Genomic DNA, 57671 nt, shown 5'->3' on the forward strand with positions numbered 1-57671 from the left:
TCGGACATGGCCAGCAAATCGGCAGCATTCTTGGCATTGACGCTTCCACCATACTGTATCCTCACGGCCTCGGCCACATCTTGGCCAAACATACCAGCTACAGTATCGCGTATTATCTTTATAACGTCATTAGCATCTTCAGGCGACGCATTGCGGCCGGTACCAATAGCCCATATAGGTTCATATGCTATAACTACCTGCCGTACCGCATCGGTCACCAATCCTTCCAAAGCTTCTTTAATTTGATTTCTAACCAATGTTTCGGTCTGCCCAGCTTCACGCTGTTCCAGTGTCTCTCCTACGCATACTATGGGGGTGAGATCGTGTGTAAATGCCGCCAATACTTTATTGTTAACCGTTTGATCGGTTTCCGCAAAATACTGACGTCGCTCAGAATGCCCTATTATAACGTATTCTACCCCAATTTCTTTTAACATAGGCGCTGATATCTCACCTGTATAAGCACCTTTTTCTTCCCAATGCATGTTTTGCGCACCAAGCTTTATATTTGAGCCCTTCAAAGCATCTTTAGCTGCCGGTAGACACACAAAAGGCGGACACACCACTACTTCACACTTTGCATCCGCCACTAATGGCTTTATTTCATTTATCAAAGCGACAGCTTGACTTGGAGTTTCGTTCATCTTCCAGTTACCAGCAATAATTGGCTTCCTCATAAAAATACCTCACATCCCAATTACCCTCGCTCGATGCATGTCGAGCGAGGTTGATTTGGGTAATCTATATGAAATTTAGGGGGCGAATTTATTTGTCGTTTAGCACAGCTACCCCTGGCAGCTCTTTACCTTCCAGGAATTCCAATGAAGCACCGCCACCAGTAGATATATGCGTCATTTTATCTGCATAGCCTAGTTGCTCTACAGCAGCAGCAGAATCGCCACCTCCTATAATCGTAACACCTTTGCAACGGCTCATCGCTTCTGCTATAGCTCTGGTACCATTAGCGAAAGCCGGCATCTCAAATACGCCCATAGGCCCATTCCATACCACAGTTTTAGCATTTTCTATAACTTTCGAAAACATCTCTATGGTCTTTGGTCCTATATCCACACCTTGCCAGCCGTCCGGCATCGCTTCACTGGGCACGACTTTATGCTCAGCATCGGCTTTGAATTCTTTAGCCACGACGTTATCTACCGGCAATAAAAGCTCAACTCCTTTAGCTTGAGCTTTAGCCATAAGTTCTTTGGCTAAATCGATTTTATCCTCTTCCACCACAGAACTGCCGGTAGAATAACCCTTAGCCCTGAAGAACGTATAAGCCATAGCACCGCCGATGATAAGCGTATCCACTTTGTCGATAAGGTTGTTTATAACGCCTATCTTATCGGACACCTTAACACCGCCCAGCACAGCTACAAATGGCCTCTCAGGATTATCAAGGGCTTTACCCATAATATCCAATTCTTTTTTAATCAGATATCCTGCCACAGCGGGTAAGTAAGCGGCTACTCCCGCTGTAGATGCGTGTGCCCTATGAGCTGTTCCAAAAGCATCGTTTACGTATATCTCTGCTAAGCTTGCCAAGGCTTTGGCAAATTCGGTATCGTTTTTCTCTTCTTCCGCATGGAAACGTACGTTCTCCAAGAGCACCACATCGCCTGGCTTCATAGCAGCTACACAAGCCTTGGCACTATCTCCTATAACATCTTTAGCGAGAACAACAGGCTTGTCCAACAGTTCCTGCAGCCTTTCCGCCACCGGTGCCATGCTATATTTCTCATCGAATTTACCCTTGGGGCGTCCCAGATGGGAAACCAGTATAACCATAGCATTATGATCTATAAGGTACTTTATGGTAGGCAATGCTTCTCTTATGCGCCTATCATCGGTTATACGTCTGTTTTCATCCAGCGGCACATTAAAGTCTACCCTTACCAATACCTTTTTACCGCTTACGTCGATATCCTCTATGGTCTTCTTGTTCAACATGGCTTTACAGCCCCTTTTCGATTACGTAGTTTATCAGATCGGCTATCCTGTTTGAATAACCCCACTCGTTGTCATACCATGCCACGACTTTGACCATATCGTCGTCCATAACCATGGTAAGCGAAGCATCCACTATCGACGAACGCTCATCGCCGCGGAAATCCACCGATACCAACGGCTCCTCGGTATAGCCGAGTATACCTTTCATTGGCCCTTCAGAAGCAGCTTTCAACGCGGCATTAACCTCCTCGGCTGTGACTTTTTTATCCAAGTCAGCCACAAAATCCACTATAGATACGGTAGGCGTGGGTACCCTCATAGCAAACCCATTAAGCTTGCCTTTTAATTCGGGCAACACCAATGCAACAGCCTTGGCTGCGCCTGTGGTGGTGGGTATTATAGACAAAGCGGCAGCCCTGGCCCTGCGCAGATCGCTGTGAGGAAGATCCAATATCCTTTGATCGTTGGTATACGAATGGACAGTGGTCATCAAGCCGCGCTTAATACCGAAATTGTCTAATATAACTTTAGCAACCGGCGCCAAGCAGTTAGTCGTGCACGACGCGTTGGATATAATGTTATGTTGAGCTGGATTATACTTATCCTCGTTTACACCCATCACTATTGTTATATCCTCTTGCTTAGCAGGAGCAGAGATAATGACCTTCTTTGCCCCGGCTTCAATATGCTTGGAAGCCTTATCGCGGCTGGTAAATAGGCCTGTGGACTCGAGCACTATCTCAGCGCCCATATCCTTCCATGGCAATTTAGCAGGATCGCGTTCCGCTAATATCTTTATCTCCTTGCCGTTTACGATCAATGCATCATCTGTTGCCTCTACTTCACCGTTGAATTTACCGTAACATGAATCATATTTTAAAAGATGCGCTAGTGTTTTTGAATCGGTCAAATCGTTTATGGCTACCACATCCATATCAGGATATTTAGCCAGCATTGCCTTAAAGGCATTTCTGCCTATGCGGCCGAAACCGTTTATACCTATTTTTGTAGACATAACAAAAACCTCCACTTATGTAAATTTTTATAAAAGCTTTATAGCTCTTCAATAGTATACCTAGGTCATGAATTATATATTACTTACATGACCTTTTGCCATCGTTAATATTCTATCATAGTATACGTTAAAATTCAATATCTGGTATAAATTTTGCTCCACTTTCATAAATAAAAGATATGCCAAAACGGCATATCTTTTATTTTAAAGCCTTCTTCTTTTATCGGATGATGGTAATTGCATTTCCTCTCTGTACTTTGCTACCGTACGGCGCGAAATCTTTATACCCTTTTCATTCAACATAAGGGCTATGGCATTATCGCTTAACGGCTTATTAGAATCTTCATTATCTATAAATTCTTGTATGAATTCCTTTATGGCCGCGGCCGCTATACTGCCACCGTCTGATTTGCTTATGCCGCTCGCAAAAAAATACTTCATATCGAACATACCTCTTGGCGTCTGCATATACTTTCCACTTACAGCACGGCTAACAGTAGATTCGTGCATGTCCACCATGGCAGCTATATCTTTTAATGTAAGTGGCTTTAAAAACTTGATGCCGTTATCGAAGAATTCCTGCTGCTGCTCTACGATGGCTGAAGCCACTTTTTGCAGGGTTATTTTCCTTTGCTCCACGCACTTTATAAGCCACAAGGCCTCTTCAAGCTTTTGAGAGATATAACCCGCTACAGCATCATCGACTTCATCTGTATCCAAAAGCTTTTTATAGAACTGATTTATCTCCAGATTCGGCATCGAATAGGGATGGAGCGTTATATTATATCCATCTTGCTTCTTGCTCACCAATATATCAGGTATAATGTATCTCGTTGCATTCCCATTAAAAAACCAGCGGCCCGGTTTGGGATCCAGTTGCTTTACCATCTCGCTTATCTCTTGAATACGCTGAACCGAAATACCAAATTGTTTGGATATATACGCAAATTTATTTTCGGCCAACTCGCGCAGCGCTCCAAGTATAACGCTCTGCACATCGTCTTGCAATAACCCTTTTTGGCGAAGCTGTATAAGCAAGCATTCTCTTAAGCTCCTGGCACCCACACCCGGCGGGTCAAGTTGCTGTATGACAGATAAAATCCGTGATACTGTTTGCCTGTCTATACCGAGCGACTCGGCGATCTCATATTTTGAAAGGCTTATATATCCGTTGTCGTCTAAGCTCTCTATTATATACCTAGCTATGCGCATGTCGGTTTCAGACAGATTGGAAGGCACCAATTGTTCTAAAAGATGCTGTTGTAATGATTTATTGTCATCGCCTATATCTTCATAATATAAACTCGACTTATCGCCACCAGCTTTAACATCATCATAGTCATAATAATCCTCATCAGTAAAATATTCGGTCCAGTCCGGAGGCGGATCTTCTATCGCATAATCAGGCAATGATTCTTCTATACCTTTATCTATATTGTCTTCTAATTCCAGTAACGGATTTACTTCTGCTTGCTCACGCAAATATTTATTCAGTTCTACAGCCGGTAATTGCAATATCCCCAATCCCTGTTGGAGTTGGGGAGTCATTATAACCTTTTGTGTTTGTTTTAATTCTACATCCATATTTACTTCCATTTTCATCACTTTCCTGCAATAAGGCATAACCTCGCTAAATAAATAATTTCATTATTTATATTCTACATAAAAACATAAAATCCTTTTTTATTTTATCCTGAAAGCGATTTTATATCAACCCTTATTTTCATTTTCGATATCTGCCAGTTCTAATTTGGCTATAGATACCTCATAGGTCGTCTTATTTATCACCTCCTGTTCACTTATATGCTTTTGATATTCCCTGCTTTGTAGCCTTCCCCATAGTTTTATACGCTCGCCAATTTTCAAGTTGCTGCAAAAACGTGCATTTCGTCCCCACGCTATGCACGGTACATAATCGGATTTGTTATATGATCTATTGACGGCTAGCAATAGATCGCTTATTTCCCTATTCAATGGCGTTACGCGGTACACCGGCTGTTTGCATATAAATCCGTCCAGAAAGACTTGATTCGGGTTTTTGATGTATTCGTCTTCTTGGACTAACTTTATATCTCTGGCAAAAACTGTTATTATAAGCCTATTGCCTCCGTCTATAAATTTATTATAAGATCTTATTTGCCCTTCTATTACCACGGAGTCTCCCATATGTATCGTCAAGGCATTCAACAACCTTTCCGATACGGTTATCGGCAATATGTCTTTATAAGCGCTTATTCTCGGTACCGATAAATGAAATGTATAGAATCCCTCACCATAGATCTGGTGACTGTATTGTAAATCGTCTTGTACAGTACCCGCCAGTATTATGCTATTAGTATCGCAACCATATGTAACCATATCTTCCTCCTTCTCCATTCCTCATGTGTATAAACGTTATACATGATAAATACTATTCATGCACAGATATTAATATTACTTATCTGTACCTCCAGATTTAAATTGTCGCCCGGTATGATCTATATAATAAGGCGGCGGGTATATCAGCTCTGATACCGGCACTATTTTATAGCCGTCTTGTATAAGCTTATCCAATATTATGGGCAGTGCTTGTGGTGTGTACTCGGCGTCGTTGTGAAATAATACTATAGAACCGTTGCGTACTTTTTTAAGCACGCGGTCAACCTCATCCTCAACACCGTAATTTTTCCAATCAAGCGAATCCACATCCCATTGTATAACCTCATATCCGGCAGCTCGTGCCGTACGAACTACCTTATCATTGTACTCTCCGAACGGTGGCCTGAACAGCGTCGTTTTTTTGCCGGTCAAGGCCTCTATTTTTTGGCTAACTTTATCCAATTCATCGCGTATCTGTTGCTCGGACAATTTGTTCATATGAGGATGCGTATTTGAGTGATTGCCTATCTCATGTCCCTCATTTGCTATAGCCTTTACTTTATCGGGATATTTATCTATCCATATGCCTACAAGAAAGAATGTTGTCTTGATATTCCGTTCTTTCAATACTTTAAGCAATTGATCGGTTTGTTCAGCACCCCACGAAGCGTCAAAACTTATAGCGATGCGTTTATCCGGCACATCGACCGAATATATGGGTAGTTCCTTATTAGGCGCAAAGAACACACTCAATGCAATAGTACCGGTCTGATGCAATATTAATAGCGTCACAGCTATCAACACCAATATGATAGCTATTTGTATCAATACCTGACGTTTTATTATAATAATCTTCAATGATACCACCACCTACATAAATATTATTCATTGTCGTGCAGGTTATGACAAAAAATTTCTTGACACAGGGTATTCATTTTGGTATTATATTTACAACAAACGAATAAGTATAAATTATACGACGACGTATATAAAGCAAAGGCGCTTTAGTGAAATGTTATTTTCGCTAAAGCGCCTTTGTGCTTATACTATGCATTGCTGTATGGTATAACCGGCAAAAGGGTAAAGGAGCCCCAAAAAGATGCATGATGCATCCTTTTGGGGCTTTTGCGTATAGAGAGGATGATGTTTATGAAATAATGATAGTGTGATTCAAAAAACCGACATATGCTTTGATTAATTAAATCTAATGAATAAGAAATAGACGAGGTGGATGCCGGCGCATACGTACAGGCGATACTGGAGAAAATACTATTGGGTATGTCCCATATTTTGCGCGAACTCATAATTAAGGCATAAAATAGCGCTAATATGATATCAAGGGAGCTAACGAATTATCGTTGCTCCCTTGATATCATATTAGCGCTATATTTGCTGCTTATCAAGGTGCATTTCTGCCCTTATTCGAGCATTAGGTTTATTTCATACAATACTATACAAAATCTTCTTAGTTCCAACCAATGATGAACCGCTATTCACAAAATAATAGTTTGATGCAGTATCTAAGGTAAGAGGACCATTCCAAGTTATCGTATCGAACTGACTATTATAAATACCTGTTGGAGGTACATCCGTAAATGCCGATCCCACTGTCACATTACTGCGGAACCAAGTATTTGCTATTTCTGAATAACCGGATGCTTTAACCGTACCATCTACCCGACAATCAATCATACGTTGAAAGCGTAGACCATTATGTTCCATGTTATTAAGACGGCTATTATGAAAGTACGTGTTGAGTATACCAGTGTGACCCGATTGTATGATGTTTCCTGCTATGCGTGCATTTAAAAGCTGGAACTCTATTGTAGTAGAAGTATCACCGGTCGCCACATTCTGAAAAATGATATTTCCACTGATAAGTGCACCATTTGTATAATTAGTATGTGTACTAACAGATGTCCCATTATCAAATGTACCCACAACTGTGACGGGGCGTGCGTAGAAAGCGGGACCTTGATTTTGGTAATAATCTTCTGCAGCTGGGCTCGTTTGTATTGTGATATTTCTCGGAACGGATGACTGAAAATATTCTAATGATGCATCACCAAGTACCCATGGACCTAGACCAAGTAGCTGAATATGTCTGGCTGGTGGTATTATAATATCTTCATTAAATGATGAATTTCCTGCTATAAAAACAATACACCTCGCTCTCATGCCATAGGTAACGGCTAAAGGGCTGCTCACTGCCGCATCGACTGCAGCTTGTAAGGATTTATAAGGATCTGAAGGCATACCATTTCCTTGCCCCGGTGCACTTGAATCAGCCCAAAATATACATGGACCCCATTTGAATACACCTGGACCGGCTGGTCCAGGTGGTCCAGCCGGTCCAGGCGCACCCGGTAATCCAGAAGGTCCTCTTAGACCACGAGGGCCTTGGGGTCCTAATCGTAGTTCTATCCATTGAAATTTGGTATCTCTATAAAGAATTCCTCTGTCTATGTCTAAGAAAAGTCTGCCTTCGATACCCGGTTTAGGCCTTTCGGTTAAACGGCCTTCTTGGATTGAAGGAGCCCCGCCGGCATTGATAACATATTTAATTAAAGGATTGATTTCTCTTACTTCGTCTTTCTCACTTCCTGATTCCATTTATTATACCCCCCAAATCTTGTATAACTATATATGTACTGTTTAATTTATTATATGACATGTATTTCATTTTGTTGATATCAACAATTTTATACTTCAATAAATCTGAACATGATTGCCTGAAAGGCATTTGTTTTAAATTTCAGATAAAATTAGATAAAAAAGGCTATAAATCCTGATTTTAGATATTGCTTATTTTATTGAAGATCTTGTATAAAATAGTTGCCGCTCTCAACTGCCGGTTAAATCCTTCTATGGCATTTGTCGTATAGATCAGCCGCCTAACTTCTTGTGGATACTTGAAATAGGTGCTCAGGTTTGCCCAGTTATCCTTCCATGACTTGGATATCTTAGGATACTTATTATCCCAGTGTTCGGAGAATACATCTAACACTTCCAAAGCCGATGGCTCATCTACTGCCTCATATACTGCTTCTAAATCAGTCATAAGTGCTTTTATGTCTTTGTATGATACATATCTAGTGGAATTGTGTATCTGATGTATTATTATACCGTTTTGTAGCTTTGTCTTAGGAAATACCGCTTCTATGGCTGCTGAAAATCCTGTTAAGTTATTTGTGCATGTAATGAAGATATCTTCTACACCACGATTGCGAATGAAGATAAAAACTAGCCTTACAGATATACCATTTGCTATCACAGATGCAGATACATTATCAGAAATAGGTTGGAATATATGCGATAACGAAAGAGGCTTAAACGAAGGGCTAATGACAGAAGGCACTATCCGAAACTTTGTTAGCAAATATAGTGCTGAAGAACTAATTAGCTCATATAATACATATACCCAAGAATACGTATTTCCTAAAAAGGGAATAGAACCTGATATCCATATATTAGACTGCACAGAAATCGAAGTAAATTTAGACAATGAGAACTATGAAGGCTCTGGGGTTGTAAGAGATAAAGAGGGTAAACGCAAGGGGATACAAACTAGCGACGCCAAGAGGGCTCAGCGGCGATGCAGGGCTGCTAGAAGAAATAAAAGTAGGCAGTATCCAGCAACATAATGTAGAACTAAGCCAAGAGATGATATTAAACAGCAAAATGCTAAAACCTGGAGATATACTAATAAACGATAGAGGGTTCATATCCAGGGAATTATTGAATAAACTAAAAAGAGAGCGTCAAGTAGATGTTTACATACCGCTTAAGAAGAATATGGAAGCATATGAACAAGCGGTATCAATAGCCAAGGAGCAGAACAAATGGTTAGCTCATCCCAACAAGAAGAGGAAAGAACAGGAAATAGCATTTGTAGAAGGACTTGGGTATATTGGAGGAGTGAAAAGCCCGAAGAAGACGTAGAAATAAATGGATGAAGAAATATACAAAAGAGGGACCGAAATTCGTTATCATATACAGCGGCCAGTACTTTGGCATATTTGGCTTTTTAGAATTTATTCAATTGTATGCATCATGTGGCATAGAAGTGAAGCAGTGCCTAGATCCGATTCTTGCTAAAGTATAGCATAAATGATGCAGCTTATTATAAATTACGAATCGCAGTTATGACAAAAAATTTCTTGACACAGGGTATTCATTTTGGTATTATATTTACAACAAACAAATAAGTATAAATTATACGACGACGTATATAAAGCAAAGGCGCTTTAGTGAAATGTTATTTTCGCTAAAGCGCCTTTGTGCTTATACTATGCATTGCTGTATGGTATAACCGGCAAAAGGGTAAAGGAGCCCCAAAAAGATGCATGATGCATCCTTTTGGGGCTTTTGCGTATAGAGAGGATGGTGTCTATGAAACGATGGTAGGATGATCAAAAACCGATATGTGCTTTAATTGATTAAATTTGATTAGGAGTGAGAAAAAATGAAGAGAATTGCATTTATAACGGTATTATTAGCATTACTGCTACTGCCTGCTTTGGCTTTTGCAGCAAATGAACCAACTGCAGCATCCAACGCTGTGGCCATCGACACTATATGGACCCTATTGGCAGGATTTTTGGTGTTCTTCATGCAGGCAGGATTCGCTATGGTGGAAGCCGGCATGACGCGAGCGAAAAATGCAGCTAATATAGTAATGAAAAATCTTATGGACTTCGCTATCGGTACGCCAATATATTGGTTGGTAGGATTCGGCATAATGTTCGGCGCCGATGCTGCCGGGCTCTTCGGTACTAATCTATTTGGTTTATCCGGTAGTGCGGATCATCTCGGCTTATCGATACCGCTACCTGCATTCTTGGTATTCCAGACAATGTTCGCCGCTACCGCCGCCACTATAGTATCGGGGGCCATGGCCGAAAGAACAAAATTTACGGCATACTGTATATATAGCGCAGTAATAAGTCTAATAATATATCCAGTGGTAGGCCATTGGATATGGGGCGGCGGATGGCTTCAAGAGCTTGGAATGATCGATTTCGCAGGTTCTACGGTAGTACACTCGGTAGGCGGTTGGACCGCACTTATAGGTTCCGCAATGGTCGGCCCCCGTATAGGCAAATATGGAAAAGACGGTTCGATACACGCCATACCGGGACATAGTATAACATTGGCGGCTTTGGGCACTTTTATCCTATGGTTCGGCTGGTTTGGATTTAATCCCGGCAGCACATTATCCGGCACCAATCCCGCCATAGGTCATATAGCGCTCACCACAAATCTAGCCGGTGCTATGGGAGCCGTAGTCACCATGATCTATACATGGCTGAGATATGGTAAACCGGACGTAAGCATGACATTAAACGGCGCTCTCGCTGGTTTGGTAGGCATAACCGCAGGTACATTGGCAGTAAGCCCGGTAGGAGCCGCTATTATAGGATCATTGTGCGGTTTGTTGGTAGTATCTTCAGTGGAATTCTTCGATAAGAAGATAAGGATAGATGATCCTGTCGGCGCTATATCTGTCCATGGTGTATGCGGAACTTTCGGTACTATCATGGTAGGCTTATTCGCCACCGATGGTGGATTATTCTATGGAGGAGGCATACACCTTCTATCGGTACAATTGCTCGGCGTAGGCTCTGTATTCCTATGGACTACAGTAATGGCCTTTATATTATTCACCGTATTAAAGCACACCACAGGGCTCAGAGTCAATCACGAAGAAGAAATAGGCGGGTTGGATGCCGGCGAGCACGATACCGTAGCTTATGGGGATTTTGCACTTAAAACGGCTTCACCGATAGTTAACTTAGTTAATGCTGATATATTAGAATGAAGGAGTATGGTCACGATGAAAAAAATAGAAGCCATAATACGTCCCGAAAAATTGGATGATGTAAAAGAAGCTCTGAATGCTTATGGCATATTCGGTATGACTGTCACCCAAGTCATGGGTTGTGGCCGCCAAAAGGGACGTAAAGAGGTATATAGAGGGGTAGAACTCAATATTAATCTTTTGCCTAAAATAAAGATAGAAGTAGCAGCAAACGATCAAGATGTGGATAAAATCATAGATGTGGTATCCACAGCCGCTCGCACTGGTCAAATAGGCGACGGCAAGATTTTCGTATACGATATAGAAAATATTATACGCATACGTACAGGCGATACCGGAGAAAATGCCATCTAAATTGTTTACAAGTAAAAGCGAGATAGGTTAGGTCATATCTCGCTTTTTGCTTTATCGATGATCTCTATGATACTTTAACCGGTTTGCCAGTTCTGGCCGATTCATACAATGCCACTATTACCGCTAAAGGCTTACGCCCCTCTTCGCCATTAACTTTGGGATCCCTATTGTTCTTTATCGCATCCATCATATCCATAATCTGACGGGCATGAGAGCTTGCCGATATAGCTGCAGCATCTGCCGCTCCAACCTTTATCTCTTGTTTGCAGCTTAGCTTATGCTTATCCTCTTCAGTAGCATCTTTTAAATTCCAATAGGCGAGTTTATCATTCTCTATACCGACAGTGCCATTCTCGCCGTATATATCAAGCTTAGTGGACAGCCCAGGCCATGCCAACGTACTACCTTCTATCATGCCAAGAGCACCGCTCTTAAACTTAACACTGGCCACGGCCAGATCCTCTACTTCTATACGCACATGGGCGAGCGTACCAGTATAGGCATATATCTCATCAACAGGGCCTAAGGCATATTGAAGAAGATCTACATAATGTACTGATTGATTCATGATAGCACCGCCGCCATCCAGTTCCCATGTACCACGCCAATCGCCGCTATCATAATATTCCTGGCTCCTATACCATTTAGTATGGGATGCTCCGAAATACAATTTGCCCAATCGGCCGGAATCAATGGCATTCTTTACCTCTATCATGGCATCATCAAAACGATGCTGTGATATAATGGACATCTTCATACCGGTCTTATAGGCTGTTTCTAACATGGCATCAGCAGCAGGCAAGGTTACATCCATAGGCTTCTCCACTATAACGTGCTTTCCGGCTTTCATCGCATCAATAGCTATGACATGGTGTAAACCACTTGGCACACATACATTTACCACATCGATATCATCACGTTTAAGCATATCGTGATAGTCCACGTAATAATCGCACCCGTATTTTTGTGCCAGCTTTTGAGCCTTTTCTTCAACTATATCAGCTACGGCCACCAACTCGGCCCCGTCTATGCCGTCTATACAGGCTGAATGCGTGGCGCTTATGACGCCGCATCCTACTATTGCAAATCGCATATTTCTCCTCCTTTAATCCTATAAACTGTTAAGTATATCCATAAGCGCTCTATAAGCCCTTTTAAAATTTTCCGGGCCTCCTCCGGGCAGACTGTTGTTCAAGTGCGGCTCTATGGAAAGAAAGCCTTCATATCCGGCTTGGTCTAATTCACGCAGTACATCGCGTACTCTGCCATCGCCTTGGCCCGCAGGCACTACGCTATGGTCTTTATACAGCGCATCTTTTATGTGCATATAGGCTATATGATCCTTCAATAAATTAAAAGCGTGCGGATATGTTTCTACATCGCATTGAACAAAATTAGCTGGATCAAACGTTGCCTTGACAAAAGGCACGTTCATGGTTTGAATTATGTCCGCGCATCTTTCAGGAATATCCCCATATATCTCTTTTTCATTCTCATGGAGCAATATCAAGCCCTGGTCTTGCGCTGCCGTTACAAAAGCGGCCCACCTCTCCATGACCTCTTCTCTATAATCATAGGGGTCACTGCCTTTGGGAATAAAAAATGAGAACATGCGTATATAGGGCGTATCCAACATATGCGCTACTTCCATGGTGCGTTTAAATCTGTCGAGATGAGGTTTGAAATCATCTTCTATCGAGATCTTACCTATTGGAGAACCTATAGCCGATAACCTAAATCCTCTTTGATCCAATTGTTTTTTTATATCCGATATGTCATTATCCTGATAATCGATAATACATCGATCACCTACATTGCGCATCTCTATGTAATGGATATCGCATTGCTCCAATACATCCATTTCTTCTTGCAGATCCAGGGAAATTTCATCTGCAAAAGCGCTTAAAATAAATTTGGCCTTCATTTACCCACCTCCCAAGTCAATTTCTTTAATATTATTCTACCACTTTGCCACAAAATATCAAGTAAAATCTCATATAACATCAAGAGAAAATCTTGTCAAATGTATTTATTTATATTGTCGAATATGATAGAATATTGATAGATTTTAGTAGGAGGGTTTGAATGTGTTTTGTCCGCATTGCAATACGTGGAACGATGAGAATTATAACTATTGTTACAATTGTGGCATTAAATTACATATAGGTAATAAAGTGAACAATAGCAAATATGGCGATTCGATCGACACAGCCTTTGTATCTTCCAGCAACATAGCTAAACCTATGAAGCATAGCTCTAAAAAAAAGCGCACCGGCTCTAAGAAATCCGGCGTATTTATCGGAGTTTGGATTTGCACGGCTGTGATAATAGTTATATTTTCGGTTCAAATGGGTAAAATGATAGCCGCCTCAACTGGCCGGAAGGTAAATATAGATAATATTGTCAATGCCGAGCAATCCAAATCTACTCCTGCATCTACCATAAAAATTATAGAACCGGCTAGTGGATATGCAGAGGTCACAGATGACCACTATGTACTGAAGATCCAAGTTGAGCCGAATTCTACCGTGCTTATAAACAGCAATGATTTCTCTGATCTGGTCAATGCCGATGGCACACTTGAAGCCAGCGTTAACCTGCCATCAGAAGGCATAAACGACATATATATAACAGTTGGTGCCCCCAATCGCTCGCTGGTACGGCAGTCTGTGTCTATAAAGCGCTTGCCCAAAACTATTGCAGATACGGCCCCGGGTGAAGAAAATCAAACGAATAATCGGTCCGATCAGCCACAAAGCGAGGATGAATATATAAGAAAGGCATGGGATATACCTTACGATCAGTTAATAAAATATCCCAGGGTTTATCAGAATAAAATAGGGCTTTTTTTAGGTGAAATAGAGGATTTGTCGGTGCAAAATGGTATATCGACTTTTTACCTCAAGCTGCCATCATCCGATAAACTGTATATAGAGTACCAAGGCACGCTTTCATCATTGAAGCAAGGCGATGATATAAAATTATACGGGGAAGTCGATGGCACTTACGATACCCTTCCCCGTGTGAAAGCGCGTTATATTTACGCTCAATGATTATTGCTGGCTCATCTTGCCAAGATCGCCAAGCTGTACGTTAAAGTCTAATTCTTTGCCGTTTCTCCAGACAGTAACGGTTACTTTGTCGCCTATTTTATGCTGTTTTATCATGGTTTGAAGTTGGTCAAACGTCTTTATTTCAGTACCGTCCAGCTTTATTATAATATCGCCGGGTTTTATTCCAGCTTTTTCGGCCGGACCACCTGGCATAACCTCATTCACGCCTATGCCATATGGCATATCAGGCGTTATATTGGCATACTGTCGCCTAATAATATCGTTTATTTCCAAACCGGTTATGCCAAGCCCAGGACGGCTTACATAGCCTTGTTTTACAAGCTGCTCTATTATGGGTTTGGCTTCGTCTATCGGTATTGCAAATCCTATACCTTCAGCGCTGATAGCACCGTAGGATGGGTCTATGCCGGCTACTACTTCTTTTAAGGTATTTATACCTATAACCGTGCCGTTTAAGTCAACCAATGCGCCCCCGCTGTTACCGGGATTTATGGCAGCATCGGTCTGAAGCATCTTCATTGTTCTGCCTTCCACCGTCAATGTGCGATCTGTAGCACTAATAACGCCCATGGTAACAGTACCAGCTAAATCTTTGCCTAACGGATTACCTATAGCCACCACTATTTCACCAGTTTGCGTCTTAGATGAGTCACCTAATGTTGCTGCAGGTAAGTTGTTTTTATCAACTTTAAGAACTGCCAAATCGCTGTCACGATCGGTACCCACGATTTTAGCAGGTACTTCTTCACCACCCTGCAGCAACACTGTTACGCTATCTGCACCTTCTACTACATGATTGTTAGTGACGATATAGCCGTCAGATGATATTATTATACCGGATCCCGATCCTTGCTCTTGCTGCTGCGTGGATGGCTGATCACTATCGCTACCCTCGTTATCTCCGCCTTGTCCCCATGGGAAATCTCCAGGGTTAAAGAAGAACCCTCCTCCTGGCCTTTGAACAACTTCCACCTTGTTTATCACGCCCACTACCGCAGGGCCTACATTTTTAGAGATATCAACTATCGGATTGTCGCTTTTAAGTATTGGCAAATTATCGCTGCTTACTATAATGGGAGACGACGCATTGCCTGATGCAGCATTGCTCTGTTCATTAGTTTCGGTCGAACCGATCGCCTGCTGGTTTTGTACCGGGTTACCAATATAGTACATTATTATAACTCCTATCAGTATACCTACCAGTACCAGAACCAGATACGTAAAAAAACTCGGTTTTTGTTTGTAATCCTTATGATCGTCATCATAATCAAAGTTATAAAAATCACTCATATCAAGCGCCTCCTCGTTTATTTTTTCACTTATAATTATATTGGTATAACTTTAATAATCAATAAACAATCTGTAAATAATAGCGCTTATTCGATATGGTTTAGCGTAAAGGTAAAAGTCGTGCCCTTCCCAGGAATACTTTTTACCCATATGCTTTGGCGATGCTGTTCTATAATTCGTTTAACGATGGAAAGCCCTAATCCCGTACTGCCAGAGGCTCTGGATTTGTCGGCGGTATAGAACCTTTCCCAGATATGCGGCATGTCTTCTTCGGATATGCCTATGCCGCTGTCGCTTACTGAAATATATACTTTATTCCCTTCTACACGCGTACTAACAATCAAACGTCCCTTCTCTGGTGTAAACTTTATAGCATTATCTATGAGATTTATGAGCACCTCTTCTATACGATCTTTATCGGCTTCTACCATACAGCGATCCTGCTCAAAATCTATTTGAACATCCAATTCCTTTTGCTCAATACGCTTCTCTTGTTTTAATAGAACGCGCCTTATCAATTCATTCACATCAAAATTAGACATGGCTAATTGAAATTGAGAGGATTCCATGCGGGATAATTCCAACAGTTCCTTTATAATCTTATTTAATCTATCTGTTTCTTCTAAGACTATAGTAAGATATTGCGTTTGTTCTTCCGTAGGTATAGTGCCATCGAGAATGCCCTGTACAAATCCCCTTATGCTGGTCAAAGGCGATTTCAATTCGTGGGATACACTGCTAACAAACCCACGTCTCATATCTTCTAAATTCTCCAAAGCCTCAGCCATTTTATTAAAACTAGTCGCTAGCTGACCCACTTCATCTTTTGAGCTTACAGTAGCTTTTTGTGAAAAATCGCCTTTTGACATGGACTTAGCGATATCGCTCATCTCTATTAGCGGTTGAGATATGCGCTGAGAGATCCAATAAATCAATATGGTAGCTACAGAAGCGGATATTAATAAAGACAGCCATATAAAACGATAAGCACTTTCCAACGCCATATTTATCTCATATAAAGGCGAGTGCATAAATACAGCTCCCATTATCAATCTACCCATCTTTATGGGCATACCGACGGTCAGCATAGGTGTTGAAAAGCGATCATCGAATTTGCCGATTTTCGTTATGGTTTCTCCCGACAATACCTTCTTAACATCCTCGCCTGTGAGCTGCACGCCTCTCCAACTGTTATCCAAAAAACCTGATTCGGCCCAAACATATCCTCTATTATCGACAAACCATATACTGGCATTAACCGTTTTATCCACTGTACGCAATGCGAAATTCAAGTATTTTTCATCTATATAGCCAAGCAAGTATTGCGCGGCCAATTGGTTTATATCCTGACCTCCGTCTAGCAACTGTTGCTCTTTTTGGTTTAAGTAATAATCGCGCAAAAAATTAGACATCAACAAGCTCATCATGATAAGCATAATGAGCATAGCTATTAAATATGCAAGCATGAGCTTGTTAAATATAGACCGTATACCTCCAAAAGCAGTTTTTTTACTATTTAACTTCAAATTTATATCCAACCCCCCATACAGTACTTATCTTCCATGGGTCATTCTCACTCCCTATCTTTTCCCTCAAGCGATTTACATGAACATCCACCGTCCTTGAATCACCATAATAATCAAATCCCCATACCTGTTCCAGCAGTTGTTCACGCGTATATACTTTGTTGGGATGGCTAGCTAAAAAGTAGAGCAGCTCAAATTCCTTTGGAGGCAATTCCAGCTCTTTCTTTTGATATTTAACCAGCATAGTATTTTTATCTATGACAAGGTTTGGGTAAACGATAACGTTATTAGCATCGTTATCCTGGTTATATCTCCTCAATACCGCTTTTACACGCGCTATTAATTCTTTTGGGTCAAATGGTTTTACAACGTAATCATCAGCACCCAATTCCAGCCCAAGCACTTTATCGAAAGTTTCGCTTTTAGCTGTAAGCATTATAATAGGTATATCGCTCATCCTTCGGATTTCACGGCATATATCCCAGCCATCCTTACCCGGCAACATTATATCCAATATGACGATATTGGGAGGATTGTTGGAAAAATGACTCATACCTTCCTTGCCGTTATTGGCTATATCGACTTCAAATCCCTCTTTGGTAAAATATAAGTTCAACAATTGGCATATGTTTTTATCATCGTCTATAATCAAGATCTTATAATTATCAGCCATTTGCATATCCCTTTCATACAACACTTATTATACCTATTATATTGAGAATAAGCCTATACTACAATAGCAAATTCGATTTTTTATCTGCAATTCGTAATATATGACTGAAACGGGTGGCATAAAGCTTGACATATATGCTGAGCGGGCTTTTGAAACGTAGGACCACAGCAAATCTTTGATTGCGTAGTGGTTCAGCCTCACAGCGGTAGCGAGGTATATATGTCAAGCCTGTAGCGGGCGTAGGATTTATATCATTGCACGCGCTGAATTTACCTTAGCACGAATCGAAGCACAAATTAAAAGCATTTGCATAAAGAGAAATATGATATTATAATCTTAAGTAAAAAGAGATGTATAGAAAGGTATAAACATAATATGGATTTTAGGCCATTAACATTGGAATCCAAGCCATTATTTGATAAATATTTTATAAAATTTCCATTGGAAATATCCGAATATACTTTCACCAATATGTACATGTGGGACCATTACTATAACTCTAAATATGCTGTAGTAGATGATTATCTGTGTATAATAGCATACATAGAAAAACAATACGTATTGTTACCACCAGTAGGGCCAAAAGATGACAGTTTAAAGAATGTTCTAGATGCCATGATGAATTTATTCCAAAACGAAGGATGGCCTTTCGCGATGTGTAGGGTGCCGGAATTTATGGCTATGCAGATAAAGCAATGGTATCCGAGTTTAAACGTTGAGATGGATTTGGACAACAGCGATTACGTATACAGAACAAAAGATCTGATAGAGCTGGCTGGGCGGAAGTATCATGCAAAAAAGAATTTTCTAAATCGATTTGTCAAAGAGAACAACTTCCAGTATGTTTCCCTTACTTCAGAATACATAGATGGCTGCATAGACTTTGCCGAAAAATGGTTGGAAATAAAAGACAGCAATGACGAGGGCTTACTTCATGAGCATGATGCAATTAAAAAGGCTTTGAGCCACTTCGATTATTTGGGCTTAAAAGGCGGTATTATCCTTATAGATAGGGACATAGAAGCATTTTCATTTGGCGAGATGTTAACACCAGATACCGCCAACGTACATATAGAAAAGGCTAACCCCAATATACCGGGGCTTTATGTCGCTATAAACCAAATGTTCTGCGCTCATGAATGGCACGATGTGCCCTACATAAACCGCGAGCAGGATCTGGGCATTCCTGGGCTGCGTAAAGCAAAACAGTCATATCATCCCGTGCGTATGATATACAAATATGCGGTGTGGCAATAAGCCCCACCGCATATTTGCAGCCGCAACTTAGTTAGCAGCATATTTCAGTATACGCTCGAGCAATCTATTTTTTGCTTGTTGCACATCTTCAAAGTTCATATTCGACTTATAGTAGCTCTCCATTTCATCATGGACTTTCTTGGCCGCCGCTATACTGATTATAGCTTCATTCATGAGAGAATCCATCATAACGCGATCTTTAGATATCTTGTCTTTCAATGCGTTGAGCTTATCGCTATCAACGCAATCATTCATATCATAGATCAGCGTAGCATCATCCTCAAACCTGCATGAAATCGTTATTGCTGTATTTAAAGCCGGTATAATGATGTGCTCTACTTCATCCGGTACAAGCGGGCAATGGTATAATTCTACATCGTATCCTACAGCCTCCGCAGCTTTTGCTACATCTAATAATATAAAAGAGCTACCACTGCCTATGTCCGCCTTGAGCACGTATCGCTGAGCCTGCGGTACGATAAGCGTATCGAGATGATCTACTATGCCGTCGGGTGTTATAGCACTAGCAAACAGATGCCTCTGTTTGCCAACTCTATCGGACACAGGCATATCTTTAAATAAAGCTTGATTTATATCATAGGCCAAATGGTATACCTTAGCCTTATCGACGCACGATTCTATACTGACCGATATATCGTCCCTTACAGACTTTGCTGCTGCCAGGTATCTATATGCGCGATCAAACAAATACTTGATCTGACGATTATGCCCTATTATGGCGTCTTTGTACACACGTATGCCATCCTCATTCCAATAATCGCCAAGATGTATTATCTCATCCACCGCTCCGGGATTTTTTGGATCCACTACATGCGGTGCCGTCCCATCTATCAAAGCTATTTTTATAGCCGGTATGACAACGCCATCCAGGGAATCATTATCCGATGAGCAATGATGAAATTCCACATCGTACCCTCTTTGCAACATTTCATCGCCTATTTGACGCATTATAGTGGATTTTCCTACACCAGGTCCACCTTTGATTATAAATATACGGTTAGCTTCGGGGCCTATTATATAATCATAAAATGAATAAAAACCATAAGCGGTGTTCCCTCCGGGAAACATCTCCCTTATATTACCAACTGATGTCATAACACCACATCCTTTCCTCTATTATATGCGATCGCTTTCCTTTTAAGTCTATGAATGATACCGAGCCTATAGAACGCAGATACAATTAATGCACTAATACACCCTTCAAATATGTGCGAACCCTCCCTATAAGATAAAGCGAGCCGCTTATAACCACCAAATCGTCCGGCTCAGCCATATCGAGGGATGTTTGCACAGCAAATTCTATATTATCTATAGCTTGTCCCTGTACATTCATCTCTTTCACCAACGTTAAGAGCCTTTCGGCTTCAATAGCTCTTGGGCTATCGGGTCGAGTGGTTATAATATATGCCGCTAAAGGCACAAGAACTTCAAGTATAGCACGAACGTCTTTGTCAGCCAATATACCCAGTACCATTATAACCCGGTTATGCGGAAAATAGTTTTTTATAGCATTGGCCAGCGATTGAGCCCCTTGAGGATTGTGCGCACCGTCCAACAATACATAAGGTTGACGATGGACCAGTTCCAATCGCCCAGGCCATTTGGTAACGCTCAACCCTTCTGCTATAGCCTTATCGCTTATCGCCACGCCCATATATTTTCTCAGCACCAACACTGCGGTTATGGCCGTAGCAGCGTTCATCAATTGATGCTTACCAAGCAATGGTATATACAACCGGTTAAACGTCCATTTCCCTTCATTATAGTTAAAGTGCTGACCGTCGATAGAATCATCTATTGCCTCAATATCGCTATACGATACCTCTATAAGCGGTGATTGTCGTTGCTGACATACCTGTTTTATAACATCCATGGCCTCATCTTGCTGCGGATACACCACCACCGGTCTGCCGGGCTTTATAATGCCAGCCTTTTCATAAGCTATTTTGGCCAATGTATCACCCAATATGTCTTTATGGTCATAATCTATGCTGGTTATAACCGAAACCAACGGATCTATTACATTTGTGGAATCTAGTCTACCTCCTAGGCCAACTTCAATCACAGCATAATCCACATTTTGCTCGGCAAAATAGCAAAAACCTATAGCCGTTACTACCTCAAATTCCGTTGGATGAGGGCGGCCTTCGGCCAGCATTTGCTCCACTTTTTGTTTAACTACATCGGTCAGCCGCGCCAGGTCATCCTTTGGTATATAATTTTGGTTTATCTGTATGCGTTCCCTAAAGTCCTCCAAATACGGCGATATAAATAACCCGGTTTTATAGCCGGCTTTCTCCAATATAGAAGCCGTCATAACGGTAACCGATCCTTTACCATTGGTACCGGCTATATGTATGCAGCGCAGCTTTCTATGCGGATTCCCAAGCAATTGCAATAAATACGATATATTCTCCAATCCAAGTTTGGTACCGAATTTCCATGTGCCATGTATATAGTCCAACGCCTGTATATAGTCCAAATATTACGCCCCCTCAAAAATGCGCAAAGCAGCCTTTATGTCATCGTTCTTGTCTATATCCTGGCTTATCTCAGGATATGGCGATATAATAGCTTTAGCCCTTATATTAAGCATCTGCTCGATGCGCTTCTCTATCGCCTCTATGCTGGCCCTCCCTATTGCCAAATCTATAGCCAATCCAGCGCCAAATAACTCTATCATATTGATTGGCTCCTTGCGCATCGCTATAAGATCTTCTATCAGCTCTTTATGATTTGTTACAAGGCTTGGCTTTACGTACATGATATTTCCACCAGTGAACGCACCCTCTTTCAAACGGACATACGTACGCTTAAAACCAGAAAATTTTGCTTCATTCACAGAACGCTCTACAATAGGATAACAAAAATCGGCATCTGTTAAACAGCTCTGTTTTATAAAATGGCTTATAGCGTCAGGCGTTATAAACGGTATGTCGGATGACAGGAACAACACACGGTCATCGTTTTGGAATGGCCTTAAACCAAATATCACGTTATCCATCATGGAATCGCCTTCAGATATTATGTAATCCACCTTATCACTTATATACGGTGAAAGCTCATCCACGGGACCGACCACTGCTATTTCGCCCACATCAGGTGTATTTTTCAATGCTTCGACTACATAATCGATCATAGGCCGGCCATTTAATGCAAGCAGCGACTTATAGCCATGTACATTGCCCTCTAGATCCTCTCTTCCGCCGGCCAATACAATAGCGTTTATTACAGATTTATTCATATATTATACCCTCCACCTTTCAACAATAACTATAACGTATAATAATACAAGTTATCGTAAATAACAAGTAGATAAAATCGGGGTTGACTACAGTGCAACATTTTGGATATTATAATAATGCGAACCAGAATATTAGAATGGAGCGAATAAATGCTGACCAGGCTTATAGCAGTGTTTATATTAATACCTTTAATCGATCTATTGATATTGATAGCGTTAGGCCAATACATCGGCGTATGGCAGACGATAGCGATAATAGTAGTCATAGGCATAATAGGTGCTGTTATAGCCCAAAGACAGGGATTCAATGCTATAAATAGCATAAAAGCTGAGCTGCAGATAGGCCATATACCATCTGCTCAGCTTTGGGACGGGCTATTTATAGTTATCGGCGGCGTTTTGCTCATAACGCCCGGCATCATTACCGATATCCTCGGATTATTATGCCTGTTGCCAAAAAGCAGGGCGACTGCGAAGGAAGCAGCGATATTTTACTTAAAGAGACGCTTTTTGAAACGGATCAGGTGATGCCATGCTGCATTCGATATATCAACGCTGAACGGGTTATCCCGAGGAGTTTGGCTGCCTTGGTCTGATTGCCACCGGTTTTATCTAGCGCCTTCTTTATAAGCTGCATTTCCAGTGCTTCCATGCTTATCCCTTCATCCGGTATATCTATATCGAGAACAGACGACTCCTTTTTAGGTGTCTGCATCGATATGGGCAAGTGCGCTGGCTGTATAGCATTTGTATCGCATATTATGACAGCCCTTTCTATTGCATTCTCTAATTCTCTTATATTGCCTGGCCAACTATACAATCGCAGGATGTCCATAGCCTGTTTCGATATGCCTTTTATAGCCTTGCGTTTATCAAATTTATTCACAAAATAAAGCGCCAGATCAGGTATATCCTCTTTGCGTTCTCTTAATGGAGGCAGGTTTATAGGTATTACACTTAACCGATAATAGAGATCTTCGCGAAAATAACCCGACTTCATGGCATATTGCAAATCTTTATTAGTAGCGGCTATTATGCGCACATCCACCGATATGACATCATTGCCGCCCAAATGTTCAAAAGAACGTTCCTGTAATACGCGCAATAGCTTAGCCTGCATATTCATAGACATTTCGCCTATTTCATCGAGAAAGACGGTACCGCCATCGGCCACTTCAAACCGACCGGCTTTACGAGCCACAGCCCCTGTAAACGCTCCTTTTTCATAGCCGAATAATTCGCTTTCCAAAAGGTTATCCGGCACAGCCGCACAATTTATGGCTACAAATGGTTTATCTGCTCGTCTGCTGCTGTAATGTATAGTCCGAGCTATAACCTCTTTGCCAGTGCCGCTCTCGCCGGTCAGCAAAACTGTAGCATCGCTGTCGGCTATTCTTCTAACCAACTCATATACCTCCTGCATGCAAGGGCTTTTGCTAGACAACAGCATATCTTGGTATCGCTGACTGAGCTCCGATCGCAGAAATTCCACCTCATCGACAAGGCGGTGCACGTCTAAAGCTTTCTTGATTTGAATCACAAGTTCGTCTATGTCGAACGGTTTGGTTATATAATCAGTAGCGCCGGCCTTAACGGCTGCTACAGCCATTTCTATGCTGCCATACGCCGTTATGATAATAACTGGCAAGGAAGGATAAAGCTCTTTTATCCTTTTGAGAACCTCCATGCCATCCATTATAGGCAATCTCATATCCAGCAATACGAGATCTATACTATGTTTATCGAGCATCTTTAGCCCTTCAATGCCGTCGCCTGCTGCTTCAGCCTCATAACTCTCTTGCTCCAATGCTTTACATAGCACCCAACGCATGCGTTCTTCATCATCTATTATCAATATTCGATGCGGCATCATCGTCCCTCCTTATCGGTATTGATACCGTAAATATAGAACCGCCATCTTTTGATCGGGTCACGGCTATGGTACCGCCATGCATCGCTATGATATTGTGGCTTATAGCAAGCCCGAGGCCTGTACCGCTATACTTGGTAGTATAGAAGGGATTAAATATATTTTCAATATCTTCATCCGCTATTCCCGAGCCTGTATCGGCAAACGATGCGTAAACGTTTTGTTCATCCGAGTATACCGATATCATCAATTGTCCCCCTTTCGGCATCGACTGAACAGCATTTATAATAATATTCACAAAAACCTGTTTCAATCTCTCGCCGTCAGCTATGATCAGCGGAAGATCAATTTGGTATTTCTCTGACAGTTCTATATGATACTGATCCATATATGGGCGCGTAAATGTAATCACGCTTTTCAGCAATTCAACCAATGATATATCTTCCCATAACGATTTAGAAGGACGAGAAAAGTCCAGCAATTCCTTAACTATTTTGTCCTGGCGATCAACCTGTTCCTTTATAACGTCAAGGTATTGCTGCATTTCACTTGAATCCTTATACTGTTTCTGCATAAGCTGCACCGTCGCCTTCACTATAGCCATAGGATTGCGCATCTCATGGGCTATTCCAGCCACCAATTGCCCGAGGGCTGCTAACCTTTCCGAGCGCTGCAATTGTTCTTCTAGTTTGGCTTTCTCTTCTAGGGCTTCAGCCATGCTATTTATCGCTTGGGCTATTTCACCCATTTCTCCCGATACTGACGGTAAACGGTAAGTAAAATCCTTCTGTATGCCGACTAGACCGTTTTTTATAATGTTTGCACTGTTTACCATATTGCGTATTATTATTATCGTGCCTATTATGCCGCCCAGCAATCCTAACATAGTTATAACAAATATAGTACGCCTTACATTGCGACTTTGTGCATATTGCGGCGGTATCATCTCTCTAGCCCATGCAAGAGCTATAATATCGTTCTGTCTAACTACAGGCCGAACGTGGAGAAGCAACCCTCCCATGTGATCCATAAAATATTGTGAGTATGGTCCTTTGCTGTTGATAGCCTCAGCAATGCCATTTTCCAATTTACGATCATAAGGCCATCTTGGTGGCAGCAATGAAAAAGTTTGTTCTATAGTTGGTACGCTATAGCCTATATCCACACCTCTGTATTGATATGACAGCTTTAGCATTCTGTCGTGCAATTGCAATTGTAAACTATCTATATCGCTGGGACTACGTGTCATAACTGTCTTTTTTATAGCCGCTGCCGTTTCATCGTCTATGCTTTCATCCATGCGCTGCCCGATTTGAATCAACTTTTGCTGTTTTTCTTCTATGAGCATGCTATCGATGCCAGGTGCAAACAGAGCGCTGTATATCATGCCAGCTATCGGTGCCGCCACCACTATAATTATCACAAACATTATCTGCCACCGCAGGCTTCGTTCGGAAAAGCGCTTAAATCTATTCATAACGCAATGCTTCTATAGGATTGAGATTAGCTGCCCGATTAGCGGGATATATACCAAATAAAATACCTATGCCCACTGCGAAACCAAATGACAACAGTATAATCTGCAGTGATGTGGCTGTTGGCATGCTCAGTATCGAACCCAATAGATTACCCCCACCGATTCCGAGCAGTATACCCATAACCCCGCCTACTCCAGTCAATACCACTGATTCTATTAAGAACTGCCAGAGTATATCGGCTTTTTTTGCCCCCACAGCTTTGCGTATGCCTATCTCACGCGTACGCTCAGTTACCGAGACCAGCATTATATTCATTATGCCTATGCCGCCTACCAGGAGGGATATCCCGGCTATACCGCCCAAAAGCAGACTCATTATATTGGTAACGCTGCTGATAGTGGAGAGCATCTGCGTCTGGCTGAAAACATTGACGCTGTCCTCATCGCGGAATTTCCTGGTCAATATTCCTTCCAGCCGCTGCGTAACACTATCCACCGTATCGGACGATGAGGCCTGTATATACAGCGTTCTTACACCTATCGAGCGCATCATGCGCTCAACGGCGGTTATTGGCATAAATACGACGTTATCCCCAGAACCAGTTATACTGCCGCCCTGTTCTTCTAGAACACCTACAACCATTACTTTCTGACCGTTTATCTTAATATACTGGCCTAACGGATTCATAAAGCCAAACAGATCTTGCGCCGTCTGATAGCCAATAACGGCTATTTTTTGCCTATATTCGACATCTATAGGCAATATGAATCGGCCGGATTGAACATGAACGTTTCGTACACCTTCGTATAGATCGTTGGTACCGGTTAATGATACACCATCGGACGTTTTACTGCCATACTTAACCGTAACGCTGCTGTTTATGACAGGAGCCACAGCTTTTACATTCTCTTCCTCTCCTAAAGCCATAGCATCATCATATGATAATGACGTATTAGCCCCGCGGCCGCTTACATTGACAGTTATAAGATTGGAGCCCAGGCCTTCTATCTGTGATGTGATCTGACCAGTAGCACCTTGAGTCAGAGATACCAGCATTATAACAGACGCGACGCCTATGACAATTCCCAACATGGTCAGAAACGAGCGCATCTTATTTGTTATTATGCCGGATAATGCCAGTCTCACCGCTTGCCATAATTTCATACCGCCACCACCTTCTCATCATTCTCTATTACGCCGTCTTTTATACGCACGATGCGCCGCGCCGTATGGGCCAGATTCATATCATGCGTAACAAGAATCACTGTTTTGCCGTCACCGTTTAGTTCAGTAAGCATATCCATTATCTGACGCCCGCTGTGGCTGTCCAAATTGCCCGTAGGTTCATCGGCCATGATTATGTTCGGATCAGCCACCAACGCCCTTGCTATGGCCACGCGCTGCTGCTGCCCTCCTGACATCTGCGACGGTTTGTGATATGCCCTGTCAATAAGTCCGACCCTTTCCAGTGCCTCCATAGATAGTCTGCGACGCTCTGAAGGCCTCATACCTCTGTATATCAAAGGTAATTCGACATTTTCCAATGCATTTAAGCGCGGCAACAGATTAAAACTCTGAAATACAAATCCCAGCTTTTTATTGCGTATCTCGGCCTGCTGATTTGGTGACAAGTAACCCACTTCCTTGTCATCCAACAAATAATGGCCGGATGTGGGCGTATCCAGGCATCCCAATATGTTCATAAGCGTTGATTTACCTGAACCTGACGGTCCGATGACGGCTACAAACTCACCGTCATTTATGGTAAGGTTTATATCATTCAGCGCAGTTACACCGGTGCCGTCAGTATGATATTCTTTACGTATATTGTTCAATTCTATCATGACAATCCCTCTATCTGTTCAAACCCTGCGGCATAAATCCGGCCCTTCCGGATGTACCCTGACGTTGCGTATTCCCCGGAAGCCCGCCCATGCCTGGAGGAACTACACCAGGGAAAGAGGCATTGCTGTTTTGCGAAGCCGCTGATGTCAGCATTACCTTTTCACCCTTCTTTAAGCCCTCGGTTATTTCTATATAACTCTCGTTATTTATGCCAGTTTTAACCTCACGCATATTGTTCTGCTGTAAAGTAGTATTAGCTTCATCATATATTATAACAAATTTTTTACCGTTGCGCTCCATAACCGCTTCTATGGGCACAATAACAATATTATCCTTTTGTGCAGCTATAATCTCCACATCGGCTGTCATCCCTGTCTTCATATCTTGAACTCTATCAAAAGCGACCGTAACGTCATACGTCGTTACACCGTTTTGCGATGTGCCTTGATCTTCAACGTCTATAACCTCTCCAACAAAGCTCTGATCAGGCAATGCATCCGCCGTTATAACAGCCTTTTGTCCGACCTTTATTTTATTTATATCAAGCTCGTCTACGGCTATTGAGACCTGGAATTTACCGACATCAGCTATTGTAGCCGCTACATTGCCTTTGCTCGTCGAAGATACACTTCCGGAAGATGAGTTTAACGGCGAAGATATATTCGATGACAGAGCCGATTGTTGGTCATTTGACGATGAAGAGGATGCTTGTGATATATCGTTTACATTGTCGCCTTCCTCGACATTCTGTGTTATTATAACGCCACCTATTGGCGCATATACTTTCAGCTTATCCAATTGAGCCTTTTGATTTTGCAAGTCTAGTTGAGCCTGTTCTATTTTAGTATTTTGCACATCCAAGTTGTTTTGCAATATTGCGGTATCGAATTTCAGCAATTTTTGGCCTTTAGAAACTATAACACCGTCGCTGACATACAGCGTCTGGATTTTGCCGCTTATAGGCGCTTTTATTTGCACAGGCGATGATTTAGCCGATAATTGACCGAATGCCGATACATTACCGGTATCGGTCTTTATAACAGCAGATGCCGTTTGAGAGATACGCAGCTTGCTACCTCTGTTGGTCACATCGATAACAGCCATAGCCTGAGCCGGCTGTTCAATATCATTCGTATCAGTTGTGTCTCTTTCTTGGCTGACCGCTATCTGTGGCGCACTATTTCCGCTACCCGAACCGCCTTGAACAGACGATGCGCTCTGGGTTACCTGCACCACTTTACCGTTAAAACTTCCGCTTACGCCACTTACTGTAATGGTAACGCTCTGACCTTCTTTAATACTACCCGCTTGTTGGCCATATACCGATACTGCTAAAGATAAAACCGATATATCCTGTACAGTAGCCACAGGCATATTTAGCGACACCTGTTCTCCCTCGGACACATTGAGGTCCAACAAACCCGCGTTTGGTATTGTAACTATAGCTTTAGATATTTGTCCTTCTATATCGTCAGCGGACAGTTGCATTTGTTTTATATTTAACTCAGCCTGTTTTATACTAAGCGGTAGACTTTCATTTTCTATTTCATACATCAAGTCCCCTTTTTTTACTGTATCGCTTTCTTTAAAATACATCTTTTTTATAGTGCCGCTGCCATCTATAATAACATCCTCCTGAGCAGCAGGTTCCATAGTGCCTGTACCATTTATGCTCACCGTTATGCTGCCTTTACGAGCTGCTACAGTCGCAAATTGACCAGCCTGTTGTACATTTCCGCTATTGCGGTTTATGTAGGCTCTTACGCCGTAGTACGTGCCAAATCCTATCGCCACTACGATGACTACGATTATAAGTTTGCCCCACCATGTGGCAAAAAAACGTTTCATACAATTTACCTCCAAAAATAAAATTAGTATTCACTATATAATATGAGCAAATATCATGCCATATAAAAACACTGAAAGAAATACTATTTATAGCCTAAAAATCTTGTACTTAAAAATAAACAATAAAAATACATGTTTGAAAATAAACAATAAGTGTCTGTTTTCAAACATGTATATAAAAACAATTTTTAAAGCTTAAAAAATTCTTTGGGAATCCCAAAGAATAGGATAGGTTTGATATAACAGAAAAATAAAAAAAGACCGGGCAACGGCCTACTCTCCCAAGCGGTTTCCCGCTCAGTACCATCGGCGCTGAAGGGCTTAACTTCTGTGTTCGGAATGGGTACAGGTGTTTCCCCTTCGCTATTGTCACCCGGTCTTGTTTTGCACACTCAAAACCGCATAATGCTATCTTCCGTTGGATCAAGTCCTCGACTTATTAGTATCAGTCAGCTCAACGCATTGCTGCGCTTACACCTCTGACCTATCTACCAGTTAGTCTCTCTGGAGTCTTACTAGCTCTCGCTATGGGATATCTTATCTTGAGGTTGGCTTCACGCTTAGATGCTTTCAGCGTTTATCCTATCCGGACTTGGCTACTCAGCTATGCACCTGGCGGTACAACTGATACACCAGCGGTCCGTCCGTTCCGGTCCTCTCGTACTAGGAACAGCTCCTCTCAAATATCCTGCGCCTGCGATGGATAGGGACCGAACTGTCTCACGACGTTCTGAACCCAGCTCGCGTGCCGCTTTAATGGGCGAACAGCCCAACCCTTGGGACATACTTCTGCCCCAGGATGCGACGAGCCGACATCGAGGTGCCAAACCTCCCCGTCTATGTGGACTATCGGGGGAGATCAGCCTGTTATCCCCGAGGTAGCTTTTATCCGTTGAGCGACGGCTTGCCCACGCAATGCCGCCGGATCACTAAGCCCGACTTTCGTCCCTGCTCGAGTTGTCTCTCTCGCAGTCAAGTTCCCTTCTGCCTTTGCACTCTTCGGATGATTCCCAACCATCCTGAGGAAACCTTTGGACGCCTCCGTTACTCTTTTGGAGGCGACCGCCCCAGTCAAACTGCCTACCTGACAGTGTCCCTATCCCGGTTAACGGGCCTAGGTTAGAACCTCGGTACATGAAGGGTGGTATCCCAACGGCGGCTCCACATAGGCTGGCGCCTATGCTTCTTTGCCTCCCACCTATCCTGTACATCATGTGCCAAAGTCCAATGTCAGGCTACAGTAAAGCTCTACGGGGTCTTTCTGTCCAGTCGCAGGTAACCAGCATCTTCACTGGTACTTCAATTTCACCGGGCCCCTCGTTGAGACAGCGCCCAAGTCGTTACGCCTTTCGTGCGGGTCGGAACTTACCCGACAAGGAATTTCGCTACCTTAGGACCGTTATAGTTACGGCCGCCATTGACCGGGGCTTCGGTTCTACGCTTCGCGGTCTCCCGCTTACGTTTCCCCTTAACCTTCCGGCATTGGGCAGGCGTCAGCCCCTATACCTCATCTTCCGATTTGGCAGAGACCTGTGTTTTTGCTAAACAGTCGCTTGGGCCATTTCTCTGCGACCACTCTCGTGGTACCCCTTCTCCCGAAGTTACGGGGTCATTTTGCCGAGTTCCTTAACGAGGGTTTTCCCGCGCGTCTTTGGATTCTCTCCTCGCCTACCTGTGTCGGTTTGCGGTACGGGCCCCGCAAGTCTCGATAGCAGCTTTTCTCGCCAGTGTGGATTCGCAGCCTTCCCTACTTTTTTTCGGTCCTCATCATGCTTCACCATCGACAGGTGGTCTTGCCTGCCTGCCTCGGCTTTGCATTTGAACGCGCTCTACCATCAGCGCGCTGCTGTTATCCTCCTGTGTCCCTGCTTCTCTTTTTGCGACTCTTGGGGGTACGGGATTCTTAACCCGTTGTCCATCGCCTACGCCTTTCGGCCTCGGCTTAGGTCCCGACTTACCCTGAGCGGACGAGCCTTGCTCAGGAATCCTTAGGCTTTCGACGGGGTGGATTCTCACCACCCTTTCGCTACTCATACCGGCATTCTCTCTTGTATGCGGTCCACATCGCCTCTCGGCTTATGCTTCGTCCCTGCATACATTGCTCCCCTACCCAGCGCTTCTCGCGCTGCCACCGCTTCGGTACCAGATTTAGCCCCGGACATTTTCGGCGCATATTCACTTGACCAGTGAGCTGTTACGCACTCTTTTAATGTATGGCTGCTTCTAAGCCAACATCCTGGTTGTCTGAGTAATTACACATCCTTTTACACTTAATCTGGATTTGGGGACCTTAGCGGATGGTCTGGGCTGTTTCCCTTTTGACTACGGATCTTAGCACTCGCAGTCTGACTCCCAATCTCTTAGTCCCATGGCATTCGGAGTTTGATAGGGTTCGGTAACCGTTAGGCCCCTAGCCCATTCAGTGCTCTACCTCCTTGGTCCATCGATTGAGGCTAGCCCTAAAGCTATTTCGGGGAGATCCAGCTATCTCCAGGTTCGATTGGAATTTCTCCGCTATCCACAGCTCATCCCATGCCTTTTCAACGACAACGTGGTTCGGGCCTCCACGCGATCTTACTCGCGCTTCACCCTGTCCATGGATAGGTCACCTGGTTTCGGGTCTGCTCCATGATACTATTTCGCCCTCTTCAGACTCGGTTTCCCTTCGGCTCCGGACTTATTGTCCTTAACCTCGCATCATAAAGCAACTCGCCGGTCCGTTCTACAAAAAGTACGTGGTCGAGGTTTTTATTCCTCTTCCACTGCTTGTAAACATAGGGTTTCAGGTTCTCTTTCACTCCCCTCTCGGGGTTCTTTTCACCGTTCCCTCACGGTACTGTCCGCTATCGGTCACTGGGTAGTATTTAGCCTTGGGAGGTGGTCCTCCCTGATTCCCACGGGATTCTTCGTGTCCCGTGGTACTCCGGATACCGGCTGTAGTTTACAATATTTCGCCTACAGGGCTGTCACCTTCTGTGGCGCGGCTTCCCTTCCGCCTTCGGCTATATTGTTCCCTACGTCTGCCGGTCCTCTACCCCATAGCGATATCTCTATCGCTATGGTTTGGGCTCTTTCCTGTTCGCTCGCCGCTACTTGGGAAATCGATGTTTCTTTCTTTTCCTCGGGGTACTTAGATGGTTCAGTTCCCCCGGTTTCCCTTCGCATGACTATGTATTTATCATGCGATGCTGCAGCGTTACCTGCAGCGGGTTGCCCCATTCGGATATCCATGCCTCTTCGCCTGTTTGCGGCTACGCATGGCTTTTCGCAGCTTACCACGTCCTTCTTCGGCTCCCAGTGCCTGGGCATCCACCCTATGCTCTTTCTTCCTTGATCGCCCGGAAAATTGTTTTTCTCTTGCATTATGCGGTTTTCAATGTGCAATGGTGGGCTCAAGTGGACTCGAACCACTGGCCTCACGCTTATCAGGCGTGTGCTCTAACCAGCTGAGCTATGAGCCCCGCTCCTTGGTGGAGATAAGGAGATTCGAACTCCTGACCTCCTGCGTGCAAAGCAGGCGCTCTCCCATCTGAGCTATATCCCCGTTTTCCAAGGTCATGGACCCTGGAAGCTAAACAGAATGAGTGAACTCTGGCTTTGCGTCCTTTTTTGTCGTCAAGGTCTTACTCCTTAGAAAGGAGGTGATCCAGCCGCACCTTCCGATACGGCTACCTTGTTACGACTTCACCCCAATCATCTACCCCACCTTGGACGGCTGCCTCCTTGCGGTTAGCTCACCGGCTTAAGGTGTTGTAGACTCTCATGGTGTGACGGGCGGTGTGTACAAGGCCCGGGAACGTATTCACCGCGGCATGCTGATCCGCGATTACTAGCAACTCCTTCTTCATGTGGGCGGGTTGCAGCCCACAATCTGAACTGAGACCGGTTTTTTGAGATTCCCTCTGCGTTACCGCTTCGCTCCTCTTTGTTCCGGCCATTGTAGCGCGTGTGTAGCCCAGATCATAAGGGGCATGATGATTTGACGTCATCCCCACCTTCCTCCGTGTTATCCACGGCAGTCTCGTTAGAGTGCCCACCTCTACGTGCTGGCAACTAACAATAAGGGTTGCGCTCGTTGCGGGACTTAACCCCAACATCTCACGACACGAGCTGACGACAACCATGCACCACCTGTGCATATGTCTTATCTTTCGATAAGCCTTATGCATTTCTGCATAATTCATATGCATGTCAAAACCTGGTAAGGTTCTTCGCGTTGCTTCGAATTAAACCACACGCTCCGCTGCTTGTGCGGGCCCCCGTCAATTCCTTTGAGTTTCAACCTTGCGGCCGTACTCCCCAGGCGGGATACTTAATGTGTTAACTTCGGCACAGATGGCTTTGATACCACCTACACCTAGTATCCATCGTTTACAGCGTGGACTACCAGGGTATCTAATCCTGTTCGCTCCCCACGCTTTCGCGCCTCAGCGTCAGTTGCAGGCCAGAAAGCCGCCTTCGCCACCGGTGTTCTTCCTGATATCTACGCATTCCACCGCTACACCAGAAATTCCGCTTCCCTCTCCTGCACTCAAGTATCGCAGTTTCAGATGCATGCCCCGAGTTGAGCCCGGGGGTTTCACACCTGACTTGCTCTACCGCCTACACGCCCTTTACGCCCAGTAATTCCGGACAACGCTAGCCCCCTACGTATTACCGCGGCTGCTGGCACGTAGTTAGCCGGGGCTTCCTCCAGTGGTACTGTCATTTCTTTCTTCCCACTCGACAGAGGTTTACAATCCGAAGACCTTCTTCCCTCACGCGGCGTCGCTGCGTCAGGCTTTCGCCCATTGCGCAATATCCCCAACTGCTGCCTCCCGTAGGAGTCTGGGCCGTGTCTCAGTCCCAGTGTGGCCGTTCACCCTCTCAGGCCGGCTACCCATCGTCGCCTTGGTGGGCTTCTACCCTCACCAACTAGCTAATGGGCCGCGAACCCCTCCTATACCGGATTGCTCCTTTGACCCCTGCATCATGCGATGCTGTGGTCTCATGGGGTATTAGCAGTCCTTTCGGTCTGTTATCCCCCTGTACAGGGCAGGTTGTTCACGTGTTACTCACCCGTCCGCCACTAATATACTCCCATTAATCGCTTAATGTTAGTATATCCGTTCGACTTGCATGTTTTAGGCACGCCGCCAGCGTTCGTCCTGAGCCAGGATCAAACTCTCTTGTTTGTGGTAGAGTACACCTTTTTATCCTTGACTCTTTGGTCCGCAAAGCGTTTTGTGTGTTCTTTCATTCTGTTCAGTTTTCAATGTCCATGCCGCTCTCGTGAGCGACTTTTATATTCTAGCAGCTTATTTATCCCTTGTCAATACCCTTTTTCGACCTTTTATGCTGCTATTATTTCTCCGCCTTCATCGGCGGCTTTATTAATATACCACTTCTCATATGTATTGTCAAATGGTAATTTTGTTCCATAAATTTCTCCATAAATTTCATAGAATAAAGCCATCGCGCTCGGATATACTATTTCCAGTAAGGTTCACAGCGGTTGAGCGCAGAGCATTGCAGGGTCGGAATGACTCTGCAATGTTCGGCCAAAGGTTTATATCGGATCGCTTGTAAAGGTCTGATATAAGCCGGCGGGAAGATCATCATATGTATCGATGCTTATATAGCCTTAGCTCTATGACGGCCTATCGGTCATCATGGGGTTATAAGATATGTATGATGGTCGAGCTAAGATCATCGATGGTAGTGATGTTTGCTTTTTATAACATTTTCTAGCATGATGTTTTCAGACGTTAGGTCTGCTATGGTCGAAAGATCATAGCAGGTCTATAAACTATCATTGATGGTCGAGCATAGGTCTGTGCAGGTATCGAAATGCTCATATATGGTCGTTGGTTTCAGTGATCATATATGGGTGTGGATATAGATATCTGCATAGGCTGAAGTTGAGATCGCTGTGGGCCTTGCTTTTTTATGTCATTTTATATCTTCTTGCATATACTGTAATATATATTATAGTATATCTGGAGTGATATTATGAGATTCTTATTTACTAATAGCGCCCCCATAATAAGCTATGGATTAGCAACGGGGTTTAGCCAATTAGGTCACAGCGTCAAAGTTGTGAATCTAGCAAGCGAATACCATAAGGATAACAAAATATTATATAGGATAATATCAACTTATAATCCCGATTTTGTAATATGCGAGGGCGGTGATAGCCTGTACCCGTTATTATTTCCGGCTCTGGATAATTTGCATGTACCATTAATATATTGGGCTATAGAAGACCCTCCAGATTTTGAACGCTTATCGCTGCCTTTCGCCTGCAAAGCCCGTTATGTATTTACCCCGGCTCTGGAATGTATAGAGCAATACGCTCATCATGGCATAAAAGCGCATCTGCTTATGTTCGCCTGTAACCCTGATTTCCACAAAAAAGTACCGCCCCGCAAAGACTTAAAAAACGACATAGTCTTTATGGGCAATAATTACTTCAGACATGCTGCCCGCAATGAAGGCCGTAAGATAATACTGGAGCCAATAATAAACGCTGGACTGAATATAAAGATATATGGGCTCGATTGGTGGCTTAATCCAGCGTACGGTTTCACTATAGGTAAAAACTTATACGGCGGTTATATGCCTTATGAAGATTTGCCAGGACTATACGCTAGCACAAAGATAGTGCTGGGGCTACATTCGGTAAATACTTCGCCGACTATGATGAGCATGCGCACTTTTGAAGTGCTAGGTTGCGGGGCTTTCTATCTCACTCAGCATACCCCGGCTATTGAAAGCCTATTTACAAATTATAAACACTTGGTATGGTCTAAATCATCGGAGCAAACGCTTGAATTAGTACGGTACTATCTCGAGCATGATACCGAAAGGCAAACTATAGCATCGGCAGGACAGCAAGAAGTATATGCTCATCATACTTATAAGCAAAGAGCTCAAGATATTTTAAATATTATAAGAAGGTATTGATCATGTTGATAGGAATTATAGGCTATTATGGCTTCAATAATTTAGGTGATGAGCTTAATCTTAAGGCAATAATGAATAATATGAAGAGACAATACGGCCATGATACGCAGTTTATCGTATTTAGCGATTGCAAGGTTATCGAAGGCCAGGTAGACTACCGAATTGTAGGCGTCAATTATTTTCCGCAAGGTAATACTATCGATATCATGAATCGCTGCGATTTATTGATAATAGGTGGAGGTGGTATGGTATATTTGGGGGAATATTGGTTCCCGTTTATGAGCGACGCCGTAACCACGCCCTACATTATATACCGCGTAGGTATAGATGATAGAGCAACATCACCAAGCGTTATAAACCACTATCAAAAATTGTTTGATAAATCCATAGGTATAAGCGTACGCGATAGCTATAGTTTGAACGCTTTCATGCGATATTTTTCCGGTCAAGCCGAAAGGATACCCGAGGCCATATGGGCTCTGCCATTATGTCAAAATGATGTAAATATCATCAATCAATCTAGGCTAAAAATAGGCATAAATTTAAGATGTTTTGGCAACAATCAACCGACATTATATGCGACCTTCATACCATTTTTGAGATGGTTGAAGCAGATGGGGCATCAAATTTATTTTATCCCGTGCCAGGTAATGAAGTCTAATCCCGCTCTAAACGATAACAACATACACCGTATGATTGCCCCTGAAGGCTCCTTCATATTAAAAGATGAAGCATCTTCAGAAGAAAGATATAATTCCATAGCATCCACGGATATATGCGTAGGCATGCGCCTTCATTTTTTGGTATCGGCGTTAAAACACAGCATACCAGTTATTGCTTTAAATTACCATACCAAAGTAAAAGCCCTCATGGATGACATGAATCTTAGAGAATATTGCGTAGACCCATATAACTCAAATATAAGCACTATATTGCAACAACGCTTTACGGAAATTCTAAAACACAGAAGTAACATATCACAGCAATTAACTCAATCGAATGCTGTGTTAGTCTCCAAAGCTCTAACATGCATCCAATATAATCCCAACTGTAATTCGTAATATAACAAATTCAGCGCATGCAATGATATAAATCCTACGCCCGCTCATGAAATATTGCTGGCGTACTTACAATTCGTTTCGCTTGAGCAAGCTAACACCGGCAATTCGCGTCCATGCTCAGTGCCGGCTGGTCGGGCGTCCATGCCCGACCTACGCTTGCTCTACGCTGCACTCATTGAGTACGCCTACGCAATATTTCGAGGCGTTCTCCGGCTTTATATCGTTTGCATCGCTTTATATCGCTCGTTTCAGGTAGATGTTACGAATTGCAGATCCCAACAAGCCAATTGACACCCCTTAGGGGAGGGTGGTAAAATAATTGTGTCGGAATTGATAATGAGAGGTGCGTTATGCTTGAACGGTAGTTTATCATCGGCTGTAGTATTTTTTGAGGGACTGGCTTCTTTTTTATCCCCATGTGTGCTTCCTCTTATACCTGTATATATTACCTATTTAACTGGTCAATCCATTGACAATATAACACGACACAGTAACGCTAAAAGAGCATTGATATGGAATGGCCTGGCTTTTGTTATAGGATTTTCTATAATATTTATCCTGCTAGGTGCCACAGCAACCAGCATAGGACGTTTTTTATTGCAAAATAGCCGATTATTCAGTCGTATAGGCGGCATTATAGTTATATTCTTCAGTTTATTTCAAATGGATATCATACCCATACGATGGCTTAATTATGAAAAGCGCCTGAACACAGGAAACACTGTGCCAGGTTTTATCGGTTCGCTCTTAATGGGAATGGGTTTCAGCTTTGGTTGGACGCCATGTATAGGACCCATTCTGTCGTCAGTGCTGATAATGGCTGGTAATGCTTCTACTCTATGGGAGGGTATATCGCTGTTGGCCATATATTCGCTCGGTTTAGGCTTGCCATTTATGCTCATAGCGATATTTTTTGAATATTTGCTGGGATATCTGCAGAGCATTTATAAATATATGAAAGCTATAAAAATCATAAGCGGTACCTTGCTTATGATTATAGGTCTGCTTATGATAACCGGCAGATGGGAAACGTTATTTCAAATAACATAATGGTAAAAAGAGGAGAACAGAACATGAAATGGAGAAACTTAAAAAACATATTGCTTATAACAATAATAATAGCTGTGACCGTATCCGGATGTTCTTCCGGTTCAAATCCGATTTCTCAAGATATAACCGATAAACAGAACGATATCGATACGCAGTCACCGCAAGAACAAACCGAAACGCCTGCAACCGAAGGGAATACTGATAACCAAACTGCATTAAAAGAAGCTTTGCTGGAAGGCATGATGGATATCCCTATAGAAGATTTTGAATTAGAAGATCTAAATGGCGACAAAATAAAGCTTTCTGATTATAAAGGCAAGATCGTGCTGCTCAATTTCTGGGCTACATGGTGTCCGCCATGCCGAGAAGAAATGCCTTATTTCCAGGAAATATATGAAGAGTATAAAGATTATGATGTGGTTGTACTGACGGTAAATTCCACATCGGTGGAACTCAGAGGTGGCACCGATAGCGAACAAGCTGAGAAAAACGCAAGAAAATTTATGGAAGATAACGGTTATACCTTTCCGGTCCTTTTAGATAAAGACGATGAGGTATGGGCTATTTATCAACAGAGAGGAATACCAGCCAATTATATAATCGATAAAGATGGCATAGTCCGCTATGCCTTCGGTGGAGCATATCCTAATAAGGAGCAGATAATTCAATATATAGAAAATATTAGAGCCATAGAGTGAGCATTGCTCACTCTATGTAATCAAACTCTATAGCTCCAATTTTCACCGTACAGCCGTTTCTGGCGCCTTGAGCCTTGAGCGCTTTGAAAACGCCGTTGTCTTCGAGCACTTTTTGAAAGTATGCCAGCGAATCGGGGTCGTCTATATTGGTCATGCGCAGCAGTTTATCTATAAGGCTGCCTTCTACTATATAACTCTCATCGTCTTTTTTTATATTATAATTTAACTCTTGCTTGGGTACATAAACTACCTCTGCTTGCTCGGAAACAAAACCCTCATGCTTGGGTAAGCTATCCAGCATTTTCAATACCTCGTATAATACCTGCTCGAAGCCTTGTCCTTTGGCTGCCGATACAGCAAATATTTTATAACCGCATTTATCGGCTGCTTCTTTTATGCGCTCAAAATTCTGCTGTGCTTCCGGCAGATCCATCTTATTAGCCAATATTATTTGAGGCCTTTTAGCCAGTTCTTCATTATAAAGGCGCAATTCTTCATTTATTTTATAAAAATCGTCCACAGGATCGCGTCCAGCCATTCCAGATGCATCTACCACATGCAATAAAAGCCGTGTTCTCTCTACATGGCGTAAAAACTCATACCCAAGCCCTGTACCCTCATGAGCTCCTTCTATGAGCCCGGGAATGTCAGCCAATACAAAGCTGCGTCCATCCGGCGCATAAGCCACGCCCAAATTCGGCGATAATGTAGTAAAAGGGTAATCTGCTATTTTAGGCCTGGCAGCCGTCATGATAGATAATATTGTCGATTTACCGGCATTGGGAAAACCTATAAGCCCTACATCGGCTATCATCTTAAGCTCCAATATAACCCATCTTTCCTGACCTGGTTCTCCCTCCTGGGCAAAGCGCGGAGTCTGGCGCACCGAAGTAGTAAAATGTGCGTTGCCTTTACCGCCTTTGCCGCCATAGGCTACTATGATTTGCTGACCATCGTTTATTAAGTCGCCTATTATCATACTGGATTCGGCGTCTATGACGACGGTACCTACAGGCACCTTTATTATAAGGTCTTCACCGTTTCTACCGCGCATATTGCTGCCTTGACCATGCTGACCGCGCTGCGCTTTATAATGCACTTTATACTTGAAATCCATAAGGGTATTCATATTTTGATCAGCCTGCAATATGACATTGCCGCCGTCGCCACCATCGCCACCGTCCGGCCCCCCACGGGGCACATATTTTTCGCGGCGGAAGGATATAGCACCATTGCCGCCATCACCGCTTTTTACATATATTTTCGCTCTGTCTACAAACATATTTCTACCTTTCACCGCCTTCCATAAATAAAATTAAAGGCCCCACAGCTTAGGGCTGTGCGACCTCGTTATTTTTAAGCGATTATTGTACAGCAGATTGCTCATAAACGCTGGCTACGGTCTTATCGCGGCCTTTCTTCTCGAACTTTAATATGCCATTGACTTTTGCAAACAGCGTATCGTCACTGCCTATACCCACGTTGAGCCCTGGATGAATCTTGGTACCGCGTTGCCTTACTAGGATATTGCCTGCCAAAACGAACTGACCATCGGCCCTCTTTGCTCCAAGGCGCTTCGATTCACTTTCACGTCCGTTTCTGGTACTACCCATACCTTTTTTATGAGCAAATAGCTGTAAATCTATATTCCACATGGTCTTACACCCCTTCCTCGATAATTCTAATATTGCCTTTATAACCTTGTTCTATATTTTTCAATCCCAATTCCATAGCTCTGAGCAACAATTGCGCATCATCCTGTGTCCGCCCATATTCATCGGGTAAAAAGCATATCATATTGCCTTTATCCATCTCAAGCTGTATAGGTATATTCAGCAACTCCTGCAGCGACAACGCGGTAGTCTGAGCTACCATGGATACGGCCGCGCATACAATATCGCCGCCCTCGTCGCCATAATTTGCATGGCCTTCTATAGAAAATCCTTTTATACTTCCATTCTCGGCTTTATAGAATTTTACCGATATCATATGGTTATAGCAGTTATGCGCACTTTCGTATATGGCTGACGATGGCCTTGCTTTTTGCGATAATCTTTTTTAGGCTTATACTTAAAAACCGTTATTTTAGGGCCCTTGCCATGCTCAAGCACTTGAGCCTGTACCGATGCGCCTTCAACAACAGGTTTGCCTATTTTGACTTCATCGTCACCGGACAACATTACGACTTCATCGAATGTAATCGTCTGCCCTTCCTCGGCATTCAGCCTTTCCATTTCGACTATATCGCCTTCTTGTACCTTATATTGTTTGCCGCAAGCCTTTATAATAGCGTACACGTTCTCTACCTCCTCTAACCAGTCTCGCCGAAATAAGGCAAAATTTTAAAGCCATTTTCGAGCGGCTACTTGCGTTATTGTATCATATCATTGCTCAATCTGTCAACAAGGGAGCTTGTATGGAAAACATTGACATGCATTGTAGTTTGACTAATCAGTTACCAAGCTTGTGAGATACCTGAACAGTCACATTGTAGTTGTATTGTATAATATCTCCGTCAGTGTTATATTATATCTATCATCACATGGCAGGAGGATTTTCAATGCATAAAGCCATCACTTTTGGCAATGCTTCGGATGAGGAACGCTTGGCTATGACTATAGCAAAAAGGCTTATGCAAGCCGGCGCTCGGTGTTACTTAGTAGGCGGAGCAGTAAGGGATCGCCTCCTCGGTATATATACCACAGATATAGATATAGAAGTATACGGATTAAGTTATGAAGAGATAGCGCAGCTTATAAACCCTATACTGCACGTTGATCTGGTGGGCAAACAGTTCGGCGTGTTGAAGGCTCATGGACACGATATAGATATAGCGCTGCCCAGGATAGAGAAAAACACCGGGGCTGGCCATAGGGATTTTGATGTAACAGTTGACCCTGAGCTCGATATATATCAAGCCTCACGCCGACGCGATTTTACCATAAATGCTATTATGCTGGATCTGTCTACTATGGAGATTATAGACCCTCATGGCGGCTTAAAAGATCTAGAATCCCATGTGCTGCGTCATGTCGATGACAATACATTCGCTGACGACCCATTGCGTGTCTATCGTGCTATGCAGTTCGCAGGACGTTTAGAATATACTATAGCGCCTGAAACCCTAGCTTTATGCAGGCATGTAGACACAACTGCGCTGCCTAAAGAACGCATATACAATGAGTTCAAAAAACTTCTATTACAAGCAAAAAGGCCGTCAATGGGCCTCAAATATATGCCTGATCTTGGATTAATACAACAGTATCCTGAACTGGCCGCCCTTATAGGTAATCCAGAGGATCCGAAATATCACCCCGGCGAGCGCGATACATGGGAGCATACGCTCATGGTAGTAGATTATGCAGCCAATCTGCGAGAAAAAAGCATGCATCCCGATGTACTCATGTGGGCAGCACTGTGCCATGATGTCGGTAAGCCGCTAGCCACACATGTTTCTAAAAATGGCAGGGTATCTGCAACCGGCCATGATAAAATCGGAAGGAGCATAGCCGAAACCCTTCTCAATCGCATAACCGAACACAAGCATTTAATAAAAGCGGTACTGCCATTGGTGGAATACCATATGCAGCCTTTATTATTATATAAGCAAAAGAATAAAGTAACGGATGGCCAGCTAAGAAGGCTGGCCAACTCTGTAAATTATCACGAATTGTTGCTATTATCGGAAGCTGATACCATGTCCAAAAAAAGCGGTGCTGTATCGGATGCGCACATAAAATGGCTTAGAAGTCGCTTTGACGCTCTAAACCTTATTCCGGGGCAAAAAATAAAGCCTATAGTACAAGGTAAAGACCTCATAGCCATAGGCTTACGACCCGGCAAACTATTCTCCGATCTACTTCATCAGGCATATGAATATCAGCTAGATGGTATGCCCAAAGAAGAGATACTTGAGATTATAAAACAAAAAGCTGCTTCTCATAACATATGAGGCAATATAATAGTGCCATGCCATCCTATACCAGCACAGGCATCTATAAATTCCTGCGGGTCGGCGGTATTCTCTGCAAACATGCCATAATGCATCGGTACAGCTATCTTAGGTTGTACAGCCGAAACGAGCTGTGCAGCCTCCTGGGCTGTCATATTGCCCCATCTTCCGTTTATCGGCACAAACATGATATCGGGTCTTAGGCCGGTCACCTCATGTACCACTTCTTCTGTATACTCCGAATCCCCTGTATGGTATATGACATAGGTACCATCATCTATAACCAGGCCTATAGCATCGCTGTATTTACCAGATGTGTGCTCAGCCGTTACCGCTTTAAGCGATAGTCCCATAAGTGTTTTCTGCTGTCCGCGATCCAACACATGAAATCTATCAGGTGATAGCCCCAGTGCCTTATAATGTTCCAAGCACGATGAGGGCCCCATAAATATCGCATCGCTTTCATTATAAATAGGTATTATTGTATCCGGGTCAAAGTGATCCAAATGGTCATGCGTGCTTATGATAATATCGCAGTCTAACTGTTCTGGCATGGTATTTATCGGCATCAACCTATGCAACCCTTCGGCGCTCTCTACAGAATGTGAAAGATATGGATCAATGCATACCTTCACCCCATCAGCTAAATTTAAAACAAATCCAGCTTGTCCCAACCATTGCATAACTATGTCCATCGATCTTCCTCCTTAAAAACACCTTTTATTTTTAAGCCGCACTGTATGCAGCAACTATCTTTTATACCTGTAACCATAGGTATAATATCGCGCCTTATAAGCAGCTTGCCACATCTCGGGCAGTAAGTGTTGTCATCTATACCTATTATATTACCTATATACACATACGACAGATTTTTATCGGCTACATTTTTCAATCGCCGTAATGTTTCTACAGGAGTCGGCGGCAGCATCATTTTATAATTTGGGAAATAGCGAGAAAGGTGCATCGGTATACCCTTATCTACCGATGCCAACCACTGCGAAAGCTCGCTTATTTCATCATCACTGTCGTTCAAACCGGTAACTATAAGGGTAGTAACCTCCACATGCGTATTGGCAGCTGCTCTTTGTATAGTACGCAAAACCGCGTTTATCTCGCCTTTGCATATTTTACGGTAATAATCGTTTCTAAAACTCTTTAAGTCTATATTCATTGCATCTATATAAGGCAGTAATTCCATAAGCGGCTGTTCTTCTATAAACCCATTGGTTACCAGCACATTCTTCAGCCCGCGCGTTCTGGCTTTTTTGGCACACTCCAGCACATATTCGTACCATATAAGCGGTTCATTATACGTATATGCTATACCTATACTGCCATCCTTGTCTCCTATACCCACCAACTGATCAGATGATGCTCGTCTAGTCGGTGCATCCTGTTGAGCTATAGACCAATTCTGGCAGAACTGGCATCGAAAATTACATCCCGTAGAACCCACCGACAGTATATAACTCCCAGGATAAAAGTGATAAAGAGGCTTTTTCTCTATAGGATCGAGCGCCATCGATGAAATACGCTCGTATGATGTTGCTATTAAGCGGCCTCCCACATTTTGGCGCACGCGGCATATACCAGCTTTGCCAGGTCTTATAAGACAGTGATGCGGACACAATAAACACCGAACCGCATCGTTGGCAGCCTTTTCATAATACAATGCTTCTTTCATTTCATTTATGCCTCTCTACAGTAAAGCGCTCTATGGTATAAGGTTCATCGGGACGTATCCCGGCCTTTTGCAATGCTATAGAAAGCTGCTGCTGCGGTGTATCCACCCCTTCCAAATCAGGTAATAAAAGCCCACTCCTATATCCTCGCCGTACTATAACACCATAGCGCTTGGGATCGAGTTCTTCAATAGAATTTACAGGCTCAGCCGGATTTAATACGTCTACAGAATACTCAAGAGCATCCAGCTCATCTTCTTCTATTGGTTCAAAACGAGGATCCCGTGTGCTGGCGCTTATAGCGTTGTGTATAATCTCAGAAGCCACATTCTCATACACAGGGCTTATCGTACCTATACATCCTCTCAATTCTCCATTTTTATGAATGGATACAAAAACCCCTGCTTTTTTAGTCAACATCTCATCCGGTAAATCTTTGCCGGGCTTTATAACTTTACCTTGCCTTATATATGTCTCTACAGTTTGCCGGGCTAATGCTACATATGGATCCTCGCCATCCCGTATGCGTTTCATATCAGCAAAATGCTTTGCTTTTACACTGTCCAACAGTTCCCTTTCTTTTGATCTATTCCCTACTTCTACGGCTACGACACCATAACCTACGCCAAAGGGTCCTTCATGAGATAATACATTTGCTGAAAATTCATAGCCATCCAATGCACCCAACATCGCTATAATAGAACGCATGCCGCATTCGGCAGCTTCTTCTATAAGTCGCTTATCCATGCTTACTATGCCTGCTACATCGCTCTTAGATAATAAATCCAACAGTTTCTCATCAAATTCCCTTCCTAGAGGCGTATAACCGTTTGGCGAATCGGGTGTAAGTTTGTGCGAAAGGTCCCCGCTGGCTATGATAACCACATTTTTATCGCTTTCTTCCACCGCTTGTTGCACAGCCTTGCCGAAGGCATATATCTCCTCATATGATAGAAATCCATACGTAATATGAACGAGATGTGGCGCATGATAGCGCTTTTCAACGAAATATAGCGGCACTAAAGCCCCGTGATCCATACTATCATCTATGCCATAACGCATCATAGCCCTACCATCCAGCAAAGCACATGTAATATCGTACCTAGATGCTACATCGGCTATAGCCATGGTAAGCGGTTTATCTATATCGTAGGAAATCTTCACTTGTGGAGCTCTAAAGCTACCCAAGTCGCCGCTTATGCTACTTTCATAATACAGTGCCATAGCATCTCTGAATACCGGACCATGTGGTGTTATTATAATGATGTCGTTGGGCTTGAGCTCAGCTATGCGCTGCGCACATTCGTCCATTGACCGCGCGGTTTTTGCGATCGCTGCTTCTTCGCCATGCCCCACCTCAGGCACAATTATCGGCGGATGAGGCATAACGAATGATGCTAAAATCCTACCCATATACCATCACCTCATTTGTAAAATTTATATATTTTTCAACAAATTGGCCATCTCTATAGCTGTCATAGCAGCATCAGCGCCCTTGTTTCCGGCTTTGGTGCCCGCCCTTTCTATAGCCTGTTCAATGGTATCGGTTGTCAATACCCCAAAGGCTACCGGCACGCCTGTAAAAAGAGCCGTTTGTGCTATACCTTTTGACATCTCAGCGGCTACATAATCAAAATGCGGTGTCGCCCCACGTATAACAGCTCCCAGGCATATAACGGCATCATATTTGCCTGACTCGGCCATGCGTTTGGCCACCATAGGCAATTCAAAAGCCCCTGGCACCCATGCTATCTCTATAGCATCATCGTTCACATCATGCCGGCTTAATACATCAAGTGCGCCGCTAAGGAGCTTATTCGTTATAAACTCGTTAAAACGGCTTATGACTATACCAAACCTTAAACCAGTGCCTATTAGTTTGCCTTCATATACTTTCATGTCTATTCCTCCATATCGCAATAATTTAATATATGACCCATTTTCTCTCTTTTGGTTTCAAGATAACGACGATTTACCTCATTGGGCGGTATTTCGATAGGCACGCGTTCCACTATTTCTATCCCATACCCCGCTAATCCGACTACTTTTTTGGGATTATTGGTCAGCAAGCGCAGCTTTTTTATCCCTAAATCCACTAGTATTTGAGCCCCTTCGCCATAGTCCCTGAGGTCGGCGTCAAAGCCCAAAGCCAGATTGGCCTCTACCGTATCCTTACCCTCTTCTTGTAATTTATAGGCCTTAAGCTTGTTGACCAGGCCTATACCGCGTCCTTCCTGACGCATATAAAGCACTACGCCGCGCCCTTCAGCTTCTATCTGCTGCATAGCGTATTTGAGCTGATCTCCGCAATCGCAACGCAGCGATCCGAAGACATCGCCGGTTAAGCACTCGGAATGTATCCTTGCCAATACAGGCCTCCCATCGCTTACATCGCCTTTTATAAGCGCTACATGATGGTCATGGTTTATGAGGCTTTCATAGGCTATAACGGTAAAATCACCGTATTTGGTAGGAAGGTGTATAGGATCGGTTACACGTTTTACCAGCCTTTCATTCTTACGCCTATACGTTATAAGAGCGGCTATAGTTATCAGTTTAAGCCCATGCTTTTTAGCAAATTCATATAGCTGCGGTAGACGAGCCATAGTACCATCTTCATTCATTATCTCACATATTACACCGGCCGGATATAAACCTGCCAAGCGTGCCAGATCCACCGCCGCCTCAGTATGGCCTGCGCGCATCAACACGCCGCCCTCTTTGGCCTGTAGCGGAAATATATGTCCGGGCTTTATTATATCTTCTGGTTTAGCATCCGGATCCACGAGCGTTTTTATAGTAAGAGCACGTTCATGAGCCGATATGCCGGTGGTAACGGCCTTAGCATCGACTGATACGGTAAAAGCAGTGCGCTGATGCTCGGTATTATTATTCACCATCTGCGGTATGTCCAGCTCTTTTAACCTTTGAGCGGTCATAGGAACGCATATAAGACCTCTGCCGTATTTCGCCATGAAATTTATGGCCTCCGGCGTAACTTTCTCGGCTGCCATAACCAGGTCACCCTCATTTTCACGGTCTTCATCGTCTACTACTATTACCATTTTCCCATTTCTTATGTCTTCTAGAGCCTCTTCAATACTATTAAATACTATATCTTCCATATATCCTCCTTATATAAATCCATTATCTCGCAAAAAATTCTCATCGATACCACGACTTTTTGCCTCAGGCATTTTCATACCGAGCAAGAACTTTGCTACATAACGCCCTATCATATCGCATTCTATATTGACGCGATCACCTGCTTTTTTTACCTTCAACGTAGTCTGCGCGGCAGTATGGGGTATGATAGATACGCTGAATCGATCATCAGGCACATCAGCCACTGTCAGGCTTACACCATCCACGGCCACAGACCCTTTCTCTACTATATACAAGAGCAGGTCTGGACCGACGGTTATATCTAGCCACAGCGCATTTTCCTCGTGGCGCAACTGCTTTATAATGCCTATACCATCGACATGACCGCTTACGATATGACCGCCCAAAAAATCCTGGAGTGTAAGCGATGGCTCAAGGTTGACCGGATCTCCCGGCTTTAACTCAAAAAGCGTGGTGCGCCGCACCGTCTCAGGCGTGGCATCTGCCCAAAATACGTGGCCTTCTTTATCGGTTACTGTAAGGCATGTACCATTTGTACATATACTGTCACCGATGTTGAGTCTAGATATAAGTTTGGGAGCCTCCACTGCAAGCCGTACAGATTGCGCTCCATGCGTTATATGACGAACAGAACCTATCTCCTGTATTATCCCTGTAAACAAAAGCATCACCCCCTCATGCCTTAAGATAACCCTCTATAAGTACATCATCTTCAAAACGTTTAACAGATACACCGCTTAATTGCCATGCGTCGGCCATACGCGCTATACCGTTTCCGCTGAGTGCCGATAAGCCCTTGCCGCCTATCAGCTTTGGCGCTATAAACACCATGGCTTTATCTACCAAACCTTCTTCTATCGCCGATGCCGCAAGCGTAGGCCCGCCTTCTATGAGCACGCTGTCTATCTCCCTTTTATGGAGTTCCCGCATGAGCTGTACCAGGTCTACTTTATCTTTACCATCGGTAATTATAACATCAGCGCCTTTAGATTTGAAGGTTTCTATTTTACTAGGATCAGCAGACCATGATGTAGCCATTATAGTAGGTGCTTGCTCAATATTCAACACATTGCTGTCAAGCGGTGTTTTAGCAAGGCTATCAGCTATGATCCTAACAGGCTGTTTTTCTATATTAATATGCGGCAAACGCACCGTTAGCATAGGATCATCGGCCAACACGGTGCCTATACCGGTTAAAACAGCCGATACCCTATATCTCCACCAATGTACGTATTGTCTGGACAGCTCATTTGTTATCCATTTAGAATCGCCATTGGCCGTCGCTATTTTGCCATCCAGAGTCATAGCACACTTCCATATCACAAACGGCATATCCGATGTTATATATTTTATAAACACCTCATTAAGGCGGCGAGCCTCCTGCTCCATAATACCCGTAATCACCTTTATACCGGCCTGCCTTAAAGCATTTATACCTCGGCCTGCCACGCGCGGGTTAGGGTCCTCCATCGCTATCACTACTTCCTTTACGCCGGCTTTTACCAAAGCATCCGCGCATGGCGGCGTTCGACCGAAATGACTGCACGGCTCTAGTGTCACATACACTGTGGAACCGCGGGCGCCTTCTCCTGCCTCGCGCAGGGCGTTTATTTCGGCATGCGGTTCTCCTGCCTTTTTATGATAGCCCTCTCCTATAATACGGCCACCTTTGACTATAACAGCACCTACCATAGGATTAGGATTGGTGGTACCCCATCCCATCCGAGCTAATTCCAGCGCGCGCTGCATAAATATTTCGTGCTGCACTCCATTTCCTCCTGCTTATAATATAACAAAAAATCCCTGAAGTTCAACTCCAGGGATAGAATAAATCTAATCACAAATATACCTTCTTTCATCCGGACTATGACCGTCGGCCCCGGAATTACACCGGATCTGCTGCTGTGCAGCTCGCGGGCTTTACCGCCGGTAAGGAATCACACCTATCCCTGAAGATCTTTCAAGCAACATTATATCACAGCTTTGTTAACGCTGCAATCAACAATTTGCATCACCGAACTATATTCTTTATCATTATCATTCCCCTGCTTTGCGAATGCTGGCTACAGCATAAGCCGCTATACCTTCTTGCCTGCCGGCAAACCCTAAACCCTCGGTCGTAGTAGCCTTTATATTCACCTGCCCTATGCTTAATCCGAGTACAGATGCAATACATCGCCGCATAGGCCATATATATGGTGCTAACTTCGGGTATTCGGCTATTATTGTAGCATCTATATTGCCTATAACATAACCACCGGACTCTAATAGATTGTTAACCTGTCGCAAAAGCCGCATGCTGGATATATCTTTATAGCTATCATCGGTATCCGGAAAATGCCTTCCTATATCGCCCAAAGCTGCCGCTCCCAGAAGGGCATCGATTATAGCGTGTATCAGCACATCGGCATCGGAATGCCCCAGTAAACCCTTATTAAAAGGTATGTTGACTCCACCCAATATAAGAGGTCTGTCATCTACCAGCCTATGTACATCATAGCCCATGCCTGAGCGGTAACCGACAGAATCGACATGTGATTCGTAATGCCGTTGGCCTAACAGTGCTTCGGCTACAGGCACATCATCAGGCGTAGTTATCTTTATATTATCATAGTTTCCCATAAATAGTTTTACTCGGTAACCGGCGCGTTCGGCCAATACAGCATCATCGGTACCGAGATATCCCTGTTCCATAGCCAACGTATGAGCTCGCATAATAATATCATATCTGAATGATTGCGGGGTTTGTATTGACCATAATGTTTCCCGGCTAAGTGTACGTTCTACGAAATGTTGTCCATCGGATCGCTTAACCGTATCTTTAACCCGCACAGCCGCTACAGCCGCACCGAATTTCGAAGCCGCTTCTATACCGTTTTCTATCAATTTTGGCGTCACCATGGGCCTAGCGCCATCGTGTATGACCACTATGTCTATATCTTCAGGCAATGCTCTGAGGCCGTTTAATACCGAATATTGCCTTTCCATTCCGCCCGACGTTACAACTATATCTTCATAAAAACCGTAATATTTATTCAACCAATCTCTATATACGCTTATGCTATCATCAGGCACAACGAGCACAATGGGGGTTATATCCTTACATGCTAAAAACGCATCCAATGTGTACGCTATAACCGGTTTGCCACATAATTTTAAAAATTGTTTGTCCACACCGTTCATCCTTTGGGATTTGCCGGCTGATACTATGACCGCTCCCACTTTCATATCAACGCCTCCTCATATACAATAAAGGATCGATGCCCCTTCCGACATCGATCCGCCAGAATAAATCAATCCTTATTTCCCTTTTCCGACTGCTGTTTCCTCATATACCAGTTTACCAGATAATCCAATTGTTTACTGCGATGCAGCACTTCAGGTGAAGTCAAATTATCGCTATTTTTATCTTCCAACAACTTGTCCAACTCATTTCTCTGCTCTCTAAGGAGCATTTTTAAGCTGATTGCGATGTGCTCACCTTCCTTCCATCTGGCACTTTAATTATACCACATGGCCAATGCGCTATCAATGCTGCAATTTGTAAATTTTTCATTACATATCTGCGACTCGCAGATGGCAAATTCAGCGTGTGCAATAGCATAAATCCTTTACTGCTTTATCGCTGAAAATAGTTGAACAACGGCTCATATCATGATATAATATCAACCATAAGATGAAGGGGAGCACATTTACTTATGCATAATGATTAGATTTATGCATAAGTATGTAAATTAATTGCATATTATGCAGCAACATGCAATTAACTATGCACGCCTTCATAAATTAAAAAGTTTCGAGGAGGAAAAACATGAAGAGAACTATAAAAATACTAGCTATGGCGTTAGCAGTCATTATGCTGCTAAGCGTGCTATTGGTGGGCTGCGGCACAGATGAAAAAGACAGTCAAAATGCCGATCAGCAGAACAATGCATCAGAGCCAACTTATGAAGAGCTGGTGGCCAAGCTGCCCACTATAAAGTTCCTAGCCGATGACGGCGATGTGGCCCAACGCGACGCGCAAGCGTTCCAGGAGATGTGGAAACGCAATCTTGGTATAAATGTCGAGATAGAGACCACCACGTTCAAAAATCGCCGCGAGCGCATGCAGAGCCGCGATTATCAGATCGTCTACGCAGGATGGAGCCCTGATTACAACGATCCTATGACATTTATGGATCTGTGGATTACCGGTTCCGGATTAAATGAAGCAGATTACAGCAATCCCCAATACGATGAACTGATCGACAAGGCCAAAAAATCTGCTGACAACAACGAGCGCATGGACGCTATGATGGAAGCCGAAAAGATACTTATGGAAGACATGCCCATCGGCCCTATATACTTCCGTTACAGGGATTATGTAAAAAAACCAGAGGTAAAGGATGAAGTAAGGCGCTATGTAGGGTCCGACCTCGATCTTTACTGGACATCGGTCGACGGCAAGGATACCATAAACTTGAATCTTGGATCCGAACCGCCGCAAATGGACCCGCAATTGACCGATGACGCTGTCTCCATGCAGGTGATAAACGGCGTATTCGAAGGTCTAACGCGCATGGACAAAGAAGGCAAAGCTATGCCGGGTATGGCCGAAAAATGGGACGTATCGCCTGATGGCATGAATTGGACATTCCATCTGAGGGATGCAAAATGGAGCAACGGCGATCCTGTTACCGCACAGGATTTCGAATACGCATGGAAACGCGCCTTAAACCCAGATACAGGCGCTGGCTATGCTTATATAATGTATCCTATTAAAAACGCTGAGGCTTACAATACAGGAAAAATAACCGATCCAAACGAGGTTGGCGTCAAGGCATTAGATGCGAAGACCCTTGAAGTAACGTTGGAATTACCCACCCCATATTTTGATACGCTTACCTCTTTTGCGACATATATGCCACTAAATCAGAAATTCTATGAGAGCGTAAAGGATAAATACGGCTCCGAGGCCAAAAACCTGATATATAACGGGCCTTGGACCATAAGCGAATGGACGCATGAATCCAAAATGGTGTTGAAAAAGAATCCTGATTACTGGAATGCGAGTGCTATAAAGCTCAACACTATAAACTATGTCATGATCAATGACAACACCACTAGCGTGAATATGTTCCTTTCAGGCCAACTGGATATGACTGGTCTAAGGGGTGACCAGAGGGATCAATTGAAGAACGAGGGCTATGAGTTGCTGCATTTCTCCGATGGTTCTTCTTGGTATCTCGAATTTAACACCAAAGACCCTGTGATGCAAAACGCCAAGATACGCAAGGCTTTAACCTATGCTTTGGATAGAAATCTGTTTGTAAAGAACGTGCTTATGAACGACTCCAAGCCGGCACTCGGTTATGTTCCCGATGTAATGCCGGGTAAAGGCGGCTCTGGCACCTTCCGCAAAGAAAATGGCGACCTGATAAAGGATAACAATCAAGAAGAAGCCAAAAAGCTTCTCATAGAAGGCATAAAAGAGCTCGGTTTAGATAAGTAAAATTGACTTAGTAGCAGAAGGTATATGCGCGATCGCGCATATACCTTCTGCTATGTAAAATATCGTTTAACACATTATAGCAACATAGCCAAAATTCAGTTAGGAGGTGTAAATGTGTGACACGTTATATATTAAAACGTTTGGGTTATTCGCTCATAACATTATGGGTCATAGTAACCCTAACCTTTATATTGATGCACTTATTGCCCGGTAAGCCTTTTACTGGGGCAAAGCCCATACCGCCGGCCATAGAAGAAAACCTTAACCGCCGCTATGGATTGGATCAACCTTTACATGTACAATATGCCAAATATGTAGGCAATCTGTTAAAAGGCGATCTTGGGATGTCCATGTTCCAGCAAAATCGTTCGGTAAACAGCATAATAGCCGATGGATTTCCTGTTTCGGCTTCTTTGGGCATAAGAGCCCTTATATTTGCATTAACGGCCGGTTTGCTGCTCGGCATCGTAGCATCTATAAATCATGGCAAGACATGGGATTATTTCACCATGTTCGTAGCTGTATTGGGCGTATCGGTACCTAGTTTCATAATAGGCGGTATAATACAGTATATATTCGGTGTAAAGCCATTTAGGATACTGCCCGTAGCCGGATGGAACGGATTTAAATATACTATTATGCCCTCTTTTGCATTGGGATTAGGCACGCTAGCTGTCATGGCAAGAATGATGCGTGCCAGCATGTTGGACGTGCTTAATCAGGATTATATAAAAACAGCTAAAGCAAAAGGGCTTCCCAGAAAGACTATAATATGGCGCCATGCCATACGAAACGCTATATTGCCGGTGGTAACCATACTCGGACCACTGGTAGCCAGCATAACCACAGGTACCTTTGTGGTAGAGAACATATTCGGCATACCTGGTCTTGGCAAGCATTTTGTAAACAGCGTTAACCAAAATGATTATACATTGATAATGGGGCTTACGCTTTTTTATGCAATACTTTTAATAGGCATGAACTTTATAGTCGATATAGCATACGGCTTTATCGACCCGAGAATACGCCTGGTCAGGGAGAAGGAGTGAGATGATGGCCATAGAACCGAATTTATTTGAACGCGTAGGCACTGATATAGAAAGAAGCCAGCGCATCGTTCGCCCAAGCTTAACCTATTGGCAGGATGCATGGCGCCGTCTGAAGATGAATAAAATGGCCATGGTCAGCCTGGTAGTGCTCGGCGTGATAGTAGCGATGGCTGTTATAGGCCCGCATTTGCGTCCTTTCGCATTCTCAGACCAAGACCTTTATGCGGTATTCTCGCCGCCTAATGCCGAACACTGGTTTGGCACAGACAGCCTAGGCCGCGACCTATTTGTCAGGGTGTGGATGGGAGCGCGCGTATCGCTGCGCATAGGCATAGCTGCAGCTTTATTAGATATCCTAATCGGGATGCTTTATGGAGGTATATCTGGTTATATAGGCGGGCAAACCGATAATATAATGATGCGCATAGTTGATATACTGTATGCCATACCCTACATGATCATTGTAATATTGCTTATGATCGTCATGGAGCCCGGCGAATTAACACTTATTATAGCTATGTCTATAACTGGCTGGGTAGGAACGGCACGTTTAGTGCGCGGGCAAGTATTGCAGCTTAAAGAACAGGAATTCGTACTAGCTGCCAGAGCTTTAGGAGCCAGTCCATGGCGTATAATAATCCACCATATGTTTCCGAATATTCTCGGTATTATGATAGTACAAATGACCATGGATATACCGGCGGCTATCTTCAGCGAAGCTTTTTTAAGCTATATAGGCCTCGGTATAAAGTTGCCAAACGCCAGTTGGGGCAGTTTGGCCAGCGATGGCATACGCCAGGTCGTTAGTCGACCATGGCTGTTGATATTCCCCGCCTTGTTCATAAGCTTAACCATGTTGGCATTCAATCTTCTGGGCGATGGATTAAGGGATGCTTTAGACCCCAAAATGCGCAGTTAAGAGAGGTGAAGATATGACACAACATTTACTTGATATAAAAGACCTGCGCGTTTCATTCTATACCTATGCCGGTGAGGTACAAGCCGTTCGCGGCGTGAGCTTCTATGTGGATAAAGGGGAGACTCTGGCTATAGTCGGTGAATCCGGGTGTGGTAAAAGCGTAACAGTCCAGACTGTAATGGGTCTTATTCCATCTCCTCCAGGTAGAGTAAAGAGCGGGAATATAATATTCGACAATAGAGATATAACCACTCTCAATGATAAACAGATGGAGAATATAAGGGGCTCAGAAATAGGAATGATATTCCAGGACCCTATGACGTCGTTAAACCCTACTATGACTATAGGACGACAGATAGCTGAAGGGCTTATAAAGCATCAGCATATGTCCAAGAATCAAGCATTACAACGCGCTATAGATATGCTAAAAATGGTGCAGATACCCAATGCTGACAATAGGGTTAACAATTATCCCCATCAATTTAGCGGCGGTATGAGGCAGCGCGCTATGATAGCCATAGCTCTGGCATGTAATCCAAAACTTTTAATAGCCGATGAACCTACCACAGCTCTGGATGTTACTATACAAGCTCAGATCATCGATCTTATGAAGGATCTGCAGCGTGAGACCGGCACAGCAATAATATTGATAACTCATGATCTCGGTATAGTAGCTGATATAGCTCAACGCGTAATGGTCATGTACGCCGGAGAAGCTGTAGAATGGGGCAGTTTAAGAGATATATTCTATGAACCCCGCCATCCCTATACTTGGGGATTATTGCAGTCTGTGCCTCGTTTGGACAGCGATGAAAAAAAGCCGCTGGTACCCATAAACGGTACTCCACCAGATCTATTGGCACCACCTCCTGGCTGCGCTTTCGCCGATCGTTGTCAGTATGCTATGCGCATATGCAGACAGCAGCCACCTGAGGCTATGCCCATAAGTGGAGGCCATTATGCATGTTGCTGGCTGCTGCATCCTGAAGCTCCGAAGGTAGAACGGCCAGTAACACTAGGAGGTGTAAGGTCTTGAAAGAACAACAACATTTGCTGGAAGTGAAACACCTTAAAAAATATTTTAGTGCTGGCCACAATGCACGACTTAAGGCTGTAGACGATGTATCGTTTTATATAGACAAAGGCGAAACTTTCGGTCTAGTAGGCGAATCCGGTTGCGGCAAATCCACTACTGGTCGTACCATAGCCCGCCTGTACGAACCCACTGATGGTGAAATATGGTTCGAGGGGCGAGATATCGTGCATTTGAGCGGTAATGCTGCCAAGCAGTATACGAAACTTGTCCAGATGATATTCCAAGACCCTTACGCTTCTTTGAATCCAAGGATGACCGTAGGGGACATAATAGCGGAGGGCATAGATATACACGGCCTTTATAGTGGCAAACGCAGGCAGGAACGCATATATGAGTTGTTGGCGATGGTAGGCTTAAACGAAGAACATGCCAGTCGTTTTCCGCACGAATTTAGCGGCGGCCAGCGCCAGCGCATAGGCATAGCAAGAGCTTTAGCTATAGAACCCAAATTCATTATATGCGACGAGCCCATATCGGCTTTAGATGTATCGATACAAGCGCAGATCGTCAATCTGCTCGAACAGCTCCAGCATGAGCTTGGTCTCACTTACCTATTTATAGCCCATGATCTGAGCATGGTGAAACACATAAGCAACCGCGTAGCCGTTATGTACCTGGGATCTATAGTGGAGACAGCTTCTAGTTCGGAGCTTTATAAAAATCCGCTTCACCCTTATACGCAAGCGTTGATGTCGGCTATACCTATACCCGATCCCGATATCGAAGCATCGCGACAGCGCATCTTACTGGAAGGCGATGTACCTAGCCCCATCAATACGCCGCCTGGATGTAAATTTTGCGGCCGTTGCCCGAAAGCCATGCCTATCTGCGCTGAAAAGGCACCTCTATTAGAAGATAAAGGCAGCGGTCATAGCGTAGCTTGTTATTTATATGAATAAATTCATCGTTGCATTGAGCTTAAAAATACGATATAATGGCAGCAATGATAAAAAATAAACGATGTACAAGGGAGGA

The 57671-nt window shown here is 43.5% G+C and carries 51 protein-coding genes, 2 tRNA genes, 3 rRNA genes, 1 pseudogene and 1 riboswitch (1 of these 58 cut by a window edge); of the genes and pseudogenes, 18 read left to right on the forward strand and 39 right to left on the reverse strand.

Going from position 1 to position 57671, the window contains the following annotated elements; translation table 11 throughout:
• The 8 genes and pseudogenes from tpiA to MAHAU_RS07415 form a co-directional block, all read right to left on the reverse strand.
• On the reverse strand, positions 1–677 hold the 5' portion of the coding sequence (tpiA, locus tag MAHAU_RS07380; protein ID WP_013781099.1) for a triose-phosphate isomerase. The gene continues 73 nt to the left of window position 1, outside the view; only the first 677 of its 750 coding nucleotides appear in the window; its start codon is at positions 675–677; its stop codon lies off the left edge, out of view.
• Positions 678–765: 88 nt separating this feature from the next.
• On the reverse strand, positions 766–1953 hold the full coding sequence (locus MAHAU_RS07385; protein ID WP_013781100.1) for a phosphoglycerate kinase: 1188 nt from the start codon (positions 1951–1953) through the stop codon (positions 766–768).
• A gap of 4 nt (positions 1954–1957) precedes the next feature.
• Positions 1958–2968 (reverse strand): type I glyceraldehyde-3-phosphate dehydrogenase, encoded by a 1011-nt coding sequence (gene gap / locus MAHAU_RS07390; protein ID WP_013781101.1) that lies wholly within the window; start codon positions 2966–2968, stop codon positions 1958–1960.
• Between the two features lie 204 nt (positions 2969–3172).
• Positions 3173–4570: an RNA polymerase factor sigma-54 gene (gene rpoN, locus MAHAU_RS07395; protein ID WP_013781102.1), complete on the reverse strand. Its 1398-nt coding sequence runs from the start codon at positions 4568–4570 to the stop codon at positions 3173–3175.
• A 108-nt stretch (positions 4571–4678) separates the two neighbouring features.
• A complete protein-coding gene (locus MAHAU_RS07400; protein WP_013781103.1) occupies positions 4679–5326 on the reverse strand; it encodes a single-stranded DNA-binding protein in 648 nt (215 codons plus the stop codon).
• A gap of 75 nt (positions 5327–5401) precedes the next feature.
• Positions 5402–6184: a polysaccharide deacetylase family sporulation protein PdaB gene (gene pdaB / locus MAHAU_RS07405; protein WP_013781104.1), complete on the reverse strand. Its 783-nt coding sequence runs from the start codon at positions 6182–6184 to the stop codon at positions 5402–5404.
• Between the two features lie 582 nt (positions 6185–6766).
• Entirely contained in the window at positions 6767–7939 is a 1173-nt protein-coding gene (locus MAHAU_RS07410) for a hypothetical protein (protein WP_013781105.1), read from the reverse strand.
• Positions 7940–8141: 202 nt separating this feature from the next.
• A pseudogene (locus MAHAU_RS07415) lies at positions 8142–8558 on the reverse strand (transposase); the annotation flags it as partial.
• On the opposite strand from MAHAU_RS07415, the gene MAHAU_RS15945 reads away from it, so the two are divergent.
• The 5 genes from MAHAU_RS15945 (at position 8488) to MAHAU_RS07430 (ending at position 11501) form a co-directional block, all read left to right on the forward strand.
• Positions 8488–8970, forward strand: coding sequence for a hypothetical protein (locus tag MAHAU_RS15945; RefSeq protein WP_245543975.1), 483 nt, complete (start codon positions 8488–8490; stop codon positions 8968–8970). The pseudogene MAHAU_RS07415 and the gene MAHAU_RS15945 sit on opposite strands and share 71 nt — an antisense overlap.
• A gap of 19 nt (positions 8971–8989) precedes the next feature.
• Positions 8990–9268 carry a transposase gene (locus tag MAHAU_RS15950; protein WP_013781106.1) on the forward strand — a complete coding sequence of 93 codons (279 nt, stop codon included), beginning with the start codon at positions 8990–8992 and terminating at the stop codon, positions 9266–9268.
• A gap of 10 nt (positions 9269–9278) precedes the next feature.
• Positions 9279–9431 carry a hypothetical protein gene (locus tag MAHAU_RS15955; protein WP_245543945.1) on the forward strand — a complete coding sequence of 51 codons (153 nt, stop codon included), beginning with the start codon at positions 9279–9281 and terminating at the stop codon, positions 9429–9431.
• A gap of 360 nt (positions 9432–9791) precedes the next feature.
• Entirely contained in the window at positions 9792–11147 is a 1356-nt protein-coding gene (locus tag MAHAU_RS07425) for an ammonium transporter (protein ID WP_013781107.1), read from the forward strand.
• Between the two features lie 15 nt (positions 11148–11162).
• On the forward strand, positions 11163–11501 hold the full coding sequence (locus tag MAHAU_RS07430; RefSeq protein ID WP_013781108.1) for a P-II family nitrogen regulator: 339 nt from the start codon (positions 11163–11165) through the stop codon (positions 11499–11501).
• Between the two features lie 64 nt (positions 11502–11565).
• On the opposite strand, the gene MAHAU_RS07435 is transcribed toward MAHAU_RS07430, so the two are convergent.
• Together MAHAU_RS07435 and MAHAU_RS07440 are read right to left on the reverse strand one after the other, a co-directional pair.
• Positions 11566–12594, reverse strand: a complete 1029-nt coding sequence (locus MAHAU_RS07435; RefSeq protein ID WP_013781109.1) for a Gfo/Idh/MocA family protein — start codon at positions 12592–12594, stop codon at positions 11566–11568.
• Positions 12595–12612: 18 nt separating this feature from the next.
• Positions 12613–13425, reverse strand: a complete 813-nt coding sequence (locus tag MAHAU_RS07440) for a sugar phosphate isomerase/epimerase family protein (protein ID WP_013781110.1) — start codon at positions 13423–13425, stop codon at positions 12613–12615.
• Positions 13426–13588: 163 nt separating this feature from the next.
• Here MAHAU_RS07440 and MAHAU_RS07445 point away from each other — a divergent pair, with 163 nt between their 5' ends.
• Positions 13589–14554 (forward strand): zinc ribbon domain-containing protein, encoded by a 966-nt coding sequence (locus MAHAU_RS07445; RefSeq protein WP_013781111.1) that lies wholly within the window; start codon positions 13589–13591, stop codon positions 14552–14554.
• Here the strand turns inward: MAHAU_RS07445 and MAHAU_RS07450 are convergent, their stop codons facing one another.
• From MAHAU_RS07450 to MAHAU_RS07460, 3 genes are all read right to left on the reverse strand, one after another.
• Positions 14555–15865, reverse strand: a complete 1311-nt coding sequence (locus MAHAU_RS07450; RefSeq protein WP_013781112.1) for a S1C family serine protease — start codon at positions 15863–15865, stop codon at positions 14555–14557.
• 86 nt (positions 15866–15951) lie between these two features.
• Positions 15952–17391, reverse strand: coding sequence for a sensor histidine kinase (locus MAHAU_RS07455; protein ID WP_013781113.1), 1440 nt, complete (start codon positions 17389–17391; stop codon positions 15952–15954).
• Positions 17378–18064: a response regulator transcription factor gene (locus MAHAU_RS07460; RefSeq protein WP_013781114.1), complete on the reverse strand. Its 687-nt coding sequence runs from the start codon at positions 18062–18064 to the stop codon at positions 17378–17380. Before MAHAU_RS07460 ends, MAHAU_RS07455 begins: the two co-directional genes overlap by 14 nt.
• A 375-nt stretch (positions 18065–18439) precedes the next feature.
• Here MAHAU_RS07460 and MAHAU_RS07465 point away from each other — a divergent pair, with 375 nt between their 5' ends.
• The gene (locus tag MAHAU_RS07465; RefSeq protein ID WP_013781115.1) at positions 18440–19321 is read left to right on the forward strand and encodes a DUF2156 domain-containing protein; all 882 of its coding nucleotides are present in this window, start codon (positions 18440–18442) and stop codon (positions 19319–19321) included.
• A gap of 27 nt (positions 19322–19348) precedes the next feature.
• Here MAHAU_RS07465 and MAHAU_RS07470 read toward each other — a convergent pair whose 3' ends face one another.
• From MAHAU_RS07470 to MAHAU_RS07480, 3 genes are all read right to left on the reverse strand, one after another.
• Entirely contained in the window at positions 19349–20437 is a 1089-nt protein-coding gene (locus MAHAU_RS07470) for a PRK06851 family protein (RefSeq protein ID WP_013781116.1), read from the reverse strand.
• Between the two features lie 85 nt (positions 20438–20522).
• Positions 20523–21824 carry a bifunctional folylpolyglutamate synthase/dihydrofolate synthase gene (locus MAHAU_RS07475; RefSeq protein WP_013781117.1) on the reverse strand — a complete coding sequence of 434 codons (1302 nt, stop codon included), beginning with the start codon at positions 21822–21824 and terminating at the stop codon, positions 20523–20525.
• Positions 21825–21827: 3 nt separating this feature from the next.
• Positions 21828–22586, reverse strand: a complete 759-nt coding sequence (locus MAHAU_RS07480) for a nucleotidyltransferase family protein (RefSeq protein ID WP_013781118.1) — start codon at positions 22584–22586, stop codon at positions 21828–21830.
• 150 nt (positions 22587–22736) lie between these two features.
• Between MAHAU_RS07480 and MAHAU_RS07485 the strand changes: the two genes are divergently transcribed.
• The gene (locus MAHAU_RS07485) at positions 22737–23114 is read left to right on the forward strand and encodes an FxsA family protein (protein ID WP_013781119.1); all 378 of its coding nucleotides are present in this window, start codon (positions 22737–22739) and stop codon (positions 23112–23114) included.
• Here MAHAU_RS07485 and MAHAU_RS07490 read toward each other — a convergent pair.
• The 10 genes from MAHAU_RS07490 to MAHAU_RS07535 form a co-directional block, all read right to left on the reverse strand.
• A complete protein-coding gene (locus tag MAHAU_RS07490) occupies positions 23107–24456 on the reverse strand; it encodes a sigma-54-dependent transcriptional regulator (protein WP_013781120.1) in 1350 nt (449 codons plus the stop codon). The genes MAHAU_RS07485 and MAHAU_RS07490 overlap by 8 nt on opposite strands.
• Positions 24428–25933 (reverse strand): ATP-binding protein, encoded by a 1506-nt coding sequence (locus MAHAU_RS07495; RefSeq protein WP_049783351.1) that lies wholly within the window; start codon positions 25931–25933, stop codon positions 24428–24430. The genes MAHAU_RS07490 and MAHAU_RS07495 overlap by 29 nt, the downstream gene beginning before the upstream one ends.
• Entirely contained in the window at positions 25926–27098 is a 1173-nt protein-coding gene (locus MAHAU_RS07500) for an ABC transporter permease (RefSeq protein WP_013781122.1), read from the reverse strand. Before MAHAU_RS07500 ends, MAHAU_RS07495 begins: the two co-directional genes overlap by 8 nt.
• Positions 27095–27778, reverse strand: a complete 684-nt coding sequence (locus MAHAU_RS07505; RefSeq protein ID WP_013781123.1) for an ABC transporter ATP-binding protein — start codon at positions 27776–27778, stop codon at positions 27095–27097. Before MAHAU_RS07505 ends, MAHAU_RS07500 begins: the two co-directional genes overlap by 4 nt.
• 10 nt (positions 27779–27788) lie before the next feature.
• Complete coding sequence (locus MAHAU_RS07510; protein WP_013781124.1) at positions 27789–29627, reverse strand: efflux RND transporter periplasmic adaptor subunit; 1839 nt, start codon at positions 29625–29627, stop codon at positions 27789–27791.
• Positions 29628–29887: 260 nt separating this feature from the next.
• Positions 29888–30004: ribosomal RNA gene (gene rrf, locus MAHAU_RS07515) — 5S ribosomal RNA — on the reverse strand.
• A 42-nt stretch (positions 30005–30046) separates the two neighbouring features.
• A 23S ribosomal RNA gene (locus MAHAU_RS07520) occupies positions 30047–32963 on the reverse strand.
• Positions 32964–33011: 48 nt separating this feature from the next.
• A tRNA-Ile gene (locus MAHAU_RS07525) sits at positions 33012–33088 on the reverse strand.
• A gap of 7 nt (positions 33089–33095) precedes the next feature.
• Positions 33096–33171, reverse strand: a tRNA-Ala gene (locus tag MAHAU_RS07530).
• A 90-nt stretch (positions 33172–33261) separates the two neighbouring features.
• A 16S ribosomal RNA gene (locus tag MAHAU_RS07535) occupies positions 33262–34801 on the reverse strand.
• The 16S, 23S and 5S rRNA genes sit together here with 2 tRNA genes alongside, the layout of an rRNA operon.
• Positions 34802–35618: 817 nt before the next feature.
• Between MAHAU_RS07535 and MAHAU_RS07540 the strand changes: the two genes are divergently transcribed.
• From MAHAU_RS07540 to MAHAU_RS07555, 4 genes are all read left to right on the forward strand, one after another.
• Positions 35619–36572, forward strand: coding sequence for a CgeB family protein (locus MAHAU_RS07540; protein WP_013781125.1), 954 nt, complete (start codon positions 35619–35621; stop codon positions 36570–36572).
• Between the two features lie 2 nt (positions 36573–36574).
• Positions 36575–37633 carry a polysaccharide pyruvyl transferase family protein gene (locus MAHAU_RS07545; RefSeq protein ID WP_013781126.1) on the forward strand — a complete coding sequence of 353 codons (1059 nt, stop codon included), beginning with the start codon at positions 36575–36577 and terminating at the stop codon, positions 37631–37633.
• A 321-nt stretch (positions 37634–37954) separates the two neighbouring features.
• Positions 37955–38683: a cytochrome c biogenesis CcdA family protein gene (locus MAHAU_RS07550; protein ID WP_083809864.1), complete on the forward strand. Its 729-nt coding sequence runs from the start codon at positions 37955–37957 to the stop codon at positions 38681–38683.
• 23 nt (positions 38684–38706) lie between these two features.
• A complete protein-coding gene (locus MAHAU_RS07555; protein WP_013781128.1) occupies positions 38707–39381 on the forward strand; it encodes a peroxiredoxin family protein in 675 nt (224 codons plus the stop codon).
• 7 nt (positions 39382–39388) lie between these two features.
• Here MAHAU_RS07555 and obgE read toward each other — a convergent pair whose 3' ends face one another.
• The 4 genes from obgE to rplU form a co-directional block, all read right to left on the reverse strand.
• Complete coding sequence (gene obgE, locus MAHAU_RS07560; protein ID WP_013781129.1) at positions 39389–40663, reverse strand: GTPase ObgE; 1275 nt, start codon at positions 40661–40663, stop codon at positions 39389–39391.
• 82 nt (positions 40664–40745) lie between these two features.
• Positions 40746–41036, reverse strand: a complete 291-nt coding sequence (rpmA, locus tag MAHAU_RS07565) for a 50S ribosomal protein L27 (protein WP_013781130.1) — start codon at positions 41034–41036, stop codon at positions 40746–40748.
• Between the two features lie 4 nt (positions 41037–41040).
• Entirely contained in the window at positions 41041–41370 is a 330-nt protein-coding gene (locus MAHAU_RS07570) for a ribosomal-processing cysteine protease Prp (protein ID WP_013781131.1), read from the reverse strand.
• The gene (rplU, locus tag MAHAU_RS07575) at positions 41367–41678 is read right to left on the reverse strand and encodes a 50S ribosomal protein L21 (RefSeq protein WP_013781132.1); all 312 of its coding nucleotides are present in this window, start codon (positions 41676–41678) and stop codon (positions 41367–41369) included. The genes MAHAU_RS07570 and rplU overlap by 4 nt, the downstream gene beginning before the upstream one ends.
• A gap of 263 nt (positions 41679–41941) precedes the next feature.
• On the opposite strand from rplU, the gene MAHAU_RS07580 reads away from it, so the two are divergent.
• Positions 41942–43333 carry a CCA tRNA nucleotidyltransferase gene (locus tag MAHAU_RS07580; protein ID WP_013781133.1) on the forward strand — a complete coding sequence of 464 codons (1392 nt, stop codon included), beginning with the start codon at positions 41942–41944 and terminating at the stop codon, positions 43331–43333.
• On the opposite strand, the gene MAHAU_RS07585 is transcribed toward MAHAU_RS07580, so the two are convergent.
• The 9 genes from MAHAU_RS07585 to MAHAU_RS15365 form a co-directional block, all read right to left on the reverse strand.
• The gene (locus tag MAHAU_RS07585) at positions 43321–44028 is read right to left on the reverse strand and encodes an MBL fold metallo-hydrolase (RefSeq protein ID WP_013781134.1); all 708 of its coding nucleotides are present in this window, start codon (positions 44026–44028) and stop codon (positions 43321–43323) included. The two genes, MAHAU_RS07580 and MAHAU_RS07585, sit on opposite strands and share 13 nt — an antisense overlap.
• Entirely contained in the window at positions 44019–45017 is a 999-nt protein-coding gene (gene amrS, locus MAHAU_RS07590) for an AmmeMemoRadiSam system radical SAM enzyme (RefSeq protein WP_013781135.1), read from the reverse strand. The genes MAHAU_RS07585 and amrS overlap by 10 nt, the downstream gene beginning before the upstream one ends.
• 1 nt (position 45018) lies before the next feature.
• Complete coding sequence (gene amrA / locus MAHAU_RS07595; RefSeq protein ID WP_013781136.1) at positions 45019–46428, reverse strand: AmmeMemoRadiSam system protein A; 1410 nt, start codon at positions 46426–46428, stop codon at positions 45019–45021.
• 24 nt (positions 46429–46452) lie between these two features.
• Entirely contained in the window at positions 46453–46914 is a 462-nt protein-coding gene (gene ribH / locus MAHAU_RS07600; protein WP_013781137.1) for a 6,7-dimethyl-8-ribityllumazine synthase, read from the reverse strand.
• Between the two features lie 2 nt (positions 46915–46916).
• The gene (locus tag MAHAU_RS07605; protein ID WP_013781138.1) at positions 46917–48140 is read right to left on the reverse strand and encodes a bifunctional 3,4-dihydroxy-2-butanone-4-phosphate synthase/GTP cyclohydrolase II; all 1224 of its coding nucleotides are present in this window, start codon (positions 48138–48140) and stop codon (positions 46917–46919) included.
• Between the two features lie 9 nt (positions 48141–48149).
• Positions 48150–48809, reverse strand: a complete 660-nt coding sequence (locus MAHAU_RS07610; protein WP_013781139.1) for a riboflavin synthase — start codon at positions 48807–48809, stop codon at positions 48150–48152.
• 7 nt (positions 48810–48816) lie between these two features.
• Positions 48817–49908, reverse strand: a complete 1092-nt coding sequence (gene ribD / locus MAHAU_RS07615; protein WP_013781140.1) for a bifunctional diaminohydroxyphosphoribosylaminopyrimidine deaminase/5-amino-6-(5-phosphoribosylamino)uracil reductase RibD — start codon at positions 49906–49908, stop codon at positions 48817–48819.
• Between the two features lie 76 nt (positions 49909–49984).
• A riboswitch (FMN riboswitch) is annotated at positions 49985–50102 on the reverse strand.
• Between the two features lie 76 nt (positions 50103–50178).
• The gene (ispD, locus tag MAHAU_RS16080) at positions 50179–51369 is read right to left on the reverse strand and encodes a 2-C-methyl-D-erythritol 4-phosphate cytidylyltransferase (protein WP_013781141.1); all 1191 of its coding nucleotides are present in this window, start codon (positions 51367–51369) and stop codon (positions 50179–50181) included.
• Between the two features lie 65 nt (positions 51370–51434).
• On the reverse strand, positions 51435–51596 hold the full coding sequence (locus tag MAHAU_RS15365; protein ID WP_083809867.1) for an aspartyl-phosphate phosphatase Spo0E family protein: 162 nt from the start codon (positions 51594–51596) through the stop codon (positions 51435–51437).
• Between the two features lie 356 nt (positions 51597–51952).
• Here MAHAU_RS15365 and MAHAU_RS15025 point away from each other — a divergent pair, with 356 nt between their 5' ends.
• From MAHAU_RS15025 to MAHAU_RS07645, 5 genes are all read left to right on the forward strand, one after another.
• On the forward strand, positions 51953–53632 hold the full coding sequence (locus MAHAU_RS15025) for an ABC transporter substrate-binding protein (protein ID WP_013781142.1): 1680 nt from the start codon (positions 51953–51955) through the stop codon (positions 53630–53632).
• Positions 53633–53748: 116 nt separating this feature from the next.
• Positions 53749–54681 carry an ABC transporter permease gene (locus MAHAU_RS07630; protein ID WP_013781143.1) on the forward strand — a complete coding sequence of 311 codons (933 nt, stop codon included), beginning with the start codon at positions 53749–53751 and terminating at the stop codon, positions 54679–54681.
• A gap of 1 nt (position 54682) precedes the next feature.
• Complete coding sequence (locus MAHAU_RS07635) at positions 54683–55600, forward strand: ABC transporter permease (protein ID WP_041643956.1); 918 nt, start codon at positions 54683–54685, stop codon at positions 55598–55600.
• 13 nt (positions 55601–55613) lie between these two features.
• A complete protein-coding gene (locus tag MAHAU_RS07640) occupies positions 55614–56636 on the forward strand; it encodes an ABC transporter ATP-binding protein (RefSeq protein ID WP_013781145.1) in 1023 nt (340 codons plus the stop codon).
• On the forward strand, positions 56633–57595 hold the full coding sequence (locus tag MAHAU_RS07645) for an ABC transporter ATP-binding protein (protein ID WP_013781146.1): 963 nt from the start codon (positions 56633–56635) through the stop codon (positions 57593–57595). The genes MAHAU_RS07640 and MAHAU_RS07645 overlap by 4 nt, the downstream gene beginning before the upstream one ends.
• The last annotated feature ends 76 nt before the right edge of the window (positions 57596–57671 follow it).

Origin of the sequence: Mahella australiensis 50-1 BON, from assembly GCF_000213255.1 — a bacterium.
Classification (GTDB): domain Bacteria; phylum Bacillota; class Clostridia; order Mahellales; family Mahellaceae; genus Mahella; species Mahella australiensis.

What these genes read in the sequence shown, in the direction of transcription:
- MAHAU_RS07490 (WP_013781120.1), bottom strand. Translation starts at nt 24,456, where the DNA reads ATGCCGCATCGAATATTGATAATAGATGATGAAGAACGCATGCGTTGG.
- MAHAU_RS07635 (WP_041643956.1), top strand. Translation starts at nt 54,683, where the DNA reads ATGATGGCCATAGAACCGAATTTATTTGAACGCGTAGGCACTGATATA.
- MAHAU_RS07480 (WP_013781118.1), bottom strand. Translation starts at nt 22,586, where the DNA reads ATGAATAAATCTGTAATAAACGCTATTGTATTGGCCGGCGGAAGAGAG.
- MAHAU_RS07460 (WP_013781114.1), bottom strand. Translation starts at nt 18,064, where the DNA reads ATGGCTGATAATTATAAGATCTTGATTATAGACGATGATAAAAACATA.
- ispD (WP_013781141.1), bottom strand. Translation starts at nt 51,369, where the DNA reads ATGAAAGTGGGAGCGGTCATAGTATCAGCCGGCAAATCCCAAAGGATG.
- MAHAU_RS15945 (WP_245543975.1), top strand. Translation starts at nt 8,488, where the DNA reads ATGGCTGCTGAAAATCCTGTTAAGTTATTTGTGCATGTAATGAAGATA.
- MAHAU_RS07545 (WP_013781126.1), top strand. Translation starts at nt 36,575, where the DNA reads ATGTTGATAGGAATTATAGGCTATTATGGCTTCAATAATTTAGGTGAT.
- MAHAU_RS15955 (WP_245543945.1), top strand. Translation starts at nt 9,279, where the DNA reads ATGAAGAAATATACAAAAGAGGGACCGAAATTCGTTATCATATACAGC.
- MAHAU_RS07500 (WP_013781122.1), bottom strand. Translation starts at nt 27,098, where the DNA reads ATGAAATTATGGCAAGCGGTGAGACTGGCATTATCCGGCATAATAACA.
- obgE (WP_013781129.1), bottom strand. Translation starts at nt 40,663, where the DNA reads ATGTTTGTAGACAGAGCGAAAATATATGTAAAAAGCGGTGATGGCGGC.
- MAHAU_RS07540 (WP_013781125.1), top strand. Translation starts at nt 35,619, where the DNA reads ATGAGATTCTTATTTACTAATAGCGCCCCCATAATAAGCTATGGATTA.
- MAHAU_RS07385 (WP_013781100.1), bottom strand. Translation starts at nt 1,953, where the DNA reads ATGTTGAACAAGAAGACCATAGAGGATATCGACGTAAGCGGTAAAAAG.
- rpmA (WP_013781130.1), bottom strand. Translation starts at nt 41,036, where the DNA reads ATGTGGAATATAGATTTACAGCTATTTGCTCATAAAAAAGGTATGGGT.
- MAHAU_RS07555 (WP_013781128.1), top strand. Translation starts at nt 38,707, where the DNA reads ATGAAATGGAGAAACTTAAAAAACATATTGCTTATAACAATAATAATA.
- MAHAU_RS07465 (WP_013781115.1), top strand. Translation starts at nt 18,440, where the DNA reads ATGGATTTTAGGCCATTAACATTGGAATCCAAGCCATTATTTGATAAA.
- MAHAU_RS07570 (WP_013781131.1), bottom strand. Translation starts at nt 41,370, where the DNA reads ATGATATCGGTAAAATTCTATAAAGCCGAGAATGGAAGTATAAAAGGA.
- MAHAU_RS07605 (WP_013781138.1), bottom strand. Translation starts at nt 48,140, where the DNA reads ATGGAAGATATAGTATTTAATAGTATTGAAGAGGCTCTAGAAGACATA.
- MAHAU_RS15365 (WP_083809867.1), bottom strand. Translation starts at nt 51,596, where the DNA reads ATGCTCCTTAGAGAGCAGAGAAATGAGTTGGACAAGTTGTTGGAAGAT.
- ribH (WP_013781137.1), bottom strand. Translation starts at nt 46,914, where the DNA reads ATGAAAGTATATGAAGGCAAACTAATAGGCACTGGTTTAAGGTTTGGT.
- MAHAU_RS07430 (WP_013781108.1), top strand. Translation starts at nt 11,163, where the DNA reads ATGAAAAAAATAGAAGCCATAATACGTCCCGAAAAATTGGATGATGTA.
- MAHAU_RS07435 (WP_013781109.1), bottom strand. Translation starts at nt 12,594, where the DNA reads ATGCGATTTGCAATAGTAGGATGCGGCGTCATAAGCGCCACGCATTCA.
- MAHAU_RS15950 (WP_013781106.1), top strand. Translation starts at nt 8,990, where the DNA reads ATGATATTAAACAGCAAAATGCTAAAACCTGGAGATATACTAATAAAC.
- MAHAU_RS07585 (WP_013781134.1), bottom strand. Translation starts at nt 44,028, where the DNA reads ATGGACATAGTTATGCAATGGTTGGGACAAGCTGGATTTGTTTTAAAT.
- MAHAU_RS07450 (WP_013781112.1), bottom strand. Translation starts at nt 15,865, where the DNA reads ATGAGTGATTTTTATAACTTTGATTATGATGACGATCATAAGGATTAC.
- rpoN (WP_013781102.1), bottom strand. Translation starts at nt 4,570, where the DNA reads ATGAAAATGGAAGTAAATATGGATGTAGAATTAAAACAAACACAAAAG.
- MAHAU_RS07580 (WP_013781133.1), top strand. Translation starts at nt 41,942, where the DNA reads ATGCATAAAGCCATCACTTTTGGCAATGCTTCGGATGAGGAACGCTTG.
- MAHAU_RS07610 (WP_013781139.1), bottom strand. Translation starts at nt 48,809, where the DNA reads ATGCTTTTGTTTACAGGGATAATACAGGAGATAGGTTCTGTTCGTCAT.
- MAHAU_RS07510 (WP_013781124.1), bottom strand. Translation starts at nt 29,627, where the DNA reads ATGAAACGTTTTTTTGCCACATGGTGGGGCAAACTTATAATCGTAGTC.
- MAHAU_RS07485 (WP_013781119.1), top strand. Translation starts at nt 22,737, where the DNA reads ATGCTGACCAGGCTTATAGCAGTGTTTATATTAATACCTTTAATCGAT.
- MAHAU_RS07400 (WP_013781103.1), bottom strand. Translation starts at nt 5,326, where the DNA reads ATGGTTACATATGGTTGCGATACTAATAGCATAATACTGGCGGGTACT.
- amrS (WP_013781135.1), bottom strand. Translation starts at nt 45,017, where the DNA reads ATGAAAGAAGCATTGTATTATGAAAAGGCTGCCAACGATGCGGTTCGG.
- MAHAU_RS07505 (WP_013781123.1), bottom strand. Translation starts at nt 27,778, where the DNA reads ATGATAGAATTGAACAATATACGTAAAGAATATCATACTGACGGCACC.
- MAHAU_RS07440 (WP_013781110.1), bottom strand. Translation starts at nt 13,425, where the DNA reads ATGAAGGCCAAATTTATTTTAAGCGCTTTTGCAGATGAAATTTCCCTG.
- MAHAU_RS07495 (WP_049783351.1), bottom strand. Translation starts at nt 25,933, where the DNA reads ATGAATAGATTTAAGCGCTTTTCCGAACGAAGCCTGCGGTGGCAGATA.
- gap (WP_013781101.1), bottom strand. Translation starts at nt 2,968, where the DNA reads ATGTCTACAAAAATAGGTATAAACGGTTTCGGCCGCATAGGCAGAAAT.
- MAHAU_RS07470 (WP_013781116.1), bottom strand. Translation starts at nt 20,437, where the DNA reads ATGACATCAGTTGGTAATATAAGGGAGATGTTTCCCGGAGGGAACACC.
- MAHAU_RS07410 (WP_013781105.1), bottom strand. Translation starts at nt 7,939, where the DNA reads ATGGAATCAGGAAGTGAGAAAGACGAAGTAAGAGAAATCAATCCTTTA.
- amrA (WP_013781136.1), bottom strand. Translation starts at nt 46,428, where the DNA reads ATGGGTAGGATTTTAGCATCATTCGTTATGCCTCATCCGCCGATAATT.
- MAHAU_RS07425 (WP_013781107.1), top strand. Translation starts at nt 9,792, where the DNA reads ATGAAGAGAATTGCATTTATAACGGTATTATTAGCATTACTGCTACTG.
- MAHAU_RS07640 (WP_013781145.1), top strand. Translation starts at nt 55,614, where the DNA reads ATGACACAACATTTACTTGATATAAAAGACCTGCGCGTTTCATTCTAT.
- MAHAU_RS15025 (WP_013781142.1), top strand. Translation starts at nt 51,953, where the DNA reads ATGAAGAGAACTATAAAAATACTAGCTATGGCGTTAGCAGTCATTATG.